59 protein-coding genes, 1 other RNA gene and 1 pseudogene (2 of these 61 only partly in view) are annotated in these 55,932 nt (G+C 52.0%); 40 read left to right on the plus strand and 21 right to left on the minus strand.

Translation table 11 applies throughout. The features are described from left to right. A pseudogene (locus CEK60_RS02575) lies at positions 1–35 on the minus strand (hypothetical protein); it reaches 584 nt to the left of the window's first position. 73 nt (positions 36–108) lie between these two features. Beyond that, the gene (gene yjgA / locus CEK60_RS02580; RefSeq protein WP_089037693.1) at positions 109–630 is read right to left on the minus strand and encodes a ribosome biogenesis factor YjgA; all 522 of its coding nucleotides are present in this window, start codon (positions 628–630) and stop codon (positions 109–111) included. Positions 631–726: 96 nt separating this feature from the next. On the opposite strand from yjgA, the gene pmbA reads away from it, so the two are divergent. Then, on the plus strand, positions 727–2,067 hold the full coding sequence (pmbA, locus tag CEK60_RS02585) for a metalloprotease PmbA (protein ID WP_089037694.1): 1,341 nt from the start codon (positions 727–729) through the stop codon (positions 2,065–2,067). Positions 2,068–2,119: 52 nt separating this feature from the next. Here pmbA and CEK60_RS02590 read toward each other — a convergent pair whose 3' ends face one another. The 10 genes from CEK60_RS02590 to CEK60_RS02635 all read right to left on the minus strand — a co-directional run bounded on the left by CEK60_RS02590 (position 2,120) and on the right by CEK60_RS02635 (position 9,268). Continuing rightward, the gene (locus CEK60_RS02590; protein ID WP_089037695.1) at positions 2,120–2,389 is read right to left on the minus strand and encodes an HPr family phosphocarrier protein; all 270 of its coding nucleotides are present in this window, start codon (positions 2,387–2,389) and stop codon (positions 2,120–2,122) included. 45 nt (positions 2,390–2,434) lie between these two features. Next, positions 2,435–3,349 (minus strand): RNase adapter RapZ, encoded by a 915-nt coding sequence (gene rapZ / locus CEK60_RS02595; RefSeq protein ID WP_089037696.1) that lies wholly within the window; start codon positions 3,347–3,349, stop codon positions 2,435–2,437. Positions 3,350–3,424: 75 nt separating this feature from the next. After that, positions 3,425–3,895 carry a PTS IIA-like nitrogen regulatory protein PtsN gene (ptsN, locus tag CEK60_RS02600; protein WP_089037697.1) on the minus strand — a complete coding sequence of 157 codons (471 nt, stop codon included), beginning with the start codon at positions 3,893–3,895 and terminating at the stop codon, positions 3,425–3,427. A 4-nt stretch (positions 3,896–3,899) separates the two neighbouring features. Next, positions 3,900–4,208 carry a ribosome hibernation-promoting factor, HPF/YfiA family gene (gene hpf, locus CEK60_RS02605; RefSeq protein ID WP_009721972.1) on the minus strand — a complete coding sequence of 103 codons (309 nt, stop codon included), beginning with the start codon at positions 4,206–4,208 and terminating at the stop codon, positions 3,900–3,902. Positions 4,209–4,306: 98 nt separating this feature from the next. After that, complete coding sequence (locus tag CEK60_RS02610) at positions 4,307–5,722, minus strand: RNA polymerase factor sigma-54 (protein ID WP_089037698.1); 1,416 nt, start codon at positions 5,720–5,722, stop codon at positions 4,307–4,309. Positions 5,723–5,827: 105 nt separating this feature from the next. Next, positions 5,828–6,553, minus strand: a complete 726-nt coding sequence (gene lptB / locus CEK60_RS02615) for an LPS export ABC transporter ATP-binding protein (protein ID WP_089040829.1) — start codon at positions 6,551–6,553, stop codon at positions 5,828–5,830. A 66-nt stretch (positions 6,554–6,619) separates the two neighbouring features. Continuing rightward, a complete protein-coding gene (lptA, locus tag CEK60_RS02620; protein ID WP_089037699.1) occupies positions 6,620–7,123 on the minus strand; it encodes a lipopolysaccharide transport periplasmic protein LptA in 504 nt (167 codons plus the stop codon). Between the two features lie 8 nt (positions 7,124–7,131). Then, positions 7,132–7,704, minus strand: a complete 573-nt coding sequence (gene lptC, locus CEK60_RS02625) for an LPS export ABC transporter periplasmic protein LptC (protein ID WP_198361449.1) — start codon at positions 7,702–7,704, stop codon at positions 7,132–7,134. Next, positions 7,704–8,246 (minus strand): KdsC family phosphatase, encoded by a 543-nt coding sequence (locus CEK60_RS02630; protein ID WP_089037700.1) that lies wholly within the window; start codon positions 8,244–8,246, stop codon positions 7,704–7,706. Before CEK60_RS02630 ends, lptC begins: the two co-directional genes overlap by 1 nt. Positions 8,247–8,281: 35 nt before the next feature. Beyond that, complete coding sequence (locus CEK60_RS02635; protein ID WP_083005806.1) at positions 8,282–9,268, minus strand: KpsF/GutQ family sugar-phosphate isomerase; 987 nt, start codon at positions 9,266–9,268, stop codon at positions 8,282–8,284. A 293-nt stretch (positions 9,269–9,561) separates the two neighbouring features. On the opposite strand from CEK60_RS02635, the gene CEK60_RS02640 reads away from it, so the two are divergent. The 9 genes from CEK60_RS02640 to hisD all read left to right on the plus strand — a co-directional run bounded on the left by CEK60_RS02640 (position 9,562) and on the right by hisD (position 16,351). Beyond that, on the plus strand, positions 9,562–10,383 hold the full coding sequence (locus CEK60_RS02640) for an ABC transporter ATP-binding protein (RefSeq protein ID WP_089037701.1): 822 nt from the start codon (positions 9,562–9,564) through the stop codon (positions 10,381–10,383). After that, the gene (gene mlaE / locus CEK60_RS02645; protein ID WP_089037702.1) at positions 10,384–11,184 is read left to right on the plus strand and encodes a lipid asymmetry maintenance ABC transporter permease subunit MlaE; all 801 of its coding nucleotides are present in this window, start codon (positions 10,384–10,386) and stop codon (positions 11,182–11,184) included. 16 nt (positions 11,185–11,200) lie between these two features. Further along, entirely contained in the window at positions 11,201–11,665 is a 465-nt protein-coding gene (gene mlaD, locus CEK60_RS02650) for an outer membrane lipid asymmetry maintenance protein MlaD (RefSeq protein WP_038485491.1), read from the plus strand. A 38-nt stretch (positions 11,666–11,703) separates the two neighbouring features. Further along, positions 11,704–12,363 (plus strand): MlaC/ttg2D family ABC transporter substrate-binding protein, encoded by a 660-nt coding sequence (locus CEK60_RS02655; protein WP_089037703.1) that lies wholly within the window; start codon positions 11,704–11,706, stop codon positions 12,361–12,363. Beyond that, positions 12,360–12,692: an STAS domain-containing protein gene (locus CEK60_RS02660; protein WP_089037704.1), complete on the plus strand. Its 333-nt coding sequence runs from the start codon at positions 12,360–12,362 to the stop codon at positions 12,690–12,692. Before CEK60_RS02655 ends, CEK60_RS02660 begins: the two co-directional genes overlap by 4 nt. Before the next feature lie 122 nt (positions 12,693–12,814). Further along, positions 12,815–13,063, plus strand: a complete 249-nt coding sequence (locus tag CEK60_RS02665) for a BolA family protein (RefSeq protein ID WP_038485481.1) — start codon at positions 12,815–12,817, stop codon at positions 13,061–13,063. Between the two features lie 13 nt (positions 13,064–13,076). Further along, positions 13,077–14,339 carry a UDP-N-acetylglucosamine 1-carboxyvinyltransferase gene (murA, locus tag CEK60_RS02670; RefSeq protein ID WP_038485478.1) on the plus strand — a complete coding sequence of 421 codons (1,263 nt, stop codon included), beginning with the start codon at positions 13,077–13,079 and terminating at the stop codon, positions 14,337–14,339. 28 nt (positions 14,340–14,367) lie between these two features. Then, positions 14,368–15,021 (plus strand): ATP phosphoribosyltransferase, encoded by a 654-nt coding sequence (gene hisG, locus CEK60_RS02675; RefSeq protein WP_038485475.1) that lies wholly within the window; start codon positions 14,368–14,370, stop codon positions 15,019–15,021. A 13-nt stretch (positions 15,022–15,034) separates the two neighbouring features. Further along, positions 15,035–16,351 carry a histidinol dehydrogenase gene (gene hisD / locus CEK60_RS02680; RefSeq protein WP_089037705.1) on the plus strand — a complete coding sequence of 439 codons (1,317 nt, stop codon included), beginning with the start codon at positions 15,035–15,037 and terminating at the stop codon, positions 16,349–16,351. Between the two features lie 53 nt (positions 16,352–16,404). Here hisD and CEK60_RS02685 read toward each other — a convergent pair whose 3' ends face one another. Beyond that, complete coding sequence (locus tag CEK60_RS02685) at positions 16,405–17,649, minus strand: Do family serine endopeptidase (RefSeq protein ID WP_089037706.1); 1,245 nt, start codon at positions 17,647–17,649, stop codon at positions 16,405–16,407. A 138-nt stretch (positions 17,650–17,787) separates the two neighbouring features. Between CEK60_RS02685 and CEK60_RS02690 the strand changes: the two genes are divergently transcribed. Further along, positions 17,788–18,549, plus strand: a complete 762-nt coding sequence (locus tag CEK60_RS02690; protein ID WP_089037707.1) for a Nif3-like dinuclear metal center hexameric protein — start codon at positions 17,788–17,790, stop codon at positions 18,547–18,549. Between the two features lie 62 nt (positions 18,550–18,611). On the opposite strand, the gene CEK60_RS02695 is transcribed toward CEK60_RS02690, so the two are convergent. Continuing rightward, the gene (locus tag CEK60_RS02695) at positions 18,612–19,058 is read right to left on the minus strand and encodes a ZapG family protein (protein WP_089037708.1); all 447 of its coding nucleotides are present in this window, start codon (positions 19,056–19,058) and stop codon (positions 18,612–18,614) included. 232 nt (positions 19,059–19,290) lie between these two features. Here CEK60_RS02695 and zapE point away from each other — a divergent pair, with 232 nt between their 5' ends. The 8 genes from zapE (at position 19,291) to CEK60_RS02735 (ending at position 25,690) form a co-directional block, all read left to right on the plus strand. After that, positions 19,291–20,472, plus strand: a complete 1,182-nt coding sequence (gene zapE, locus CEK60_RS02700) for a cell division protein ZapE (protein WP_089037709.1) — start codon at positions 19,291–19,293, stop codon at positions 20,470–20,472. A gap of 224 nt (positions 20,473–20,696) precedes the next feature. Next, positions 20,697–21,125 carry a 50S ribosomal protein L13 gene (gene rplM / locus CEK60_RS02705; RefSeq protein ID WP_009721993.1) on the plus strand — a complete coding sequence of 143 codons (429 nt, stop codon included), beginning with the start codon at positions 20,697–20,699 and terminating at the stop codon, positions 21,123–21,125. A gap of 13 nt (positions 21,126–21,138) precedes the next feature. Continuing rightward, a complete protein-coding gene (gene rpsI / locus CEK60_RS02710; RefSeq protein ID WP_038485457.1) occupies positions 21,139–21,528 on the plus strand; it encodes a 30S ribosomal protein S9 in 390 nt (129 codons plus the stop codon). 208 nt (positions 21,529–21,736) lie between these two features. Beyond that, positions 21,737–22,336 carry a ubiquinol-cytochrome c reductase iron-sulfur subunit gene (petA, locus tag CEK60_RS02715; RefSeq protein WP_089037710.1) on the plus strand — a complete coding sequence of 200 codons (600 nt, stop codon included), beginning with the start codon at positions 21,737–21,739 and terminating at the stop codon, positions 22,334–22,336. After that, the gene (locus CEK60_RS02720; RefSeq protein ID WP_089037711.1) at positions 22,336–23,595 is read left to right on the plus strand and encodes a cytochrome b; all 1,260 of its coding nucleotides are present in this window, start codon (positions 22,336–22,338) and stop codon (positions 23,593–23,595) included. The genes petA and CEK60_RS02720 overlap by 1 nt, the downstream gene beginning before the upstream one ends. After that, positions 23,595–24,362: a cytochrome c1 gene (locus tag CEK60_RS02725; protein ID WP_089037712.1), complete on the plus strand. Its 768-nt coding sequence runs from the start codon at positions 23,595–23,597 to the stop codon at positions 24,360–24,362. The genes CEK60_RS02720 and CEK60_RS02725 overlap by 1 nt, the downstream gene beginning before the upstream one ends. 150 nt (positions 24,363–24,512) lie before the next feature. Beyond that, positions 24,513–25,139: a stringent starvation protein SspA gene (gene sspA / locus CEK60_RS02730; RefSeq protein WP_089037713.1), complete on the plus strand. Its 627-nt coding sequence runs from the start codon at positions 24,513–24,515 to the stop codon at positions 25,137–25,139. Positions 25,140–25,201: 62 nt separating this feature from the next. Further along, the gene (locus CEK60_RS02735; RefSeq protein WP_089037714.1) at positions 25,202–25,690 is read left to right on the plus strand and encodes a ClpXP protease specificity-enhancing factor; all 489 of its coding nucleotides are present in this window, start codon (positions 25,202–25,204) and stop codon (positions 25,688–25,690) included. A 128-nt stretch (positions 25,691–25,818) separates the two neighbouring features. Here CEK60_RS02735 and CEK60_RS02740 read toward each other — a convergent pair whose 3' ends face one another. From CEK60_RS02740 to CEK60_RS02755, 4 genes are all read right to left on the minus strand, one after another. Beyond that, positions 25,819–26,391: a BON domain-containing protein gene (locus tag CEK60_RS02740; RefSeq protein ID WP_089037715.1), complete on the minus strand. Its 573-nt coding sequence runs from the start codon at positions 26,389–26,391 to the stop codon at positions 25,819–25,821. A 106-nt stretch (positions 26,392–26,497) separates the two neighbouring features. Next, positions 26,498–27,091 (minus strand): phosphoheptose isomerase, encoded by a 594-nt coding sequence (locus CEK60_RS02745; RefSeq protein ID WP_038485436.1) that lies wholly within the window; start codon positions 27,089–27,091, stop codon positions 26,498–26,500. 22 nt (positions 27,092–27,113) lie between these two features. Beyond that, positions 27,114–27,503, minus strand: a complete 390-nt coding sequence (locus CEK60_RS02750; RefSeq protein ID WP_089037716.1) for a YraN family protein — start codon at positions 27,501–27,503, stop codon at positions 27,114–27,116. Next, positions 27,493–28,998, minus strand: a complete 1,506-nt coding sequence (locus CEK60_RS02755) for a penicillin-binding protein activator (protein WP_089037717.1) — start codon at positions 28,996–28,998, stop codon at positions 27,493–27,495. Before CEK60_RS02755 ends, CEK60_RS02750 begins: the two co-directional genes overlap by 11 nt. Before the next feature lie 113 nt (positions 28,999–29,111). Here CEK60_RS02755 and rsmI point away from each other — a divergent pair, with 113 nt between their 5' ends. The 17 genes from rsmI (at position 29,112) to lpxC (ending at position 48,124) form a co-directional block, all read left to right on the plus strand. Further along, positions 29,112–29,969, plus strand: a complete 858-nt coding sequence (gene rsmI, locus CEK60_RS02760; protein ID WP_089037718.1) for a 16S rRNA (cytidine(1402)-2'-O)-methyltransferase — start codon at positions 29,112–29,114, stop codon at positions 29,967–29,969. A gap of 32 nt (positions 29,970–30,001) precedes the next feature. Further along, positions 30,002–30,362, plus strand: an RNA gene (gene rnpB, locus CEK60_RS02765) — RNase P RNA component class A. A gap of 52 nt (positions 30,363–30,414) precedes the next feature. Continuing rightward, positions 30,415–31,371 (plus strand): 16S rRNA (cytosine(1402)-N(4))-methyltransferase RsmH, encoded by a 957-nt coding sequence (gene rsmH / locus CEK60_RS02770; RefSeq protein ID WP_089037719.1) that lies wholly within the window; start codon positions 30,415–30,417, stop codon positions 31,369–31,371. A 2-nt stretch (positions 31,372–31,373) separates the two neighbouring features. After that, entirely contained in the window at positions 31,374–31,709 is a 336-nt protein-coding gene (ftsL, locus tag CEK60_RS02775; protein WP_089037720.1) for a cell division protein FtsL, read from the plus strand. Continuing rightward, positions 31,706–33,412 carry a peptidoglycan D,D-transpeptidase FtsI family protein gene (locus CEK60_RS02780; protein ID WP_089037721.1) on the plus strand — a complete coding sequence of 569 codons (1,707 nt, stop codon included), beginning with the start codon at positions 31,706–31,708 and terminating at the stop codon, positions 33,410–33,412. Before ftsL ends, CEK60_RS02780 begins: the two co-directional genes overlap by 4 nt. Positions 33,413–33,425: 13 nt before the next feature. Next, positions 33,426–34,919, plus strand: coding sequence for a UDP-N-acetylmuramoyl-L-alanyl-D-glutamate--2,6-diaminopimelate ligase (locus tag CEK60_RS02785; RefSeq protein WP_089037722.1), 1,494 nt, complete (start codon positions 33,426–33,428; stop codon positions 34,917–34,919). Beyond that, the gene (locus CEK60_RS02790; protein ID WP_089037723.1) at positions 34,919–36,277 is read left to right on the plus strand and encodes a UDP-N-acetylmuramoyl-tripeptide--D-alanyl-D-alanine ligase; all 1,359 of its coding nucleotides are present in this window, start codon (positions 34,919–34,921) and stop codon (positions 36,275–36,277) included. Before CEK60_RS02785 ends, CEK60_RS02790 begins: the two co-directional genes overlap by 1 nt. Positions 36,278–36,286: 9 nt before the next feature. Continuing rightward, positions 36,287–37,369: a phospho-N-acetylmuramoyl-pentapeptide-transferase gene (gene mraY, locus CEK60_RS02795; RefSeq protein ID WP_089037724.1), complete on the plus strand. Its 1,083-nt coding sequence runs from the start codon at positions 36,287–36,289 to the stop codon at positions 37,367–37,369. Between the two features lie 59 nt (positions 37,370–37,428). Then, positions 37,429–38,823: a UDP-N-acetylmuramoyl-L-alanine--D-glutamate ligase gene (gene murD / locus CEK60_RS02800; protein WP_089037725.1), complete on the plus strand. Its 1,395-nt coding sequence runs from the start codon at positions 37,429–37,431 to the stop codon at positions 38,821–38,823. Beyond that, positions 38,820–40,001 (plus strand): putative lipid II flippase FtsW, encoded by a 1,182-nt coding sequence (ftsW, locus tag CEK60_RS02805; RefSeq protein WP_089037726.1) that lies wholly within the window; start codon positions 38,820–38,822, stop codon positions 39,999–40,001. Before murD ends, ftsW begins: the two co-directional genes overlap by 4 nt. Positions 40,002–40,019: 18 nt before the next feature. Continuing rightward, positions 40,020–41,117: an undecaprenyldiphospho-muramoylpentapeptide beta-N-acetylglucosaminyltransferase gene (gene murG, locus CEK60_RS02810; RefSeq protein WP_089037727.1), complete on the plus strand. Its 1,098-nt coding sequence runs from the start codon at positions 40,020–40,022 to the stop codon at positions 41,115–41,117. Between the two features lie 53 nt (positions 41,118–41,170). Continuing rightward, on the plus strand, positions 41,171–42,583 hold the full coding sequence (murC, locus tag CEK60_RS02815; protein WP_089040831.1) for a UDP-N-acetylmuramate--L-alanine ligase: 1,413 nt from the start codon (positions 41,171–41,173) through the stop codon (positions 42,581–42,583). Beyond that, positions 42,580–43,521: a D-alanine--D-alanine ligase gene (locus tag CEK60_RS02820; RefSeq protein ID WP_089037728.1), complete on the plus strand. Its 942-nt coding sequence runs from the start codon at positions 42,580–42,582 to the stop codon at positions 43,519–43,521. The genes murC and CEK60_RS02820 overlap by 4 nt, the downstream gene beginning before the upstream one ends. Then, positions 43,518–44,231: a cell division protein FtsQ/DivIB gene (locus CEK60_RS02825; RefSeq protein ID WP_089037729.1), complete on the plus strand. Its 714-nt coding sequence runs from the start codon at positions 43,518–43,520 to the stop codon at positions 44,229–44,231. Before CEK60_RS02820 ends, CEK60_RS02825 begins: the two co-directional genes overlap by 4 nt. Positions 44,232–44,549: 318 nt before the next feature. Next, on the plus strand, positions 44,550–45,839 hold the full coding sequence (gene ftsA / locus CEK60_RS02830) for a cell division protein FtsA (protein WP_089037730.1): 1,290 nt from the start codon (positions 44,550–44,552) through the stop codon (positions 45,837–45,839). Between the two features lie 34 nt (positions 45,840–45,873). Continuing rightward, positions 45,874–47,052, plus strand: coding sequence for a cell division protein FtsZ (gene ftsZ, locus CEK60_RS02835; RefSeq protein ID WP_089037731.1), 1,179 nt, complete (start codon positions 45,874–45,876; stop codon positions 47,050–47,052). Between the two features lie 160 nt (positions 47,053–47,212). Continuing rightward, positions 47,213–48,124 (plus strand): UDP-3-O-acyl-N-acetylglucosamine deacetylase, encoded by a 912-nt coding sequence (lpxC, locus tag CEK60_RS02840; RefSeq protein WP_089037732.1) that lies wholly within the window; start codon positions 47,213–47,215, stop codon positions 48,122–48,124. A 96-nt stretch (positions 48,125–48,220) separates the two neighbouring features. Here lpxC and CEK60_RS02845 read toward each other — a convergent pair whose 3' ends face one another. Next, the gene (locus CEK60_RS02845; RefSeq protein WP_089037733.1) at positions 48,221–48,697 is read right to left on the minus strand and encodes a DUF721 domain-containing protein; all 477 of its coding nucleotides are present in this window, start codon (positions 48,695–48,697) and stop codon (positions 48,221–48,223) included. Between the two features lie 111 nt (positions 48,698–48,808). On the opposite strand from CEK60_RS02845, the gene CEK60_RS02850 reads away from it, so the two are divergent. The 4 genes from CEK60_RS02850 (at position 48,809) to CEK60_RS02865 (ending at position 54,305) form a co-directional block, all read left to right on the plus strand. Continuing rightward, positions 48,809–49,177 carry a hypothetical protein gene (locus tag CEK60_RS02850; RefSeq protein ID WP_089037734.1) on the plus strand — a complete coding sequence of 123 codons (369 nt, stop codon included), beginning with the start codon at positions 48,809–48,811 and terminating at the stop codon, positions 49,175–49,177. Between the two features lie 69 nt (positions 49,178–49,246). Next, positions 49,247–51,979, plus strand: coding sequence for a preprotein translocase subunit SecA (secA, locus tag CEK60_RS02855; protein ID WP_089037735.1), 2,733 nt, complete (start codon positions 49,247–49,249; stop codon positions 51,977–51,979). A gap of 36 nt (positions 51,980–52,015) precedes the next feature. Then, positions 52,016–53,245, plus strand: a complete 1,230-nt coding sequence (gene argJ, locus CEK60_RS02860; protein WP_089037736.1) for a bifunctional glutamate N-acetyltransferase/amino-acid acetyltransferase ArgJ — start codon at positions 52,016–52,018, stop codon at positions 53,243–53,245. 112 nt (positions 53,246–53,357) lie between these two features. Then, positions 53,358–54,305: a Nudix family hydrolase gene (locus CEK60_RS02865; RefSeq protein WP_089037737.1), complete on the plus strand. Its 948-nt coding sequence runs from the start codon at positions 53,358–53,360 to the stop codon at positions 54,303–54,305. A 71-nt stretch (positions 54,306–54,376) separates the two neighbouring features. Here the strand turns inward: CEK60_RS02865 and CEK60_RS02870 are convergent, their stop codons facing one another. Next, positions 54,377–55,279 carry a carbon-nitrogen hydrolase gene (locus tag CEK60_RS02870; RefSeq protein ID WP_038485366.1) on the minus strand — a complete coding sequence of 301 codons (903 nt, stop codon included), beginning with the start codon at positions 55,277–55,279 and terminating at the stop codon, positions 54,377–54,379. Between the two features lie 9 nt (positions 55,280–55,288). Then, positions 55,289–55,932 carry the 3' portion of an agmatine deiminase family protein gene (locus tag CEK60_RS02875; protein WP_089037738.1) on the minus strand. Its footprint extends 427 nt past the window's final position, so 644 of the gene's 1,071 nt are visible here — the last part of the coding sequence; its start codon lies beyond the right edge, outside the window — the gene reads right to left on this strand; its stop codon occupies positions 55,289–55,291.

Here is a 55,932-nt window from a genome sequence, read left to right on the forward strand (position 1 = left end):
TGCTTAGGATAACGGGGTGTGCTTTGGCAGGGCATGGTAAGTCCTAAAACAGTGTTAATGAATAACTTAAAACGTTTATTATGAACCAGTCATTGAGACATGCAGGGGTTAGAGTGCCAGCGTATCGCGTAAGTGCTTGAACAGCTTGCGCGAGCTGGTCGGTGGTTTACTTTGCTCACGCTCTTTACGCGCATTGCGTACCAGTTGTCGTATTGCCTGGCGATCAGCGTTAGGGTATTCCGCCATAAATAGATCGACAGCGCTGTCACCTTCTTCGACCAACCGATCGCGCCATTTTTCTAGCCGGTGAAAGGCATGATCGCGCTGCTCTTTTTCCTGCTCGATAGCGTCGAAGACACCCTGTATGGCAGTAAGGTCCTCTTTGCGGATAAGCTTGCCCACATATTGCATATGGCGACGGCGGCCTTCATGGGAGCGGATGCGCGAGGTTTCTTCTATGGCGCGTAACATGTCGTCAGAGAGCGGAAATTTTGCGCGCTCGGCAGGTTTCATCGCGATAAGCGTTTCGCCAAGCGCCTGAAGGGCATGCATTTCCCGCTTGAGCTGAGATTTACTGGGGCGCTCTTCTTGTTCATCAATATCGAAGGGCTCGGGGCGTTGCTTAGGCATACTAGAACTCACTAATTAGTTTCGTTTGCAGCATTATATCAGGCTGCGACCACAACATTGATCCGCCAATGCGATTCAGGCGAAAAGGAGGCCAAAATGGCACAAGCATTTGATGCAGCGGCCCAGCAGGTACTGTTAACCCAGCGTGCTGAAGAGGCGCTTGCGCTGGCAAAAAAATTAGGCGCAGATGCTGCTGAGGTAGGCGCTAGTGTAGATCAAGGTCTTGGGATAAGCGTGCGTCTTGGTGAAGTTGAAACTGTTGAGCTTTCACGTGATCAAGGGATTGCCATTACGCTATATGTTGGGCAGCGCAAGGGCAGCGCCTCGTCTACCGATGCCAGCAGCGCGTCAATTAAAGCCACGGTAGAGAAAGCCCTGGCAATTGCCCGTTATACGGGTGAGGATCCTGCCGCAGGGTTAGCAGATGCGTCGCTAATGGCAACTGACCTACCTGACCTTAAAGTGCATTATCCCTGGGCGTTGACGACCGATGAAGCAATCGATTTGGCGCTGGCATGTGAGCAAGCGGGGCGTGATGTAGCGGGAATTCATCAGTCGGAAGGCGCTTCGCTATCCAGTGGTGAGGGAGTGCGAGTTTACGCGAACAGCCACGGTTTCCTCGGCACCCAGAAAGGCAGCAGCCATTCACTTTCCTGTATGCTGATTGCACAGGATGAGAAGGGCATGCAGCGCGATTACGATTATACCTCGGCTCGTAATCCTGCCATGCTTCGAGATCCTGCGGAGGTTGGCCGCGAAGCGGCATTACGCACGCTACGTCGGTTAGGCGCTCAACGGCCGCCAACAGGCACCTTCCCAGTGCTGTTCGACCCATCACTTTCCAGCGGCTTGGTAGGTCACTTGATGGGGGCGTTGGCAGGTGGGGCGCTTTATCGCGAATCCTCTTTCTTATGTGATCGTTTAGGTAGCCCGCTATTCCCGAGCTGGTTTGGTTTGGAAGAACGGCCTATGGAGGTGGGGGCGACGGCTAGCTCGCCGTTTGATGCTGAAGGCGTTCAGACTCGCAACAATCGCTTTATTGATCAGGGTAGTGTGGCCAGCTATATGCTGTCTGCTTACAGTGCGCGGCGTTTAGGCATGCAATCGACAGGTAATGCAGGTGGGGCACGCAATTTACGTTTGTTAGCGCCGCTGACGCCCCGAGATGATTTGCTGAAGCAGATGGGGCGTGGCATTTGGGTGACTGAGCTAATGGGGCAGGGGGTTAACGGCGTGACTGGCGACTATTCGCGAGGCGCGGCAGGCTTCTGGGTAGAAAATGGCGAAATACAGCACCCTATCGAAGAATTCACTATTGCCAGTAATTTGAATAGCATGTTTGCTGGCTTGGTCGCCGTCGGTGATGACATCGATACCCGTGGCAGTATTCACACGGGTAGCTGGCTAATTGATGCAATGACCGTCGCTGGTAACTAACAACTGAGCTAACAGCTCAGTTAGCACGTTGGCTGACGCTGTTTTGCTGATGTTAGTGCTCTTCGTCAAAACGTGCGTCGAACAGCGCTTCAATCGCCTCTAGCGCTTGTTCGGCGTCGTCGCCTTCCGCATGAACTCTAAGTTCAGTGCCACAAGGGGCGGCCAGCATCAATAACGACATAATGTTGGCCGCGTCTGCCATTTGTTGTTGTTTGTAAACGTGAATGTTGGCAGAAAATTGTTGGCCACACTTGACGAGTTTTGTCGCTGCGCGAGCATGAAGGCCGCGCTGATTAGTGAGTGTTAAGGTTCTTTCTGGCACTCTGGTTCCTTTTAGCCGAGTGGGGTCGTGAAGAAAAGGCGTTGCTTATTGCGCGTCTGTTGAAGGCGCGGATGTGGAGGGCTGCTGCTCACTGAGGGTGTACTGCAGGCCTAGCTCACGATGACGGAGTTGAACCTCTCCCGCTTGTTTTACCAGCATTTGCGCCAGTTGTTCCACCATGAAGACAGAGCGGTGCTGCCCGCCGGTACAGCCAATCGCAATCGTCATATAACTGCGTTGGCTATTTTGGTAAGCGGGTAGCCACTTTTCCAGCCATGTCTGGATATCATTGCGCATTTCTTCTACGACAGGATATCCCTTCAGAAAGTGGATGATATTGGCATCACGGCCAGTGTATTGGCGCAGTGTAGGATCCCAGTACGGATTTGGTAGGCAGCGCACGTCAAAGACGAGATCTGCGTCAAGTGGGACGCCCCGTTTATAGCCAAATGACTCTAGTGTCAGCGTTAATCTATCTTCACGCTGTTGGGCAACCTGATCCGTTATCCGGCGGCGCAGGTCATGAACCGACAGACGCGATGTGTCGATCATCAGGTCAGCCAGATCACGGATGTCGAGCAGGGTTTCTTCTTCTTTATTGATGGCCTCTTCAAGCGTCATGTCACTATCACGCGTAAGAGGGTGGCGACGACGCGTGGCTGAGTATCGCTCAAGAAGAATTCGCGCATCGGTGGTTAGATAGATAACCTGGAAGTGAATGCTTTTCTGGCGCAAAGATTCAAGCATTTTTGGCAGTTGCTTTAATGCAGCAGGTAAATTGCGCGCATCGATACTTACCGCTAGTTGGGGGCGTGCCCCTTGCTCACGAAGCTCATCCACCAGGGAGCTGAGTAGCATGGCGGGCAGGTTATCGATGGCACAATAGCCAAGATCTTCTAACGCTTGTAAGGCGATAGATTTACCGGACCCTGAACGGCCGCTAATGATCACCAATTGCATAGAGTTTCTCTTGGCATGCCAATAAAAATGGAGGTAAACGTTGGACTTAGTAGGCAGTGTCTAGCGGTGGACCCTTTAGCTAACAGGCTGTTCACGAATTTTTGCTGTTATAAGGTCCAATAGCTCACGTTGGCTAGCCGCTCTACGAAGCTGCTGACGTGTGTCAACGCTGTTCATGATAGACGCCACTTGCCCTAATAAGGCTAAGTGCGTGTCGTCCGCCTCTTCGGGTACTAAAAGTACGAAAACAAGGTCGACGGGATCGCCATCAATAGCATCGAAATCTACAGGCTCGGCTAACTTTAAAAAACCAGCGATAGGCGAGCTGCAGTGAGGGCTACGGGCGTGAGGAATGGCAACGCCGTTGCCTATTCCAGTGCTACCCAAACGCTCACGACCAATCAGGCGGCTGAAGACTTCTTGGCTATCTAGGCTTGGCGTGTTTTGCGCAATAAAGGTGCTGAAAAATTCCAGCACCCTTTTTTTGCTGCCCCCGGGGACGTCATACAGCACGCGCTCCGGGGGAAGTATGGTTTCCAACGTCATTGAGTTAACGCACGCCAGCGCCTTGGGCGCGAGCTTGTGCTTTTTCCTTGTGTTTAACGAGTTGACGGTCAATTTTGTCCGCTAGTGCATCAATCGCAGCATACATATCATTGTCTAATGCTTCTGCGTGTAGATCGGCTCCTGCAGCATGCAGGGTGCAGGCAGCTTGCTGACGCTCCTTTTCAACAGATAAGGTTACTTGTACGGTGGTGATGTTGTCATAATGGCGCTCAACGCGTTCCAGCTTCTCATTTACATAGTCACGCAAGGCGTCAGTCAGATCTACGTGATGACCAGTGATATTTACTTGCATTGACGTGCTCCTTATCCATCGGACTGTTCTTCGATTGTAACCCTTTTTGCGCTATTGCAAAGCCCCTAGACAGACTTTGTCTCGTTAGCACTGTTTTATTAGCGTAAACGGCGGCGCTCGCTTGAAGAGGGAATGCCCATCGACTCGCGATATTTGGCCACCGTTCGCCTTGCTACATTAATGCCACCCTCTTCCAATAGCGCCACGAGGCGGCTGTCTGAGAGCGGTTTGCCGGGCGGTTCATCTTGCACCAGTTTTTTGATTCGAGCCCGGATGGCGGTGCTGGAATGACTGTCGCCGCCGTCCTGGCCACTTACTTGGCTGGAAAAGAAGTATTTGAGTTCGAACACACCGCGCGGGGTATGGATATATTTCTGGGTGGTGACCCTGGAAATAGTAGATTCATGCATTTCAACGGCGTCTGCGATGTCGGCTAAAATCAGCGGTTTCATGGCTTCTTCACCGTGTTCCAGAAAGCCTATTTGGCGCGCTATGATTTCTCGGCCCACCCGCAGTAGCGTATCATTTCGACTTGAAAGGCTCTTGATGAGCCAGCGCGCTTCCTGGAGATGCTCTTTTAAAAACTGGTTATCTTGGCTCTTGTCAGCCCGTTTGATGAGGCTTGCGTAGTCAGGTTGAATGCGCAAGCGCGGCAGTGCCTCTGGGTTTAGCTCCAGGTGCCATCCTTCGTGGTCATGGCGGACGACTAAATCTGGCGTTACATAGCTGTCATCTGTGTCGCCAAAGGCACTTCCTGGGCGAGGATCAAGGCTGCGGATCAAGCGAATGACGTCATCAAGCTGCTCATCATCCAGGCTTAACCGCCGCTTTAGCAAACGCACATCATCCTTACCGAGCGCTTCAAGAAATTGACGCACTAGCCGCTTGGCAGGCATCAGCAGCGGTGTATCTTCGGGTAGTGAGGCGAGCTGCAGCATTAAGCACTCCCGCAGGTCGCGCGCAAATACACCGGTGGGCTCAAACTGTTGAAGGCGCAGCAAGGTTGTTTCAACTTCACGCTGGCTAAGGCCTTCATGCCCTTGGGCTTTAAGTCCTTCGCGAATGTCATTGAGAGGCTGGGTTAGGTAGCCGTTGGCATCCAGTGCATCGATGAGGCTTTCAGCAATGGCATGGTCGCGTGGTGAAAAATCTGTCATGGCGAGTTGCCAAAGTAAGTGGCCATGCAAACTTTGACCCGCGGCTTGACGCTCAAAGTCAGGCCCCTCGCTGCTGGTGCCATGGCTGCCTAGGTCTTGATAAGTGTCTGACCAGTCACTGTCAGTAGAGAGTTCATTAGGAATGCTTTCGGACCATTCAGCTTCCTGGGGTTCACTAACGGCCTGTTCGCCGAACTCATCTTCCTGCTCAAGCATTGGATTGGCATCAAGTGCTTGCTGAATTTCTTGACGGAGGTCCAGCGTTGATAGCTGTAACAGGGCGATGGCCTGCTGCAGCTGAGGTGTCATGGTCAGCTGTGTACCGATACGCAATTGAAGAGAAGCTTTCATGACCATCTGAGAACCACTCGTTAATCAGAAAGCTCCACCCTAGTGCGAGTTATGGCTTGGTGCAAGTGCAATAACTATGCCACCACTACTATTTTTTCTGCAGGTGGCTGTTTACAGGCGGAAATCAGCCCCCAAATAAACGTCTCTTACCCGCTGGTTGTTGAGAATTTCCTGAGGGGGGCCACTGGCGATGATATGACCGTCACCTACAATGTAGGCAATATCGCAAATATCTAGTGTTTCCCTGACGTTATGATCAGTGATCAGCACGCCGATATGGCGTTTTTTGAGGGCTCGAATGATCGTTTTAATATCACCCACTGAGATCGGGTCAACGCCGGCAAATGGCTCATCAAGCAGAATAAAGGCCGGCTCTGTCGCGAGGGAGCGTGCGATCTCAACACGTCTACGCTCTCCGCCCGAAAGACTCATGCCGAAGTTGTCACGAATGTGCGTGATGTGGAAATCTTCCAGTAGCGACTCAAGGCGCTGCTCCCGGGCGTTACGATCGAGTTCTTTACGAGTTTCCAAGATTGCCATGATGTTGTCGGCGACAGAAAGTTTGCGAAAAATAGAGGCTTCCTGAGGCAAGTAGCCAATACCTGCCATTGCACGTTCGTGCATGGGGGCATGGGTTAAATCAAGCTCGTCAATGCCAACCTTTCCCGCATCAGACTTTACCAAGCCGACAATCATATAAAACGATGTCGTTTTGCCAGCGCCATTGGGGCCTAGCAGCCCTACCACGCTGCCTTGAGATATCTCTAGGTTAATATCTTTAACGACACGGCGGCGTTTATAGCTTTTGGCTAGGTGGCGAGCATAAAGGGTTTTTATCGGCGCTGATTCTGAGGCTGTGGTTTGAGGTGCAGGCTCTGCGTTATTTGTCGCCACTGGACACTCCTATTGTTCCGGCTGAAGAGTCATGCGGATACGTTGTGGTTCACTACCACTAACATCAGAACGCGCCTGAACCACACCTTGGTCGATAAAATACTCTAAGCGTCCACCTTCAAAGCGATCTGCTTGCTGGGTCAGTTCCGCTTGGTCAATGAGCTCTACCCGACGCTCGGCAACATGATAAATAATGCGCTTTGCCCAGCCTTCCATTGGGCTAGCTTGGTCTTCGAGCTGGTTGCGTATATAGGCTCGTCCACCGGTTGCAACGGCGCGCGATAGCTCGCCAGCATCGTTGCGCTGAATCTCAACGCGATCTCCGCGCAGTTGCATATTGCCCTGCCGAATATCGACGTTGCCTGAATACACAGCAGTGCCTGCGCGTTGATCGAGATCTAAACGGTCAGCCTCTACTTCTACGGGGGCTTGGCTTTGTGCCATGACCGGTAGCGCTGCCGCTGAAATGGGTAGTGCAATGACGAAGAGTGCCGTGCGAATAAGAGCGTTCATCGCGACTCCTACTGAGAACGAGTGGCAGGCGGGTGAACGCCGCGCACGTTATTGGTTAAGCGGATCTGGCTATCATCCAGCCATACATCCATGCGTGAAGCGCCAATGCGCTGGGGCGGTTGCTGAAGTATGGTTTCGGCATCGCTCCAAGCATGACGGGTGGTGCCATCATAATGTAATAACTCTGTATTCAGCTGCCAGCCCTCGTCGGGTGCAAGTAATTGGGCTGAGCCAGCTAGCGTGAGCACCTGCGTGTCAGTATTTAGGGTGCCGGTCTTCGCCGTCGCTAGCCATTGACGCTCTTCGCTATCGAATAGTGTTGCCCTGGGGGAGAAGACATCTGTCATCGCCGTTTGAGGGGTATGGACTAAGCGCGGCGTCGTCAGCGACTGCTGGATGGCACCGGTGTCACCAAACAGAGTGATTTCTGCATTCTCTAATACATGGCCGGGCTCTTGAGCGCGAGCCTCAGCGTCGATTGATTGGTCTTGAGGGCCGCGTGGATCCAACCATACCAGTATGCCACCTAAGGCAAGCACCATGATGGTTATCCAAATGCGTTTTTTAACCCAAAAGCGCATTACGATTGGCCGTGCAGGTACGTATCTAAAACAGCATCCCAATGGCCTTGAGACATCAATAAAGTGTCGCAGATTTCACGCACAGCGCCGTGGCCACCAAGCCGGTCGGTGATCCAGTCAGCGTGGGTATGCATATAATCAGGAGCATTAGGGACGGTGATGCCTACGCCAGAACGTTTCATTGGAGCAAGGTCGGGTAGGTCGTCACCACAATAAGCAACCTGCTCAAGCGTAATATCTAGGCGTTGGCAAAGCGCGCGTAGCGTAGTGAGTTTATCCTCGCACCCTTGATACACATGGGTAATGCCTAACGACGCAGCACGTTGGCTGACCATGGGAGAATCACGCCCAGTAATTAAGGCAACATGGATTCCGACGCGCTTCAAAAGTTTGAGGCCGTGGCCATCTTGGGTATGAAACGCTTTGATTTCGATACCGTCAGCTTGGAAATAGAGGCGGCCATCGGTAAGTACGCCGTCAACGTCAATGGCAAGCAATTTTACGCGACGAATCCGGTCTTGTAGAGCGTCAGGTAGGGCCATGAAGCCTCCGTATTATTAATGTCTGAAAGGAATGATTAAATGACACCGCTAGCAAGTAAGTCATGCATATGCAGCGCGCCAATGGGGCGCTGCTGATCATCCACGACCGCCAGTGCGGTGATTCGACTGTCTTCCATGATGCGTACCGCTTCAGCTGCTAACACATCGGGACCGATACGTTTTCCAGGGCGTGTCATCACATCATCAACTAGGACGTCACGTAGGTCATGAAACTGATCCAGCGTTCGGCGTAAGTCACCGTCGGTATAAACGCCGGCAAGGCGTCCTTCGCTATCGACGACGCAGGTAAAGCCCAGCCCTTGGCGAGTAATTTCCAACAGTGCGTCCCGTAGCGGGCTGCCTAATGCTACTTGGGGGAGGCGTGATCCGTTGTGCATTAAATCCTTTACACGCAAAAGTAGGCGTTTGCCGAGGCTTCCACCTGGGTGTGAGAGCGCAAAATCTTCCGCGGTGAAGCCACGTGCTTCTAATAATGCCACGGCTAAGGCATCACCTAAGGCAAGTGCCGCAGTGGTTGAACTAGTCGGCGCTAAGTCGAGAGGGCAGGCTTCGCGTTCAACGCCGCTATTAAGGTGAGCATCGGCGTGTTTGGCTAATGTGGACCCCGGGCGTCCCGTCATGCTGACAAGGGGGGTTCCTAGGCGTTTCAACAGCGGAAGCAGCGCGGTGACCTCTGCGGTTTCGCCAGAGTTCGAGAGGGCTAGCACAACATCTGCGCGGGTGATCATACCGAGATCGCCGTGACTGGCTTCACCTGGGTGTACAAAAAAAGCAGGCGTACCGGTGCTTGCCAGCGTTGCAGCTAGCTTGCCCGCAATGTGGCCGGACTTACCCATGCCGGTTACCACTACGCGGCCCTGGCAGGCAAGGATAAGTTCACAAGCGTGGTCAAAACTCTCATCAAGCTTTGCCTGAAGCCCACCGATAGCGGCTTGCTCAATTTGCAGTGTGCGCAGCGCACTTTCACGCAGTGGGCTAGGTGTCGATAGTGGCTGGCGCATGAGGGCATCTCTTTTCATAAGCGGTCAAAAGTAGGTCGCTAAGAATAACATCTTGGCGCGGTTTGTAGGTAAGGCGCGTATCCTACTCCTCAGTGCGGTTGCAATGAGCGCATCTGTTACTGTGAGTAGCGTTCAGTTACGATGTTCGATAATATTTCGAAAACACTGTTTTTTAAACTGTCTGTGCTTTTAAACTAGCTGTTTTTTTGAATTATTTGTTTTTAACTAACTCATGCGTAGCCAGCATATACTATTGCTGCTGCGGCAAGACGACCATCAAGGCCAGCCAGCCCATGACCGATGCTCCCTTCATCGAAATTGAAGATTTGTACTTCTCGCGGGGTGATCATGATATTTTTCGCGGCATCAATATGACGATTTCGCGTGGCCAGGTAACGGCCATCATGGGGCCAAGCGGCACCGGCAAGACGACCCTTTTAAAGCTAATTGGTGGGCAATTAACGCCTGACCGGGGGCGAGTGCTAATCGATGGTCAAGATGTCCATCGCCTATCGCGTAAGGCCTTGTTTACGCTGCGTAAGCGTATGGGTATGTTATTTCAGAGCGGCGCACTGTTTTCGGATCTTGATGTATTTGAAAACGTAGCGTTTCCGCTTCGGGTGCATACTGACTTGCCTGACCCTATGATACGCGATCTAGTACTTCTTAAGTTACAGGCAGTGGGTTTGCGCGGGGCTAGGCACTTGTCGCCTGCTGAGCTTTCGGGGGGGATGGCAAGGCGTGTGGCATTGGCACGGGCGGTAGCGCTTGACCCAGAGTTAATCCTTTATGATGAGCCTTTTGTCGGGCAAGACCCCATTTCTATGGGGGTGCTTGTACAGCTAATTAAGCGGCTGAATCAGGCACTGTCGCTTACGTCAGTGATCGTTTCGCACGATATCAAAGAGACCCTCAGCATTGCGGATTATCTGTACCTCATTGCCGATGGGCAGGTGGTAGCCTCTGGCACGCCAAGTACCTTAGATACGAACCAAGATCCCCGAGTAAGCCAGTTTATTCATGGTGAGCCAGATGGGCCGGTGCCGTTTCACTATCCCGCTGAGACGCTTTACCGCGATATTCTAGGCCAAGCCTCCGCAGGGAAGGTGCGTTAAATGCAATCAAATATTAAACATGCTATTTCGCATGTTGCTCGGCTGGGGCAAAAAGGGTGTGATGCCTTAGAGTCGTTAGGGCGCGCAGGTGTCTTTCTTGCTCAGTCGGCTGTAGGGGTGCCTTCTCGGGAAGGGTGGTCGCTGTGGCTGCGCCAAGTGCACTTTGTCGGTGTACTGTCTCTGGCTATTGTGCTGGTGTCAGGGCTGTTTATAGGCATGGTGCTTGCGCTACAGGGGTATACCATTTTGGTTGACTTTGGGGCAGAGCAGGCGCTTGGCCAGATGGTTGCTCTTTCGCTTCTTCGAGAGTTGGCGCCGGTGGTTGCTGCGCTACTGTTTGCTGGGCGCGCGGGCTCTGCGTTGACGGCGGAAATTGGCCTGATGAAGGCGACTGAGCAGTTAACCAGCATGGAAATGATTGGCGTTGACCCACTGCGCCGGGTTGTGGCGCCAAGGCTGTGGGCAGGTTTTATTGCGCTACCCATTCTGACCGTTGGTTTTAGCGTGGTGGGGATTTGGGGTGGCTATCTGGTTGGTGTGGAATGGCTGGGGGTTTTTGAAGGCTCTTACTGGAGCAATATGCAGGCTAGTGTTTCGTTTGTTGATGATATCGGTAATGGAATCATCAAAAGCCTTGTATTTGCAGTGGTCGTCACCTGGATTGCGGTGTTCCAAGGGTATGACTTAGTGCCTACCTCTGAAGGTATTTCACGTGCGACAACACGCACGGTGGTGTATTCATCGCTTGCTGTTTTGGGGCTGGATTTTGTATTGACCGCCGTGATGTTTGGCGGCCTTTAATGGGTGGAGCAATAACATGAAGCGCAGTAAAACCATGGAGTTTGGCGTTGGTCTGTTTATGCTTGCGGGCATTCTGGGGCTTGTTTTTTTGGGCTTGCGCGTAAGCGGTATGACGCTTTCAACATCGTCCGACACGTTTCGTCTTGAGGCCAGTTTTTCCAATATTGGCAGCCTGAAACCACGTGCGCGAGTCACCATGGCCGGTGTTACTGTGGGGCGGGTAGAGGCCATTGAGCTTGATACCGAGTGGTATGATGCGCGGGTGGTGTTGAGCCTCGATAGCGACCTTGAAGGTCAGCTTTCGCAAGATACTACTGCGGCTATTTTGACGGCTGGGCTGCTCGGTGAGCAGTATATTGGCCTGAGCGTTGGCGGCGCTCCTGAAGTGCTTGAAGAGGGGGATGTTATTCGAGACACCCAGTCTGCCTTGGTGCTCGAAGAACTTATCCAGCAATTTGTATCCAATATGGTTACTAACTAAGCAGCGTGGGTGCTGTCAGTTGTCATGAGGTGACTTTAATGAAAGATAATAGCGTAATGTTGGCCCGTCGTTGGCTCTGTTTGATAATGCTGGCGGTTGTTCTGCTGCCTTTTGCTGCCCAGGCTCAGTCGAAATCGCCAGAAGCGTTGGTTCGTGACAATGTCAATGAGTTCATGGAGCAGATTAACGGTAGAGAAGATTATTACGCCAATAATCTTGATGAACTTAAAGCGTTAGTCAACGATAGTCTGAATGGTGTGGCGGATTTTCGTTATATTGGCGCTAGCGTGATGGGCAGCTACTTTCGCAATGCAACGCCAGAACAGCGTAGTCGGTTTGCCGATGTCTTTCGTCAAACTCTGATCGACACGTACACGCGTGGCCTCGTGACCTTTGATTACGATGAGTTGAGAGTGTTGACCGACCAGCGCGGCCAGCGCTATGAAGATCAAGCTAGTGTTGATATGGAAGTTGTTGCCACTAATGGTCAGGTTTACCCCGTTAGTTACAGTCTGCGACTTTCAGATGGTGAGTGGAAAGTAGTCAATGTGATTGTTAATGGCATCAATTTAGGGCTGACCTTCCGTAATCAGTTTGACCAGTCGATGCGCGAACATAACCGAGACTACGATGCCGTCATTCGTAGCTGGTCACCCGAAATTGGTGTCGACGAGCTTGAGCAAGGGGGCAACGCGTGACGACGCTGTTATCTACGCCCTATGTTTCGCTGATTGCGCAGTCTTGCGCGCTGGCGGTTCAGGGTGATCTCAATGTCAATGCAGCGGCCGAAGTGGCCGCTGCAGGCGTTAAATGGCTTGAAAGTACTCGATTAACGGATGTTGTCCTCGATTTTTCAGGCGTTTCAAAGGCGAGTAGCGCGGCGATTAGCGTTCTGTTTGAATGGCTGCGTGCGTGTCACTCGCTAGGCATTGTCGTTACCTCGATTGCATTGTCTGCTCCGCTTGAGCGTTTAACGTCGCTCGCTGAGCTCGATGCGCTAATAGGTTCGCCCAACGCTGAAGCGTGAGTGTTCGTCTGGCATCGCCAAGCGTGCCGCTTTTCTTTATCATGTTCCCCCTGTTCCTCTCTAATTCAACGACCCCCTATTTCAACCACCTAGTTTAATGACCCAAAGGAGTTTCCTGTCTTATGCAACCCAACGAGGTAAAAGCACTGCTTGAGTCCCGCATCGATGGATGTGATTTTCATATCCAGGGTGAAGGCTGCAATTTTCAGGTGATCGCGGTTGGCGAAGCTTTTGAAGGTCTTTCTCCTGTAAAGCGTCAGCAGCTGGTCTATGCGGCGCTAAATGACGAAATTGCATCCGGCGCTCTGCACGCCATTAGTATCAAAACGTTTACTCCGGCGCAGTGGCAAACTGCACCGGAAAACGCATAGTAGCGGCTTCTCTATGGATAAATTAATCATTACCGGCAATGGGTCGGTAGATGGCGAAGTGTGGGTGAGTGGCGCTAAGAATGCGGCGTTGCCAATTTTGTGTGCCAGCCTTTTGGCAGATGGTCCGGTCATTATTGGTAATTTGCCTCATTTGCAGGACATCACTACGACGCTGGAGCTGCTAGGGCGGATGGGCGTTGAGCCGGTGATGGGGGAGAAGCTCAGTATCCAGCTTGACGGCTCTCAGGTAACGCAGTGTCATGCTCCCTATGAACTCGTTAAGAAGATGCGCGCCTCCATTCTGGTGTTAGGCCCGTTGTTAGCACATTTCGGTAAGGCAGATGTTTCTCTTCCAGGCGGGTGCGCCATTGGTTCACGTCCGGTGGACTTGCATATTCGTGGTCTTGAGGCGATGGGCGCAGAGATCCGCGTTGAAGCGGGTTATATTCGTGCCCGAGTTGATGGACGCTTGAAAGGGGCGACTATCTTCTTTGATACAGTGACGGTAACGGGTACTGAGAATCTGCTGATGGCGGCAACGCTCGCTGAGGGCACCACTATTCTTGAAAATGCTGCACGCGAGCCAGAAATTGTCGATCTCGCCGAGTGTTTGATCAAGATGGGGGCCAATATTCGTGGGCATGGTACTGACACAATCGTGGTTGAGGGCGTTGCGACGCTGCACGGCTGCGAGCACGATGTCATGCCTGATCGTATTGAAACGGGTACTTTCCTGGTGGCTGCTGCCATGACGGGTGGCCGCGTGAAAGTGAAGCGCACCCGTGCTGATATTTTAGAAGCGGTGCTTGCGAAGCTTGAAGAAGCCGGTGCTGAGATTACCAGTGGCGATGATTGGATCGCGTTGGATATGCACGGTAAGCGCCCAAAAGCGGTTAATATTCGCACTGCGCCCTATCCAGCATTTCCTACCGATATGCAGGCCCAGTTTGTGGCGATGAATGCTGTCGCTGAGGGGCATTCCCGGGTAGTGGAAACCATCTTTGAAAACCGCTTTATGCACGTGCAAGAGCTAAACCGGATGGGGGCGAATATTGCCCTTGAAGGTAATACGGCACTGATTGAAGGCGTAGAAAAGCTTTCAGGTGCGCCGGTAATGGCTACCGACCTTCGTGCGTCAGCATCATTGGTGATCGCGGCAATGATGGCTGAAGGCGAAACGCTTGTAGATCGTATTTATCATATCGATCGTGGTTATGAGTGCATTGAGGAAAAATTACAGCTGCTGGGTGCGCGCATTCGCCGTATTCCTGGCTAAGCCATGTTATTAACCATTGGCCTAAACAATGAGTAAGCAACTGATTTTGGCCCTTTCAAAAGGGCGTATTCTGGACGAAACGCTGCCGCTGTTGGCGGATGCGGGGATTACCCCGGCAGAAGATTTGGGTAAAAGCCGTAAACTGTTGTTCGATACTAATTTGCCAGATGTAAAGTTGGTGATTATACGGGCAACCGATGTGCCGACCTATGTGCAGCTGGGTGCCGCAGATGTGGGCATTGCGGGTAAAGACGTTCTGCTTGAGCATGGGGCTGAAGGTCTATACGAGCCCCTAGACCTGGATATCGCTCGTTGCAAGCTGATGACTGCTGGTGTGACGGGTCAGTTGCCAGCTGAAGCGCGTCGTCGTGTAGCTACTAAGTTTGTAAACGTAGCGAGGCGTTACTATGCAGAGCAGGGTATTCAAGCCGAAGTGATTAAGCTCTATGGGGCGATGGAGCTTGCTCCGCTGATGAATTTGGCCGACGAAATTGTTGATATCGTGGATACCGGCAATACGCTTCGCGCCAATGGCATGGAGCCTCGAGAGCTCATTGCCCATATCAGCACCCGCCTGGTGGTTAATAAAGCCGCCATGACCATGAAGCATGATCGTATTAAGCCATTGTTAGCCCGCCTGGAAAGTGCGGTTAAAAAGCGTCAGACTCAGCCTATTGAATGACACGAGGTTTACCATGAGCGATAAGTCCACAGCCACCATTGCCCGTCTCTCGACTGTTGATGGGGCATTCCATCAGCATTTAGACGCGCTGCTGGATTGGGAAGGGGTGTCTGATAAGGCAGTACAGGCTCGTGTTGAAGAGATATTGGCAGATGTTAAACGGCGAGGTGACAGTGCGGTGGTTGAGGCGACAAATCGCTTTGACCGCCTGTCAGCCGAGAGTATGGAGCAGCTACGCCTATCTCCTGAGCAGCTGAAAAAGGCCTTTGACGGTCTGCCTGCTGAGCAGCGCAATGCGCTGTCAGCCGCTGCTGAGCGTATTAAGCGTTATCATGAGCGCCAGAAGCCAAGCTCGTGGCAGTACGAAGAGGCTGATGGAACGGTGCTGGGCCAAAAGGTCACCCCGCTGGACCGCGCAGGTATTTATGTGCCAGGCGGGAAAGCCGCTTATCCTTCATCGGTATTGATGAATGCTATCCCTGCCCATGTGGCTGGTGTGCGCGAGATTGTGATGGTTGTGCCGACTCCGAACGGTGTGCTGAATGATCTTGTGCTGGCAGCTGCGCATCTGGCGGGCGTCGATTATGTGTTCACGATTGGTGGCGCACAGGCGGTCGCGGCGCTTGCTTATGGCACTGAAAGCGTTCCGCGGGTAGATAAAATCGTAGGGCCTGGAAATATCTACGTAGCGACTGCTAAGCGCGCGGTATTTGGTCAAGTTGGTATTGATATGATTGCTGGCCCCTCTGAAATCATGGTGGTGTCTGACGGTCAGACAGATCCGGATTGGTTAGCAATGGACTTGTTCTCTCAGGCTGAGCACGACGAGGATGCCCAAGCGATTTTTGTTAGTTGGAAGGCTGATCATCTGGATGCCGTTGAGGCTTCAATTGAGCGATTATTGCCGACGCTGGAGCGGGAAGATATTGCCCGTGCTTCACTGCAACGTCGTGGTGCATTGATTCTCTGCCAAGATCAAGCCGAAGCCATTGAGTTGATCAATCGTATCGCACCGGAGCACCTTGAGCTTTCTGTCGAGGCGCCCGGCGACTGGCTTGATGACGTGCGTCACGCTGGGGCTATCTTCATGGGGCGGCATACGTCGGAAGCTCTGGGTGACTATTGTGCAGGGCCGAATCATGTGCTGCCCACGTCTGGAACCGCCCGTTTTTCATCGCCACTGGGGGTTTATGATTTCCAGAAACGCTCCTCCATTATTCACTGCTCGCCTGGTGGTGCGTCTGAGCTTGGTAAAATAGCCTCTGTACTTGCCCGGGGAGAATCGCTGACGGCCCATGCTCGTTCGGCGGAGTATCGTATTAACGATTGAGCATTGCCTGAGAAGGCGCCGTCTGAACAAGCGCCGATAACCATCAGAGCGACTTACGAGTCGCTCTGATGCTCTCCTGACGTAGCATTAATGGGTACCGGCCGTTCACCTACTTCCAGTGTCATATCCATACGCTCACCGCTTCGTACGATCGTCAGCGGTAGTTTTGTGCCGGGTGGAATGGAAGCAATCGCGCTCATTGTTACCCGAGCATCCAAAATCACTTGGCCGTCAATAGACAGCAGAACATCGCCGGGCTGTAAGCCTGCTTTAGCGGCCGGCCCGTCCTTCACAACGCCAGCCACAATCACGCCTTGAGGGGTTCTTAGTCCAAATGATGCGGCTAGCTCGCGGGAGAGGGCTTGTGCTTCTATGCCTAGCCAGCCGCGTATGACGCGGCCGCGGGTAACCAGTTCATTCAAGATGCTGTGAGCAAGGTTAGCTGGAATCGCGAAACCAATCCCTTGTGATCCACCTGACCGTGAGAAAATAGCCGTATTAATGCCCACTAAAGCGCCGTCAGGATTGACTAATGCGCCCCCGGAATTGCCTGGATTTATCGCTGCGTCTGTTTGAATAAAATCCTCGTAGGCATTTAAACCTAAGTGGCTGCGCCCCGTCGCGCTGATAATGCCCATGGTAACGGTTTGCCCCACGCCGAAAGGATTGCCAATAGCAAGTGCTACATCGCCTACGGCTACCTGTTCTGAATCGGCAAGCTCAATTACTGGCAAGTCATCAAGGGTGATGCGTAAAACGGCAAGGTCGCTTTCTGGGTCAGTGCCAATTACCTCGGCAAGTGTTTCCCGGCCATCGCGAAGTGCTACCTGTATTTGATCGGCGCCATTAATGACATGATGATTGGTTAGCACGTAGCCGTCATGGCTGACGATAACGCCAGAGCCCAGGCTCGACAGCATTCGCTGCTGAGTGGTTGCATCGTCGCCGCTGAAGAACTGCTGAAAAAAAGGATCGGACATCAATGGGTGCTGATCGCGTTCAACAATGCGTGATGAATAGATATTAACGACGGCTGGCGCCGCTTGGTTAACAGCATTGGAGTAGCTTGCAGGCCCTTGGTTGCGGTTGAGCGGTTCTGCTTGGCGAATCTCAGGGGCAGGTCGACTGGCTGCCGACTCTCCGCTAGTAGGCACCAGCGAAGAAGGGGGTTCGACCGTTGCGGGTGGCGTTTGCCGAAACGGATTGGGCAAATACTCTGGGAAAGCAAGTAGCACCAAGGCGGCGAGCAATAGCCCGGTGATAATTGGCCATATATAGGGCAGCACAGAGCGGTGCATGCGAAATTTCCTCAGCGGGTGATAGTCTAAATGGTCGCGAGGTTCGCGATAACGCGAAGCGAGATTTACAATAGTTCCATCGTAACACTTTATTGAGATGTTCCTCACGATAGCTTGTTAATCGGTTAAGGAGTCAGTGTGATCCATCGCGACCAACTAGTTGCTGCTTGCGACCATCAATTGCGCTCATCGCAATTTAAAGATTTTACCGTTAATGGCCTTCAGGTGGAGGGGCGTGACACTGTAACGCGGGTGATGTCAGGGGTGACGGCATGTCAGGCGTTATTGGAGGAGGCGGTCGCTTGGCGAGCGGACATGGTGTTAGTGCACCATGGTTATTTCTGGAAGAATGAACCGGTGGCCATTACCGGCATGAAGCAGAAGCGAATTAAAACGCTACTGGATAACGAAATGAGCTTGCTGGCTTACCACTTGCCGTTAGATGCGCATGCCGCGTTTGGCAATAATGCCGAGCTGGCCAAGCGTCTGGGGTGGAAGGTCGAGGGGTGCATTGATGGTGAGCTTGGCGAAGGGTTGTTGTGGTCCGGCCGATTAGCTGAGCCGCTAAGCGTTGCGGAACTGGGCAGTCAATTGGCTGCCGTGCTCCATCGAGCGCCTTTAGTGGTCGAGTCGCCTTTAGTTGGCTCTGTGGAGCGGATCGCATGGTGCACTGGAGGTGCTCAAGACATGATTACGGCGGCTTACGATGCAGGGGCGCAAGTTTTCGTGTCTGGGGAAATATCAGAGCGCACGACGCACTTGGCTAGAGAGATGGGTATTCATTACATTGCTGCTGGTCACCATGCTACTGAGCGTTTTGGTGTTCAGGCGCTGGGTGAGTGGTTGGCGAGTGAGTATGATGTAGAGCATCGATTTGTCGATATCGATAATCCCGCCTAGCGCTAATTTGTACAAGGCATCCGCAGCGGTTTGCTATGCGGATGCTTTGATCTTGTTAGTTATTAATAACGAGGGGGTTGCGGGGCAGGCTCATCATGTTCTTTCAAGCTGCCTTTTAGGCCAAAGTCTTCGGATAGCGTACCGCTTTTGCCATCTGCATAATCACGCGGAGTGTTAACATCACCTTCGTCCTCTGTGCTAGGCGCGAGCTTGTTTGTGGAAGGTGTTATGGCCGTTTCCAGTTTCCATTCAGCAGCTTCACTGTCTATTTGCTGTTCTAGCCGATCAGCTTCCTGGCGAATATTAATGATGTGCTGCTGGATGCCAGTGAGGTGGCTTCCCATGCCTTTCTTAAGCTCGGCTATTTGATGTTCACGCTCAAGCAAAGCCTGCTTTAGTGTGGCGTGGTCACGTTGGCTTTTGCTGAACAGGCGATAACACGCCAAGCCGATAACAAATCCAATAACGAGACCGATAATCGCAAAAGTGAATGGCGAGCTTGCTTCCACAGTATTCTCCCTAGAGATGATGCACGCCACCAAGCGCATGGCGGGGTTTGGCAAATAGTTTAACAAACAGCTTAACAAAGCGTGACCATTATAGGCGCGTATCCGTCGGTTGGGTCAATCCGCTCATGCGCTCAGTTATTATGCAGCGTATAATATTGTTTTTTTATTTGGGCAGGCTGTGTTCTTACAACGTCACAGTTCCGTTCACGATGTGTGCTGTGGGAGCGAGTTGATGTCATCATTATCTGCACGTCAAGACAGCGAGCAGGCGAGCCGATTAACGCCTTTTGCGCGGTATCAGGAAGACTTAAAGCGTGACGATTTTCAGTACGACCCTGCTCAAGAGCAGGCGGTTAAGCACCTTCAGCGCCTTTATGATGAGCTGCTAGCCAGGCCCGCTAGTGCTCCTAAAGCCGTCGTTGCTAACAAAGGATTAAAGGCAAAAGTTGCCGGGTTGCTGGGTAAAAAGGCCAGTGTCGGCGAGCCAGTGCTGCCTGATGTTAAGGGGCTCTACTTTTGGGGAGGCGTGGGGCGTGGGAAAACGTATCTAGTCGATACTTTCTACGAGGCGCTGCCGTTCCCTGAAAAAATGCGCACCCATTTTCATCGTTTTATGCAGCGTGTCCACAATGAGTTGACTCACTATAAGGGCGAGAAGAACCCATTGACGCTGATTGCTGGCAAGTTCGCTGCTGAGGCACGCGTCATCTGCTTTGATGAGTTTTTTGTCAAAGACATTACCGATGCAATGATCTTGGCAAATTTGCTTGAGGCACTGTTTGAGCGTGGTGTGGTGTTGGTGGCGACATCAAATATAGTGCCGAACGACCTTTACAAAGATGGGTTGCAGCGCGCACGGTTTGTTCCCGCCATTGAGCTAGTGAATCGTCACTGCGAGGTCGTTAACGTCGATTCTGGTGTTGACTACCGTTTGCGTGCCTTAGAGCGGGCTGAGATTTTTCATGCACCGCTTGATAAAGCGGCCGAGCAGGAGCTAAGCAGAAGCTTCAGAGAAATAGCCGGTCATGAAGGTGAGGAGGGGGCGCCTCTTGAGATTAATCATCGCGTTTTAAAGACGCGTCGACTCCACGACGATGTAGCATGGTTTGAGTTTGTCGAACTCTGTGATGGGCCGCGCAGCCAGAATGATTACATTGAGCTTGCCAGAGAATTTCATACGGTTTTGGTATCTAACGTCACCCAGATGAATGTCAAAACAGACGATCAAGCTCGCCGCTTTATTAATATGGTTGACGAGTTTTATGATCGCGGGGTTAAGCTGTTGATGTCGGCAGAGGTGCCAATTGAAGCGCTGTATCGCGATGGCAAGCTGACCTTTGAATTTCAGCGGACGCTGTCGCGTCTGCAGGAAATGCAGTCTAAAGAGTATTTAGCGTTACCCCATAAGCCCTAGTATCGGGTGCGCCGATAAATACGCTGCAAGCAAGAATAATATCAATAAGAGCGATATCAATAAAAAAGAGTGGCGGTACTTAACTTGCGGTGATACTTGCTGTAGAATGCCGCCTCGCTGCATGTTGCTGGTTTTTTCTGGCAACCAAAAAAAATAGGGATGGTGCTTCATCGCTTACGTAGCGGTGTAAGCTACCCAACACACTTAATCTGGTGATTTTATCCATGAAGACGTTCAGTGCTAAGCCGCAGTCCGTCCAGCGCGACTGGTACGTAGTCGACGCTACGGACAAAACGCTCGGTCGTCTGGCAACCGAGATTGCTCGCCGCCTGCGTGGCAAGCATAAGCCCGAATTTACTCCTCACGTTGATACTGGCGATTACATTGTTGTTATCAACGCTGAAAAAGTCCATGTGACCGGCAACAAGGCGAAGGCTAAAACCTACTACCGCCACACTGGTTACCCGGGCGGTCTGCGCTCTATGACATTCGACAAAATGCTTGATCATGCCCCTGAGCGCATTATTGAGTCTGCCGTTAAAGGTATGTTGCCGAAAGGTCCTTTGGGTCGCGCCATGTACTCAAAATTAAAAGTGTACGCCGGTGCCGAGCATCCGCATGCTGCCCAACAGCCGCTTGAACTGAACATCTGAGGAAATCTTCGCCATGACACAGCAGTATTACGGTACCGGGCGCCGCAAGACTTCCACCGCTCGCGTGTTTATGAAGCCGGGCTCTGGCAAAATTACTGTCAACGATAAAGATCTTGACCTGTATTTTGGTCGCGTAACTGGTCGTATGGTTGTTCGTCAGCCGCTTGAGTTGACTGAAACGCTGAATCAGTTTGACATATTCGTCACTGTTGCTGGCGGCGGCGGCTCCTCTCAAGCAGGTGCCATTCGTCACGGTATCACTCGCGCCCTGATGAACTACAATGAAGATCTGCGTCCGACACTGCGCGCCGCTGGTTATGTAACCCGCGATGCTCGTCAGGTCGAGCGTAAGAAAGTCGGTCTGCGTAAAGCACGTCGTCGTCCGCAGTTCTCTAAGCGTTAATTTTACGCTATGCGGCAAAAGCGCCCAGGTCAAAGACCTGGGCGCTTTTTATTGGAATATCAAAAAATTATAACGCTTATACCACCATGGTCACGGGCGGTTGTTCTTGTGCAGAGCGCTTTGTTTTTTTAACATAGAGCGTATTTGATATTCGTCGTCGCAAGACGCCTTTGCGGCGGAACGGGTAAGCTGATGGGAGAAACCAGAAATGGCAGATAACGGCGTAAACAAAGGTCGGCGCCGTTTCCTTGTAGGCGCCACCTCCGTTGTGGGGGCGGTGGGCGCTGTCGGGGTTGCGGTCCCCTTTGTGGCTTCTTGGCAGCCTAGTGCCAGGGCAAGAGCGGCAGGTGCGCCTGTTCAAGCTGATATATCGAAGCTTGAGCCTGGGCAGCGTATGACCGTTGAGTGGCGCGGTCGGCCGATTTGGATTATTAATCGTACGCCTGAAATGATCGAGCGAACTGAGGCGTTAGGGAGCGACAGTTTAGCGGATCCTGATTCGGAAGTGCCGCAGCAGCCAGCGTATATCCAGGGTGGTTTGCGCTCTATCAAGCCGGAAATAGGCGTGTTGATTGGTATTTGCACGCACTTGGGTTGTTCGCCCCTGTTCCGACCTGAACCGAATGCCGAGGGGGTGGGTGTGGAGAATTGGCCGGGTGGTTTCTTCTGTCCATGTCATGGCTCTCGCTTTGACTTGGCCGGTCGCGTATTCAATAACGTACCTGCGCCGATCAACCTTGAGGTTCCACCCTACCGCTTTGAGAGTGATGACATTATTGTCGTTGGCGAAGATGAGGAGGCTGCCTGATGGGTAATCCGAATAAAGCCAAGGCGGAAAAGGGCCTCATGCGTTGGGTAGATGATCGCTTCCCTGCTACTCAGATGTGGCAAGAGCATCTTTCCAAATATTACGCGCCTAAAAACTTTAACTTTTGGTATTTCTTTGGCTCATTAGCGCTGCTGGCGTTGGTTAACCAAATCTTGACCGGGGTTTGGTTAACCATGAGCTTTAACCCCTCTGCTGAAGGTGCATTCGATTCTGTCGAATATATTATGCGTGATGTGGAGTGGGGGTGGCTGATTCGCTATATGCACACCACCGGCGCTTCGGCCTTCTTTCTTGTCGTCTATCTGCATATGTTCCGTGGCCTCTTGTATGGTTCCTACAAAGCGCCTCGCGAATTAGTGTGGGTGTTTGGTATGACGATTTATCTGGTGCTAATGGCAGAAGCCTTTATGGGCTATTTGTTGCCATGGGGTCAGATGTCTTACTGGGGTGCTCAGGTTATTATTTCGTTGTTCTCAGCGATTCCTGGCATTGGCCCTGATCTGGCGCAGTGGGTGCGTGGTGACTTCCTGATTTCAGGCATTACCCTCAACCGTTTCTTTGCACTGCATGTGGTTGCTCTGCCAATCGTTATTTTAGCGCTCGTCGTGCTGCATATTATTGCGCTACACGAAGTGGGTTCAAATAACCCTGACGGTATTGATATTAAGCAGAAGAAAGATGAGGCGGGCGTGCCGTTGGATGGGATTCCCTTCCATCCTTACTACACGGTAAAAGACTTGGTGGGTATTGCGGTCTTCCTGTTTGTTTTCTGTGTAGTGGTGTTCTACTTCCCAGAAGGCGGCGGCTACTTCATTGAAAAGCCAAACTTTGATCAAGCTAACCCGCTGCAAACGCCTGATCACATCGCGCCCGTTTGGTATATGACGCCTTTCTATGCCATTCTTCGCGCAATCACTTTCTCAGTGTTCGGCTTAGACGCTAAGTTCCTCGGTGTTATCTTTATGGGGGCTGCGATTGCAATATTGTTCGTTCTGCCCTGGCTGGATCGTAGTCCGGTGCGCTCTATGCGTTACAAAGGCTGGATGTCGAAAACCATGCTGACGCTGTTTGCTATCAGCTTTGTCATCCTTGGTGTTTTGGGTGTGTTGCCATCGACAGAGGGCAGGACGCTACTAGCCCAGGCGTGCACCGTGATTTATTTCGCCTTCTTTGTCTTGATGCCTTTCTACACCAAGCTGGAGAAGACTAAACCCGTTCCGGAAAGGGTGACTGGCTAATGAAAAAGTATCTTTTGGGACTCCTTTTCGCGTTAGTGCCAGTAACTGCGATGGCTGCCGGTGGTGCGAGTGTCCCGCACTCGATGGAGCCTGATCTGCATGATCAAGCCTCGCTGCAAAATGGCATGAAGCTCTATGTTAACTACTGCATGGGCTGCCACTCACTTCAGTATCAGCGCTTTGCGCGTGCGGCTGACGATTTGGGGATGCCGCAGGATTTGGTTGAAGAAAATCTGATTTTCTCGTCGGATTTGGGCTACAACGACCAAATGCATAATGCCATGAACAGTGGTGATGCGGAGGGTTGGTTTGGTGCGCCGCCTCCGGATCTATCGCTCAAGACGCGTGTGCGTGGAACGGATTGGATCTACTCTTATCTGCTTAGCTTCTACAAAGATCCGAGCCGCCCCACTGGTGTTAACAACACGGTATTTGACCTGGTTGCGATGCCTAACGTGTTGGAGCCTCTGCAAGGCGTACAAGAGCTGGTGTGTTCGGAAACGGATCATCCGGTGGCGGGGCAGTCACCCGATCCTTTGTCGGGTAAGTACCAGTCTTGTGATGTGCTGCAAGTGACCCAGCCAGGTTCCATGGAGCCTGCTGAGTTTGAGGAAGCAGTGTATGATCTTACTAACTTCCTAGCTTATGTGGGTGAGCCCTCCAAGCTTCAAGCTCAGGCGTTAGCACCTAAAGTGCTGATCTTCATTTTCATTTTTGGTGTGATTGCCTACTTGCTTAAGCGTGAGTACTGGCGAGATGTTCACTAATTATTAAGTGATGAGCGGCATGTCGGGCGCACGGCGGAAGCCGTGCGCCCTTTGTTTATCTAGTCAGTCGTAATGCAAAGCGGGTTACCATCCCATAAGCTAGCGCTGGCGTGTTATTATCAAAGATTGTTTTGATGCGAGGATGCTTTCATGGGTGTTGTGGCCAAGCGGTCGTCGATGATCTTTTACTCTGGTAATGATGATCATTTTAGTCATCGTGTGCGCATTGTTCTGGCTGAAAAGGGGGTGGCGGTTGATATCGTTGATGTCAGCGATGAGCGTCCACCTGAAGAGTTAGCAGACCTCAACCCGTACAACAGCGTGCCTACGCTGCTAGATCGTGACTTGGTGCTTTATGAGTCTAAGGTCATGATGGAGTATCTGGATGAGCGTTTCCCTCATCCTCCTCTGCTGCCTGTTTATCCGGTGGCGCGGGCGCAAAGCCGTTTGTGGATGCATCGTATTGAGCGCGAGTGGTGCCCAATGCTGGAGCAGATACGCACAGGCGGTAAAAAAGAAGCGGAAAAGGCGCGTAAAGAACTGCGCGAAAGCCTCATTGGGATTTCGCCTATCTTTGAAGATATGCCTTACTTTATGAGTGAGGAGTTTACGCTTGTAGACTGCTGTTTAGCGCCGATTTTATGGCGTTTGCCTGAGCTGAATATTGAGTTGCCTGAGAAGCAGGTAAAGCCTCTGTTGGGCTATATGTCGCGAGTATTCGAACGTGAAGCGTTTAAAGCATCTTTAAACGAGCGTGAAAAAGAGATGCGCGCTTGAATTCATGCTGCCTCTTCTCCTTAATCGGGTAAGGGGCATATTTGTCAGGAGGAGGGAGTCTTATGAAATCGAGCCGTCCCTATCTCGCCCGAGCTCTCTATGAGTGGTTGTTGGATAATGAGTTGACGCCTTATGTGGTGGTTGATGCTACTCAGCCAGGCGTGGAAGTGCCGCGTCAGTTTGTTCAAAATGGACAAATTGTGTTGAATGTAGCGCCGACCGCTGTGCGTGACCTGTTTATGGAGAATCAGGCCATGGGGTTTAACGCTCGCTTTGGTGGCCAGCCTATGCAGGTAATGATTCCTACGCCTGCGCTTATCGCGATCTACGCTCGTGAAAATGGTGCTGGAATGGTGTTTGGGCATGAGCCAGAGCTGGATGCGGCAGAGTTTGATGATGCCGAACTGGATGGCGATTTTTCAGACACTTTTGACGAATCGTCCAAGCCTGAGTTAACGGTAACAGAGCCTGTTCCTGAAAAAGAGGGTGGCGTTTCTGCACTGCCGTCTAAGAAGGCTAAGAAAAAGCCAACGCTACGCGTGGTTAAGTAGCGTGGTTTTTAGCTAAGTTGTTAACTTGTGCTTTTGAGCGTCGGTTTTTCTTAGCAAGCAGTTGATGAATAAAAAACCTCGTTTCGGTGAAAAGCCGAGGACGAGGTTTTTTTATGGCGGTGTGTTAATCAATCCATATAGTCAAAGACTTTAACGATTCGCTGAATGCCGCCAACCGCTGATACCGCGTTAGCAATTCGGTTGCCTTCATCTCGAGTTACCATGCCCATCAGATACACCGTCGCGTTTTCTGTGGTGATTTTTAGCTTTGATGAGTCGATGCGGTCATTAGTGGCGAGTTGGCTCATGACATTGGTGGTTAGCCAGGTATCGTTTAGGCGTTGGCTAGCGGGTAGGTTTGCAGCAATACTGAGTTCGTTGTGTACTTGGTCTACGCCGCGTAGAGAGCTGGCGACTTCACCTGCTTTATTGCGCAGTTCCTCGCTAGGCACTTGCCCTACCAGAAGTAATGAGCCGTTATAGCTATGTGCTCTAATGCGTGCATCTCTCAAGCGGGCGTCTGAGCGCTCCAGCGCACGTGGCGCTTCACGTTCAATGGTTGTGTCAATGGCTTCGACATCACTGCTGCGCTGACCATAGTTGGAAGGGTTAGATGCCGCGTTATTAGCACATCCAGTTAGTAAAATAACGCTTAGTGTCGCAACGGCAATCAGTTTGTATAAAGAATAGCGTAGGGCCATGGCGATGACTCCTTTCAAAATGTAAAGTCAGTAGGTATTAATCTACCCGTTTGATTGTGTCTGTGCAGTTTAATCTGCTCAGTTTAATTTGTTTGGTGCTGACTATTTAGTCGACTCCGCCAAAGAGCTGCTCGTCAATTAAATCACATAAGCAGTGGATGACGAGTAGGTGAACCTCTTGAATGCGTGCAGTAGATGTTGCTGGAACGCGAATCTCACAGTCATCCTGGCCTAGTAATGACGCCATATCGCCGCCATCTCTGCCCGTTAGCGCGACTACCGTCATGTCGCGGTCATGGGCCGCTTGGATAGCTTGAACGATATTGGCTGAGTTGCCGCTGGTGGAAATGGCTAATAAGACATCACCGGGCTGGCCTAGCGCCCTGATCTGCTTGGAAAACACTTCATTATAACTGTAGTCGTTGGCGATCGAGGTCAGCGTTGAAGTGTCGGTTGTCAGTGCTAGTGCGGGTAGGCTGGGGCGCTCACGTTCAAAGCGATTCAATAGCTCGGACGAAAAGTGCTGGCTATCGCCTGCGCTGCCGCCATTGCCGCAGGCGAGAACTTTACCTTCGTTAACTAAGCACTGAACCATCATTTGGCTGGCGACTTCGATAAAAGGCGGCAGCACTTCGCTGGCATATGTCTTCGTGTCTATGCTGGCGTTAAAGTGATTAAGTATGCGTGATTGAAAGTCCATTAGGGCTTCCTAGGTAAAAGTATCAGTAAGCATCAAAAGCCGCTTTTTCCCACTGGAATTCAAGCGCGGGAGGCGTGCCTGTGATCGCTAGGATATCAAAGCGACACGGACTTGAAACAGCATGCCGAGCGATATAGAGCTTGGCTGCTCGTATTAAGCGGTGGCGCTTCTGTGCAGTGACGGTCTCTAAGGGGTGGCCGTAACGAGTAGTGGTGCGATGTTTGACCTCGATAAAGACCAGGATGTCCTGGTCTTTCATCACAAGATCAAGCTCACCGCCTTTAACGTGATGATTGCTAGTGACAAGCGTTAAGCCATGTTGCTGCAGCCATTGAGCGGCTAGTTGCTCAATGGCTGCGCCCCGTGTCCGCGCTGTTTGCGGAGTATTGGGATTCTGATAACTATTGGTCATCGTTCAGTAGGCCAGGAATCAAAATGGGCGAAGGCACGCCATTTTGGAATTTCGCCCACGGTAATTCTCGAGAAACCCTGCCATCACCTGATAGGCGAAGCGTACCAGTGCTTCCATTCATGCCGTCAAGGGCTGATAAGTCTGATAGGCGGATGCCAAGTTCGTAAGCATCCACGCCCATTGCCATTAGGCGAAACATTGAAGGGTCTGACTCGTTGCGAAGCTCTGCGTACGTCGAATAAAAGGGCAGCGCCTCTTCCCCGCCAACCGCTGCGTCAGGGATTTGCCAGGGAATATCGATAAACATTACATCATTTAGGTCTTGATCTAAGCGTGTCTGTAGGCGCCCTTCATGCAGGTGCGAGGTGGCATAAATAGGCAGGTTGGGGGCGTAGTAGTAGTCCATGGTGGGCGGCACTTGGCGTGCGTATTCGGGAAGTGCCAGTAAGAATAGTGCATCAATGTTCCCTAGACGGGCGCGATCGCCGCTGACATTGAGGGCTGTTTTGACGGCGTTAGCTACGGCGCTGCTAGGGTTATAGCGGACGGCATTGGTGATTTCGCCGCCCTGGCTTTGCCACTCATTCCAGAAAGCTTCACCGACGCGCCGTCCCCAGGCATTGTCGGGCACCATGATAGACATTTGACGATGGCCGTCCTGAAAGGCTCGGCGAGCTGCTTGACGAGCTTCATCTTCAGCAGATAAACCATACTGAAGCAGTTGAGGTGCTTGATTGCTTGCGCTGTTGCCATAGTTCAGAGCCAGCGTCGGTAGTGGTACACTATCGCGCTGCTCAAGTTGGGTGACTTGGCCTTTGTCAATTGGACCAATCAAAAGTTGAGCGTTCATTTGCTGTGCACGTTGGTAAATTTCATCTAGTGAATATTGAGACGCATTGATGAAATTAAGTTGTACATTATCTCCGCGCAAATCGTGATGACGGCGCATGGCAGAAGCGATAGCGTTAGCCACACTACTTAGTGGGCCAGATTCTGGTAATGCCACTGCTATGCGGCGTATTTCGACACCCTCTAATTCAGGTATGGATACTTTCGTATATTCAGTTTGATCCAAGGCTTGACGTGCCCACTGCTGCCGTTCTGCAAGGGTTTCTTGCTGGTTTGCTTGCATAGGCAGTTCGTCGTCAAGCACCTGGGTCGCGCGGAGGACTGCGCGGGGATCGTCCATGCCGCGAGCAAGTTCAGAGAAAAGCATTGCCCAGCGCACCCGATCCGATTCTGAAAGCATGTTTTCATCAACCGCATCGGCTGCGTCAAAAGCATTTTCGCGTTGTCCTTGTCTGGCGAGGATATTAGCCGCTTCCAGTCGCGTCTTGGCAGCTTGTTCAGGCGCTTGCTGCTCTGCTTGACTAAGTAATCGGCTAGCATCCTGATCAGGGACGCGGTCAACCACGCTTGGGGATTGCATAGCGCACCCTGTAATCAGAAGCGCCATGAAGGCAGTGGCTAGTAATCCACGTATTGACTGTTTCATGTATCCTTCCTTAGTTTCCATTTGCGCTGCCGTCGCTCGATGAGCGGATAAATTTATCATTGCACAAGCATGGCGCACCGTCAGTGCAGGCTATTAACAAATCGGGAGTCACGATGACACACCAGCATCCGGGTATATTGTACGTGGTTGCAACACCAATTGGGAATTTGGAAGACTTATCGCCACGGGCTGCTCGGGTATTAGCGGAGGTATCACGTATTGCTGCGGAGGATACACGCCACAGCGGTCGCTTGTTAGCGCATTTGGGCATTAATAAGCCGATGCTCTCACTGCATGAGCATAATGAAGCACGGCGAGTCGATACGCTGGATAGTTACTTAATGGCGGGGGAAAATGTTGCCCTAATTAGTGATGCGGGGACGCCGCTTATATGTGATCCGGGGTTCGTATTGGTAAGAGAGTTGCGATTGCGGGGTAGGCAGGTGGTGCCGCTTCCTGGGCCTTGTGCACTAGTCAGTGCGCTGTCAGCGGCTGGATTGCCGACTGATAGGTTTACATTTGGTGGGTTTTTGCCGTCCAAGCCAAGTGCGCGACGGCAAGCGCTTGAAAAATGGCAGTCTCGAGAGGAAACGTTGGTTTTTTACGAGTCACCTCACCGTATTGAGCACACGCTCGAATCGTTATGTGAGCAAATGCCTGAGCGAGCGGTTGTTCTGGCGCGAGAATTAACCAAAACGTATGAGACTTTTTTGCAGGGTTCGCCTTCCTCATTGCTTGATCAGCTTAGGCAAGACCCTAACCAAGGTCGTGGAGAGTTTGTCGTAATGATTGCTGGGGCGCCGCCCGCTGTTCAAAGCGATGAGCAATCTATTACTGCTGATGAGCTGCTTAAAGCAATGCTAGCAGAGGGTGTTGGTGTCAAGCAGGGGGCAGCCGTTGCTGCAAAAATGCTAGGCGGCCGAAAGCAGGAATGGTACGCAAGATTGCAAGCATTGAAAGGTGGGCATTGAGGCGACGGCGGGGCGCTGGTATGCTTGCCGCCGGAGTTGGCCAGACAGTCGCCGCTAATACACTTGTAAAAGTGTGTTGGGGGAGGAAAGTCCGGGCTCCATAGGGCAGAGTGCCAGGTAACGCCTGGGCGGCGTAAGCCGACGGAAAGTGCAGCAGAGAGTAGACCGCCTAAGCCTTTCGAGGCTGGTAAGGGTGAAAGGGTGCGGTAAGAGCGCACCGCGCGCCTGGCAACAGTGCGTGGCAAGGTAAACCCCACTCGGAGCAAGACCAAATAGGGATCCAATGGCGTGGCCCGCGCTGGATCCGGGTAGGTTGCTTGAGCGCTGTGGTGACGCAGCGCCTAGAGGAATGACTGTCCACGACAGAACCCGGCTTATCGGCCGACTCCCCATTTCCATAAAAGGTGCGCCGTTCGCACCTTTCTTAACACTGTGTGAGATTAACATGCCTTCTCCTGACGCTGACCAGGTTACTTCCCATTTTCGCCACACCAGCGTCTTACTAGAAGGGGCGGTAGATACACTTGTTCATAATCCCGATGGTATTTATTTAGACGGCACGTTTGGGCGAGGCGGGCACTCCCGCGTTATTCTTTCGCGCTTGAGCGAACAAGGTCGTTTAATGGCCATGGATCGTGACCCTCAAGCAATAGCAGCCGCTAAAGATATCGATGATCCTCGTTTCGACATAACGCAGCGAGAGTTCGCTCGGTTAGTTGAATATGCACAAGAGCAAGGGGTTTACGGAAAGCTTTCAGGGGTATTGCTAGATATTGGTGTTTCTTCCCCGCAGTTAGATGATCCAGAGCGTGGCTTTAGCTTTATGCGCAACGGTCCTCTTGATATGCGTATGGACCCTACCCAAGGAGAGAGTGCAGCCGCGTTTTTAGCCCGGGCTAGCGAAAGTGATATTGCCAATGTGTTTAAAACCTATGGTGAAGAGCGTTACGCAAAGCGCTTGGCGCGTGCTGTTGTTACGCGACGTGTGGAAAAACCTTTTACGCACACTGTTGACTTGGCCGAGGTATTAAAAGAGGCTCACCCCGCTTGGGAAAAGGGCCGTCACCCAGCGACCAAAGCGTTTCAGGGGCTGCGTATTTATTTAAATGGTGAGCTCGATCAACTGGATGCAGCGCTTGAGGGGGCATTGGAAGTGTTGGCTCCTGGGGGGCATCTGGTTGTGATTAGCTTCCACTCGCTTGAAGATCGTCGTGTAAAACGCTTCATTCGTCATCATGTGCGGGGTGATACGCACTTGCCACGGGGCGTGCCGATTCGCGATGATCAGCTAAATCGCCGTCTTGAAGCCTTGGGTAAAGGAATACGCCCAAGTGACGAAGAGGTAGACGCTAACCCCCGGGCGCGCAGTGCCGTCATGCGAGCCGCCCGTAAACGAGTGTGATCATGAGCATGGATCGGATAGAGCGTTGGGCGTCAACGCTGCGCACCGAATGGCCTTTCAAGCTACGTTTTCGAGCTTGGCCGGTTATCCTTGTTGCGCTGTTCTTAGCGTGTGTCGTTACCGGTGGTTTAGTGGTTGCCACCACGCATATGACGCGAGTGCAGTATGCGCAGCTACAGCAGTTAGAGCAGGAAAAAAATCAGCTGCAAACCGAGTGGGGGCAGCTGCTATTGGAAGAGGGGGCGTGGTCTACTCCGGCCCGTGTAGAGCAAATTGCTACGGAACGGCTTGAAATGCGCATTCCCGATGTGAATGATGTCGAGGTGATTCGACCATGAAGCGCGAAAGTCGGGGAGGGATATCCCGTCAAATGCCTATTGCTCCGCCATTAGCTGGCGGACGCTTTTTATTTATTCTCATTGTTGTAATGGTGGCGTCGGCCATTTTAGTCGGCAGGATTACGCTGCTTCAGGTAATTGATCGCCCGTTTTTACAGAGCCAGGGTGATGCCCGTACGCTGCGCCATGAGGCAATACCCGCACACCGCGGTATGATCACTGATCGTAATGGTGAGCCTCTGGCTGTTTCTACGCCTGTTGTGACACTTTGGGCGAATCCTCAAGAGCTACCTACCGATGCCATTCAGCGAGTAATGCTGGCGCAAGCTTTAGGCATGTCGCTCGATGACTTTGAATCCCGTGTCTCTCGATATAGCAGTCGAGAGTTTATGTACCTTCGTCGTCAAATGACGCCAGATGCGGCCCAACGTATATTGGATTTACGTACGCCTGGTGTTTATCAGCAGCGTGAATACAAACGTTATTATCCAGCCGGTGAAGTGGCGGCGCAGTTGCTGGGTGTTACCAATGTGGATGATGTGGGTCAAGAGGGACTGGAGCTCTCTTATCAGCCCTATTTGGCGGGGCATCCTGGACAACGCCGAGTCTTAAAGGATCGACGCGGTCGGTTAGTTCGTGAGCTGGGTGTTATTCGTGAAGCGCAACCTGGTGGTGAGTTAACGCTGTCGATTGATCAGCGTATTCAATATATGGCCTACCGTGAGTTGCGTGCTGCTGTCGCTGAGCATGAGGCAGACGGTGGGGTGTTGGTAATGCTCGATGCGCGCACAGGGGAAGTGTTAGCGATGGCTAACTTGCCTTCTTACAACCCAAATAACCGCGCTGGGTTAGATCCGCGAGGTTTGCGCAACCAGGCACTGGTTGATGTGTTTGAACCTGGGTCTGTTATGAAGCCTTTGGCGATGGCTGCAATACTGGAAAGTGGTGTTGTAGATCGCGATGCTGTCGTTGACACCTCGCCTGGCTGGATGCGCCTGGATCAGTTCACTATCCGAGACTTCCGTAATTATGGCGATTTAGATTTAGCGGGGATTCTACAAAAATCTTCAAACGTTGGTATGTCTCGTTTAGCACTGCAGCTAAGTGATACGGCCATTTGGGAAAAATACAATCAGCTAGGTCTTGGGCAAGCACCAGGAACCGGCTTTCCTGGTGAGGCGACAGGCAGTTTGCCAGCGCCAGTTCGCTGGTCTCGAAGTGAACGAGCGACGCTCTCCTATGGCTACGGTCTTTCTGTTTCAGCCGTTCAATTGGCCAGTGCTTTCACAGCGCTCGCCAATGATGGCGTGCGTTTACCGCCCTCGCTGTTGAGGCTTTCTGAGCCTCCCCAGGGGAGTCCTGCTATATCGCCCACAGTGGCTAATGATTTGCTGAATATTTTAGAAACGTCGGTCGCCGCCTATACCGGCGGGCGCCGAGCGCAGGTTGAAGGCTATCGTGTGGGGGGGAAAACAGGCACGGTGCGCAAAATAGGGCAGCAAGGTTATACCACCGATGCTTACCGCAGTGTTTTTGCGGGGATTGCGCCTATTTCCGACCCGCGTATTGTTACCGTCGTTATGATTGACCACCCCCGCGCTGGCCAATTTTATGGTGGCGCAGTGGCTGCTCCGGTGTTCTCTAGCGTGACAGGTAATGCCCTACGTTTGCTGGACGTGCCACCCGATCATGAGGTCGAGTAGCAAAGGAGATTGCATGAGGTTGTCCCCAGAAAGTCTATGGATAGCGCTAAAGCAGGTTTGGCCCAACGCCGTGTTACCTAAGGAGCTGCCTAAATTGCCAGAGCAGCTTCGCTTAGTGACGGATACACGTAAGTTAGCGATGGGTGATGTATTTGTGGCTGTCCCTGGTAGTCAGCGTGATGGTTATGAGTTTGTTGATCAAGCAGTGGCGGCAGGTGCGTCACTCGTTTTGGCGCATACAAGAGAAGGTGGTGTTTCACTGGACGGGCAAATACTTTATTTGCCGCATCTGTCTATGCGACTTGGCGAGCTAGGTCGCACACTGTTTTCTGTTCCTAAAGACCTTCAGGTGATTGGGGTGACGGGCACCAATGGGAAAAGCTCTGTTACCCATTATATAGCAGCGTTAAGTGAACTGCTTGGCAAGCCTGCTGGGGTGATTGGGACATTAGGTGTTGGTCGCCTCGGCCAATTGGTCGACACAGGCCTTACTACGCCTGGCTCATTGGCAATGCAAGAAACCTTGGCTGATTTGGCTAACCAGGGAGTGAAGCGTGTGGCGCTTGAAGCTTCTTCACATGCCCTTGAGCAACGCCGTTTAGACGCAGTGAACGTCGCCGCAGGCGTATTCACCAACCTGACGCGAGATCACCTTGATTACCATGGCAGTATGGCGGCTTATGCCGCTGCAAAAGCAAAGTTGTTCCGGCGTTCTGAGCTTGTGCTTGCGGTCGTCAATGCAAATGATCCTCTTGCGCGGCTAATGTTGGCAGGTTGTGATAGCCGTGTGCGTGTTTTGGCAGTAGGCGACGATGAAGCAGTGACGCTGCGCGTGATTGGTTGGCATCCCCATGAACATGGTCAGCAGGCTCTTGTTGCTACGCCAGAAGGTGAAAAAACGCTTAATCTTGGTTTGATGGGGCGGTTTAATCTAGACAATGTGCTGTTAGCCATTAGTGCGCTTTATGGATTGGGCGAGCCTTTAGAGCAGTTGTTTGAGTCGGCAACTGAGTTGGGCCCAGTGCCTGGGCGTATGGCGTTATACCGCGAGGTTAATGCGCCCAGCGTTGTTATCGACTATGCCCACACGCCGGATGCATTAGCTAATGCTCTCGAAGCGCTGAAAGAGCATTTAGGGAGCACCGGAAAGCTGTGGTGCCTGTTCGGTTGTGGTGGTGAGCGTGATACGGGAAAGCGAGCAGAAATGGCTGCTGTAGCGGAGCAGCGAGCTGACCACGTGATCGTTACTGACGATAATCCGCGTACGGAGTCTGCCGAGCAAATTCGCCAACAAATTATGTCGGGTTTTTCTGCTGCGGCTGCCTTTACGGAAATAGGTGATCGTAGTCAGGCGATTTGTCATGCGGTTCAGCAGGCTGATCCCCAGGACGTTATCTTGGTGGCCGGAAAAGGGCATGAGGCCTATCAGCACATCGGTAACGTGCGTCATGACTACCAAGATAGCGAACAAGTGATAAAAGCCTTCAAACTTAGGGCTGCCATGTGATGAACTGGTCGTTAGCTAGTATTGCTTCAGCGCTAAAACTTTCTGTCCCGCAAGCTTTATGCCAGTTGTCGGTGACGGCGGTCATTACCGATACGCGTCATATTGTGCCGGGCTGTCTGTTTGTGGCTTTGAAGGGGCCGCGTTTTGATGGCCATGATTTTATTGAGCAGGCGCTTGAGAAAGGCGCTGCAGCTGCTCTGGTTGAGCGCCCGGTAAGCAGTTTGCTTCCTCAACTGGTATGCGCAGACACGCGTTTGGGCCTTGGCCTGCTGGCCCGGGCTTGGCGTGAGCATTGTGAGCTGCCGCTGGTGGCTGTCACCGGCAACAGCGGTAAAACAACCGTTAAAGAGATGACGGCTGCGCTACTTTCTCCATTAGGCGGTGTGCTTGCTACCGAGGGCAACTTAAACAATGATATTGGTGCGCCGCTGACGTTGCTGCGTTTAGCAACGCACCATCAGGCAGGTGTGATTGAGCTAGGGGCTAATCATTTGGGCGAAATTGCCTGGACCAGCCAGTTGACCTCCCCTAATGTCGCCATCATTACCAATGTAACAGGCGCGCATGTCGGAGAGTTTGGCGGTATGGGGCAAATTGCCCAAGCCAAAAGCGAAATATTAGCCGGGCTAGCGGAAGATGGTATTGCGGTGCTAAACCGCGATGACGACTACTTTGAATTTTGGTCAGCCTGTGCGGGAAGCAAGAAAGTTGTAAGCTACGGCTTACATGGCGATGCGGACGTTCACGCGTCCGCACTTTCGTGTGACTCTTTGGGGCGGTATGCTTTTACGCTTGTTGAACGTGGCCAAATACTGGGCGACGTACAGCTGCCCTTGATTGGTAAGCATAATGTGAGTAATGCGTTGGCGGCTGCTACGGCGGCTCTCGCATTAGGCGTTACGCCAGAGCAAGTAGTGACGGGGCTATGCGAATTGTCCTCATTGTCTGGTAGGTTAAGCATCGTGCCCGGCGTGCGCAATACGACGTTGTTAGACGACACGTACAACGCAAATCCTGGTGCTGTGAAAGCGGCGTTGGATGCGTTAGCGAACTTTCCTTCACCGCGCTGGTGCGCGCTTGGCGCAATGGGGGAGCTGGGCAATGAGTCTCATGCCCTACATGCTGAGATCGGTCATTACGCTGCGTCACTGGGTATCGATACATTACTGACTTTTGGTGATGCCGCCCGTTCAGCAAGTGAAGCCTTCGGTCGCGGGCTGCATTTTGACGACCACGAGACGCTAGTGCGTCATGTTATTAATACTCTGCCGCCTAACACCACACTGTTGGTGAAAGGATCGCGTAGTGCAGGCATGGAAAATGTCATTGCTGCGCTACGTGCGGATGAAACAAGGTAAGCGCCGTTCATGTTACTTCACCTGGCGAATTTTCTAGCCCAATATCAGTCTACTTTCCAAGTTTTTAACTATTTAACCTTACGTGTCATTCTCGCAGCGTTAACGGCCCTCATGCTATGCCTGTGGCTTGGGCCCTGGGTTATACGCCGGTTAGTGGAAGGCCAGATTGGCCAAGCAATTCGTGATGATGGCCCTCAATCTCATTTGTCTAAAGCAGGTACGCCCACGATGGGTGGGGCAATGATATTGTTGGCTATTGCTATCAGCACGCTGGTCTGGGGCGATTTAACCAATCATTATGTTTGGGTGGTGCTGCTGGTCACATTAGGCTTCGGGGCTATTGGCTGGGTCGACGATTATCGCAAGGTTGTTGAAAAGAACCCGCGTGGATTACCCGCTCGTTGGAAGTATTTCTGGCAGTCGGTGGTGGGTATTGGCGCTGCATTGGTGCTTTATCTCACGGCCGCGACACCGGCTGAAACTAGCTTATTGATCCCGATGTTTAAAGATGTCGCGTTGCCGCTTGGCGTGTTCTATATCGTGTTGACCTATTTTGTGATCGTTGGCAGCTCTAACGCAGTCAATCTCACGGATGGCCTTGATGGCCTGGCGATCATGCCCACTGTGCTGGTGGCGATGGGCTTGTCCGTATTTGCCTATGCAAGCGGGAATGCTGTGTTTGCCAACTATTTACATATTCCTTTTATTCATGGGACCGGCGAATTGGCTGTTTTCTGTGCCACTATTGCTGGTGCGGGCCTGGGCTTCTTATGGTTCAACACTTATCCCGCTCAAGTGTTTATGGGCGATGTAGGGGCGCTGGCGCTAGGTGCCGCACTAGGCGTTGTCGCCGTTATTGTGCGCCAAGAAATTGTGCTGTTTATTATGGGCGGTATCTTTGTACTTGAAACGGTCTCGGTGATTCTTCAAGTTGGCTCTTATAAGCTTACCGGTCGGCGTATTTTCCGTATGGCGCCGTTGCATCACCACTACGAGTTGAAAGGTTGGCCAGAGCCGCGGGTAATTGTGCGTTTCTGGATTATTACCGTCGTACTGGTGCTGTTAGGGTTGGCTACGCTTAAAGTTCGATGATTAGCAAAGTAATAGCGGCAGTGTTGCCACTATTAGCGTGATGCACAAAGGAGCCGGTCATCGTGCGAGTCGCAAATGGAATCACCGTTGTTATTGGCCTGGGAATTTCTGGGCAAGCTATTTGTCGGCATTTGGCGCGTCAAGGCGTGCCATTTATGGTGGCAGATACGCGAGCTGAACCTCCGGGGCTACACGCTTTTCAGAACGAAAACCCCAATGTTGAGGTTTATTGTGGTCCGTTAACGGCGCTTGATTTTACCGATGCCTACGAAGTGGTGGTCAGCCCTGGTGTCGATCCTCATTCGCCAGGGCTTGATGGCTTGCTAGAGCGTTATAATCCAGCAACGGGGGAGCCCGTACTGGTAGGTGAGATTGCTTTGTTTGTTCGCGCGGTGAATGCGCCGATCGCCGCTATTACTGGCTCTAATGCCAAGTCAACTGTTACGACATTACTCGGCGAGATGGCTAGAGTGGCTGGTGTTAAAGCTGCGGTGGGGGGAAATTTGGGTACGGCTGCATTGGATTTATTAGCTGAATACCCAGATGCCGAGCTTTACATCCTTGAACTCTCAAGCTTTCAGCTGGAAACAACGCCTCATTTGGGTGCTAAAGCGGCTGCTTTTTTAAACCTCTGTGAAGATCATTTAGATCGTCACGGAGATATGATGGGTTACCGCCGCGCTAAGCAGCGTATTTTTCGCGGTGCACAATCAGTCATTGTCAACGCGGATGACGCGCTCACTTGGCCAGAGTCGTCTGTGGATCATATAGAGCGTTTCACGGCCTTCGCACCCGCAGGTAATGACTGGGGGGTAGTTGAAAAAGGCGGCGAGTTAACGCTGTTCCAAGGTGATACTGCTTGGCTTAGCACAGCAGCTCTCAGCATGGCAGGGCGGCATAACTATGCCAATGCACTTGCAGCATTGGCAATGGGCAAGGCGTTGGGCTTTGCAAAAGCACCGATGTGCCAAGCATTAACTGCTTTTAAGGGGCTGCCCCATCGTAGTGAAGTCATCGCTCGTATCAATGACGTTATGTGGGTGAATGATTCAAAAGGTACTAACGTTGGCGCTACGCTGGCCGCCATTCAAGGCATCAGCGCATCGCTGACAGGGAAAGTAATATTATTGGCCGGTGGTGTCGGCAAAGGTGCTGACTTTACCCCTCTGGCGATGCCTCTGGCAGAGAGCGCTAAAACTGCGGTGCTATTTGGTGCTGACGCACGCCGTCTTGAGGCCGCTATCTCATCTGCTGTTCCAGTGCATCTAGTCAACGATTTAACTCAAGCGATGGAAGTGGCCTGGGAAATAGCTGAACCCGGCGACTGTGTATTGCTGTCACCCGCCTGCGCAAGCCTAGATCAGTTTGTCAATTACCAGGCGAGAGGCGATGCCTTTCGGGATTGGGTTGAGCAAAAGCATAAACAGCATAATCACTCAGGAGAGAGGTTATGAGTCGAGTGCAGCGTATCCGCGATACTTTGACAACGCGGCATTTACCCTCCGATGTGTGGTTGATCGTCGCCGCCGTAGCGTTAGCTGGGTTAGGCTGGGTGATGGTAAGTTCGGCATCGGTAGGTCTGCTTGAAAATACCTATCACTACTCTCGGCAGCATGGCATTTTTCTATTTCTGGCTATATTGGCTTGTTTTTTTATGCTGTGTGTTCCTTTGGAAGCATGGCGGCAAAACGCAGCGCTGATTTTGCTAGTGAGCATCATCATGCTAGTGCTGGTGCTCGTGGTTGGTCAGGAAGTTAACGGCAGTAAACGCTGGATTTCACTACCTGGTCCCTTGCCTAGCCTGCAAGTTTCCGAGCTTGGAAAAATCGGTTTGATTTTTTACATGGCGGCTTTCATGTCCCGCTTTACCTATGACCTACGCCAACGGGCATTCAGTATGTGGCGACCTTTAGCGGTGCTTGCCGTTCCGGCGGGGCTGCTTTTTCTTGCTCCCGATTTTGGCGGCATGGTGGTATATACCGTGTGCGTTATTGGTATGTTAATGATGAGCGGCGCTTCACTTACCTTACTATTTGGTAGTGGTGGCGTATTGGCTGTTGGCGCCGTCATGATGGTCGTTATGGAGCCTTACCGATTAGCGCGGTGGACGAGCTTTTTGGACCCATGGGCTGATCAGTTTGCCACTGGCTATCAGCTTACTCAGGCGCTGATTGCTTTCGGTCGTGGGCATGTGACCGGTACTGGTTTAGGTAATAGTGTTCAAAAACTTCACTACCTGCCTGAAGCTCACACCGACTTTATTTTTGCTGTCATCGCAGAAGAGCTCGGCATGATGGGGGCCATTCTCGTTGTGCTGCTATTTACCTTGCTCATTACCAGGGCAATGTTGATTGGTCGTCGTGCAGAATTGGCAGGCCATTTATTTGGTGCCTATGTCAGCTATGGCATAGGTTTCGTTATCGCAGCTCAGGCATTTATTAATATGGCGGTAAGCTCGGGGCTGTTGCCAACGAAAGGGCTAACATTGCCGTTGATTAGCTATGGCGGTTCAAGTTTATTGGTAACCGGTATGATGATTGGCTTGTTGTTGCGCGTAGATGCGGAGACGCGTCACCGTCCGCGTCGTGTATCGACACCCTATAAATCACGCCATGAACCTCGGTTACCGTAACTACTCAAGGAGTTGTTTGTGACGACGAACGCACGTCGACGCATTTTAATTATGGCCGGAGGTACCGGAGGTCATGTTATTCCGGCGCTTTCGCTAGCACGTTCGCTCAAAGCCCACAATGTCGACGTTGAGTGGCTGGGAAGCCCAAGAGGGATCGAAAATCGCCTAGTACCAGAAGCAGGTATTACGCTTCATACCATCGACATAAGCGGTCTGCGTGGCAACGGAGTAACTGGCTGGCTGAAGGCACCGCTGAACCTTTCCCAAGCCGTACTGCAAGCTCGAAAGGTAATTCGCCGCTTCAATCCTGATGTGGTGGTTGGGTTAGGCGGGTTTGCCAGTGGCCCAGGTGGGCTGGCAGCGTGGCTTTCCAGGGTGCCATTGGTGATACATGAACAAAATGCTATTGCTGGGCTGACCAATAAAGTGCTCTCAAAATTGGCGACTCGCACTTACGCGGCGTTTGCCGAGGCTTTTGGTGACAAGGCAGAAGTGATTGGCAATCCGGTGCGAGAAGATATTGCTGCACTGGGTGAGCATCCAAGGAGTGCGTCTGAACTGACCGTTCGCCCGCTGCGGTTATTAGTTGTTGGTGGTTCGCTAGGAGCGGTCGCACTGAATGAGCGTTTACCGCCCGGGCTGGCGGGCTTGCCGCCAGAGCGACGCCCTGATGTTCGCCATCAAGCGGGCAAAGACCGAGATGTGGCGACGGCAAGCGCCTATGTCGAGCATGGAATTGTGGCAGATGTTACTCCCTTTATTGACGATATGGCGGCTGCGTATAAGTGGGCAGATTTAGTCGTTTGTCGTGCCGGAGCGCTAACAGTGGCAGAGCTTGCCGCAGCTGCAAAGCCCGCCTTGCTAGTGCCGTTTCCATTTGCTGTTGATGATCATCAGCGGGTCAATGCTGACGTTTTAGTAAAGGCCGGGGCAGCACTTTGTGTCACACAGTCTGAGCTGACCCCCGAGCGATTAACACACTATTTAGATGAGCTATTAGTCCCTAGCGTTTTGTCAGACATGGCTTCTAAAGCCCGCCAGGCGGCCTACTTAGAGGCGACTGAGCGTCTTACAAAGGGATGTTTAGCGCTGGTTAAACAAGGAGAGACTGCGTGACCGACTCTATTAATAATGCGTTGCACTCGGGTGTCCGTCCAAGCGGCCCTGGTATGCGCCGTATTAAGCGTTTGCACTTTGTTGGCATCGGTGGCGCAGGTATGTGTGGAATCGCTGAAGTGCTCGCAAATCAGGGTTACAGCGTCAGCGGTAGCGATATGAAGGCATCGACTGTTGTTGAGCGCCTTCGACAGTGTGGCGTTAACGTTGCTATCGGTCATGCTGAAGAGAATGTGGTAGGCGCTGACGTCGTGGTTGTCTCCAGCGCCATTGATGCAACAAATCCTGAAATCCGTTGGGCTCATGAGCATCGTGTGCCCGTGGTTAGGCGTGCTGAAATGCTGGCCGAACTAATGCGCTTTCGCCATGGCATTGCTGTCGCAGGAACCCATGGAAAGACGACCACAACCAGTTTGACGGCAACGTTGCTGGCGGAAGGTGGATTGGATCCCACCTTTGTGATTGGTGGAAAACTTACCAGTGCTGGCGCTAACGCTCGGTTGGGTGAGGGTGATTATCTAGTCGCTGAGGCAGATGAATCGGATGCGTCGTTTCTTCATCTGCAGCCAATGGTCTCTATTGTGACGAACATAGATGCAGACCATATGGCGACCTATGGTGGGGATTTTGAGCGCTTAAAAAGCACATTTATCGAGTTTCTGCATAATTTGCCGTTTTACGGGCTGGCAGTGCTGTGTATTGATGACGCTAACATTCGGTCGATGCGTGACCAGGTAAAACGTCAGTTTGTCACCTACGGTTTCGATGAAGATGCTGACTACCGCATTGTGGACTTTACTCAGCAAGGCGGTGAAGTCTCGTTCACCGCAGTGCGTCCTGGGGAAGCTGCTCCATTGGCTATTCGGCTAGCAATGCCCGGTCGCCACAATGCGTTAAACGCGATGGCGGCGATTGTTGTAGCAACGGATGCTGGGGTAAGTGACGATGCCATTCTTCGTGGGCTGGCAAGTTTTGCCGGTGTAGGGCGCCGCTTTCAAGTGCATGGCCACTTCAGCGCCCCCAATGCTGATGGCGATATCATGTTAGTAGACGATTACGGACACCACCCCCGTGAAGTTGACATGGTTATCCAGGCAGTTCGTGCAGGTTGGCCCGAACGTCGATTGGTCATGTTGTACCAGCCGCATCGCTACAGTCGCACCCGCGATCTTTATGAAGATTTCGTTCGTGTGCTTTCTCAAGTGGATACGCTCGTTCTATTGGATGTTTATAGCGCTGGGGAAGCTGTGATTCCAGGCGCGGAGGGTCGCACCCTTGCTGGGTCTATTCGTCAGCGAGGAGAAGTCGATCCATTGTTCGTTGAGCATAAACAGGAGCTACCTGCACTGTTAAGCAAACTTCTGCGCCCTGGGGATATTTTTATTACTCAAGGCGCCGGTGATGTGGGTGGTATTTCGCTACGTTTCGCGCAAGCCAAGTTGGCGCTAGATAAGGTAGAGCTATGAGTACAGCAATGTCATTGAATGACCCCTTGGCACGCGTTGTTGTTGTTTATGGCGGTACTTCAGCAGAGCGCGAAGTGTCGCTTAAAAGCGGTGCGGCTGTGCTTGGCGCGTTAAAGCGTCAAGGTATCGATGCCATTGGCTACGATCCAAAAGAAGAGGGTTTGGTAGGGCTAGAACGTCTTGCCCCAACGGCTGTTTTTGTGGCTCTTCATGGTCGTGGTGGCGAGGATGGTACGCTGCAGGGAGCGCTAGAGCTTTTAGGGCTGCCTTACACCGGCAGTGGGGTGCTGGCGTCAGCGTTAGGGATGGATAAGCAGCGTACGAAGCAGGTTTGGCAGGCCGTAGGGTTACCCACACCTGAAAGTATTATGCTCAGCGAGACATCTGATTGGTCTATGGTGGTGTCGCAATTAGGTTTACCAATGATGGTAAAGCCTGTTCACGAAGGCTCCACGCTGGGGATTAGTATCGTTAAAAGCCAGGAGGCACTAGAAGCGGCCTATCACGAGGCGGCGAACTATGACGCCCGTGTCATGGCTGAGCGGTTCATTGTAGGTGAAGAGTATACCGTTGCTCTGCTTGATAATGACGTGTTGCCGGCAATTCGTGTCGAAGTCCCAGGCGGTTTTTATGATTACGAAGCGAAATACATTGCTAACACTACTCAGTATCACCTGCCCAGTGGCTTAGCATCTAGTGACGAGCAGGTCTTGGCAGAACTATGCAAGAAAGCGTTTGATGCTGTAGGTGGCGAAGGCTGGGGGCGTGTAGATGTGATGCGCGATGCGATAGGCAAGTTTTGGCTGATTGAAGTTAATACTGTGCCAGGAATGACGGATCATAGTTTAGTGCCTCAAGCGGCGGCGCATGCGGGCATAGAGTTTGATCAGTTGGTGTTGCGTATACTGAATACTGCGGTTCAACGCAGCTGCTCATGAAGAAGCGTAATGCGTGGTTAGGCCTCATATTGCTGGCACTGTTACTAGGTGCTGGTGGGCGTGCCTTATGGCTATGGTTAGATAAGCCTATTGAGCGTGTGTCTATTCGTGGCGAGTGGGAATATGTGAGTGCTGATTACCTCCGTACTCAGCTAGCGCCACTCGTTCAAGAGGCAACTTGGCTCTCGGCAGATTTAGGTGAGCTACGTAGGCGTGCATTGAAAATTGGCTGGCTGGATGAAGTTAGAATTTCCAGAGAGTGGCCAAATGCACTTGTATTTGAGCTGGTAGAACAAACGCCAGTGGCCCGCTGGAACGATGATTTTCTACTTAACCCCAAAGGTGAGTCGTTTGCGTTTGCGCCACTAGGTGTGCCTCAGGGGCTTCCAGATTTGGCTGGGCCGACGGGAAGTGGCGAAGAGGTGCTTACCTATTATCGCCGCTTAACACCTCATTTTCAGGGATTATCGTTGTCACTTTCTCAATTACGCCTAGAGCCTCGTGGTGCATGGCGGCTGCAGTTAAGTAATGGTGCCTGGGTAATGTTAGGAAGACGTCAGCATGAAATCCGATTAGCTCGTTTGTCGGCATCGTGGCAGCGTGAGCTTGCTCAGGTTGGGGAGCATATTCGCTATATTGACTTGCGCTACCCCAATGGGGTTGCAGTTGCCTGGCACGGAGAAAGTGACTTTGCAGAAGAGGATGAGTAATAAGCGACTTACAATGTGCAAAAAGTAGGTAAATGTAAGTGGTTGCCAACAGCGAAAAGCCATGAATAGGGTTTAAATCGCACACAAAGGCGATTATCGTAGGCGTGCGCTAGTCGTATTGTCAGTATTGTTTCTATACTATGTTATAGCTGATGCTTTTTTATGGGCTTTTTTATTTAATCATGATCAGCATTTGGCTTGATATTACGGTAGCCGTCAATGTTATTCAGCGTGATTTTGTATCGCCGATTTAACAATGTTGGCGCAGTTACGACTAACAAGTTTCTTTTAAAATTTTTCTAGGAGATTATCCGACTCATGGCAGGCTCACCCAACGCATCCAATATGGTTGTCGGGCTGGACATTGGAACGTCCAAAGTCGTCGCGATAGTCGGTCAACCCACCGATGACGGCGGGATTGAGATAGCGGGTATCGGCTCTCATCCATCACGCGGCATGAAGCGCGGTGTGGTCATTAATATCGAATCAACAGTGCAATCTATTCAGCGTGCTGTTGAAGAAGCGGAATTAATGGCTGGTTGTGATATTCATTCTGTCTATGTCGGCGTTGCTGGTAGCCATATCAGTTCAATGAACTCAGATGGTGTGGTTGCTATTAAAGAAAGGGAAGTCACACCATCCGATATCGAGCGCGTTATTGACTCAGCCCGCGCACGTGCGGTCTCGGAAGGGCAGCGTGTATTACATGTATTGCCCCAAGAGTTCTCAATCGATGCTCAAGGTGGTATCCGTGAACCTTTAGGAATGTCAGGCGTTCGTTTAGAGGCGCAGGTTCACCTTGTGACAGCGGCATTGAACGCCGTTCAAAATATTGAGAAATGTGTTAGGCGATGTGGTCTGGACGTTGACGCAATCATTCTTGAACAGCTAGCTTCTAGTATGGCGGTGCTTACCGAAGACGAGCGAGAATTAGGCGTTTGCATGGTGGATATTGGTGGGGGAACCACTGATATGGCCATTTTCAGTGAAGGTGCCATTCGCCATACTGCCGTTATACCGATAGCGGGCGACCAAGTCACTAATGACATAGCGATGGCATTGCGCACACCAACGCAGCATGCCGAAGAGATTAAAGTTAAATACGCTTGCGCACTGACACAGTTAGCGGCAAGCGATGAAATGATTAAAGTTCCCAGCGTAGGAGATCGTCCGGCTCGTGATTTATCGCGACAGGCACTTGCTGAAGTGGTTGAGCCGCGTTACGAGGAACTATTTACGTTGGTGAGAGACGAATTACGCCGTAGTGGCTATGAAGATATGGTGGCTGCTGGTGTTGTGCTCACTGGTGGCACCTCGCGTATGGAAGGGGTTAGCGAATTGGCAGAAGAGATTTTTCATATGCCTGTTCGTATTGCATGTCCGCAAAATGTCAAAGGGTTGGCTGATGTGGTACGCAATCCAATTTATGCAACAGGTGTGGGTTTACTGCATTATGCATTGCAAGAAGCGCGACATGGGCAAGGCCTAGAAAGCCACGGGGAAGTCGTTGCTGCGCATAAAGGACGCAACGAAGTCGTCAGGCGTGATATCAAGGAAGGTCAATCGGCGCTGGTAAGAATTAAAGGCTGGTTCAAAGGAAATTTCTGACAGGGCCGCAAGCGCGGTTCAGGAGACGGGGCTTATGTTCGAATTGGTAGATAACGCACCCTCGAGCAGTGCGGTCATCAAAGTGGTCGGTGTTGGCGGTGGCGGTGGCAACGCGGTCAACCACATGGTCGAAAGTAATATCGAAGGCGTTGAGTTTATCTGCGCTAACACCGACGCTCAAGCGCTTAAGCGAGTGTCTGCAAAAACAGTCTTGCAGCTTGGTGGTGAAATCACCAAGGGGCTTGGGGCCGGTGCCAATCCTGAAGTTGGCCGCCAAGCCGCCATGGAAGACCGTGACCGCATCGCTGAGTTATTAACCGGTGCAGATATGGTATTCATCACGGCTGGCATGGGTGGTGGTACAGGTACCGGCGGTGCGCCTGTTGTTGCTCAGGTTGCCAAAGAGTTAGGTATTTTGACGGTTGCCGTGGTAACTCGCCCCTTCCCGTTTGAAGGGCCGAAGCGCATGCGCGCCGCTGAAGAAGGTATGAAAGAGCTTTCTGAGCACGTTGATTCGTTGATCACTATTCCCAACGAAAAACTGCTTTCTGTGCTAGGTAAGAACGCCACGCTGCTAACCGCCTTCAGCGCTGCTAACGATGTGTTGTTGGGGGCCGTTCAAGGTATCGCAGAGCTGATTACCAGCCCAGGCATTATTAACGTCGATTTTGCTGATGTTCGCACCGTTATGTCCGAAATGGGCATGGCGATGATGGGTACCGGTGGGGCAACTGGCGAGAATCGTGCTCGCGAAGCGGCTGAAAAAGCCATTCGTAGCCCGCTACTTGAAGACATTGATCTGCACGGTGCTCGCGGTATTTTGGTTAATATTACTGCTGGCCCTGACTTGTCGATCGGTGAGTTCAATGACGTAGGTGCTACAGTTCAAGAGTTTGCTTCTCAGGAAGCAACTATTGTGGTGGGTACCTCTATCGACATGGAAATGTCCGATGAGCTACGTGTGACCGTGGTGGCTGCTGGGCTGGATGGTAACAAAGGCAAAGTTGCCTCACGTGAGCCAGTGCGTCGGTCTGCTGCTGAAGCGTCCTCAGATTACCGCAAGTTGCAACAGCCAACTGTCATGCGTCAGCAGGCAACGGCGCGTAAAGAAGCGCCTGAGCCCGCTGCAAAACCTCGGGCCGAGAAGCGTCGCGCCCCTGATGCAGATGACTATTTGGACATTCCCGCATTTTTACGCCGTCAGGCAGATTAACTGACGCTATCGGGGTCATTGAAACAGCAAACGAGAGTTTTATTGGTTAAAACGCTCGTTTGCTGTTAAAGTGAACACTGTTTCTTAACTTTCTTTCCCCTAGCGGTACTTGTCGGCACTTTTGCCGGTGACCGCCGTCATTAGAGTTCGACCACTGCCCATGATCAGACAACGCACATTACAAAACGTCATTCGCGCCACCGGAGTGGGTCTGCACTCTGGCAAAAAAGTCCACTTGGCTTTGCGCCCGGCGCCAGCTAATACCGGAATTGTATTTATCCGGACCGACCTGGAGCCTGTGGTTCACGTGCCGGCTCGTGCCGAATTGGTGGAAGACACCACATTATGCACCGCGCTTTCTTACCGCGGTGTGAAAGTCGCGACGGTCGAACATTTGATGTCGGCATTTGCTGGATTGGGCATTGATAATGCCTATGTCGATGTAAGTGCGCCTGAAGTGCCTATCATGGACGGCAGCGCCAGTCCATTTGTGTTCTTAATTCAGTCAGCGGGCATTTTAGAGCAAGATGCACCTAAGCAATTTATCCGCATTAAGCGCCGTGTTGCCGTCAGTGATGGCGACAAAGAAGCCGTCTTTTTGCCTCATCAAGGGTTTAAAGTCTCCTTTTCAATCGACTTTAATCACCCTGTATTTGAGCAACAAAAACAAACCGCGTTAATCGATTTTTCAACAACGTCGTTTGTGAAAGAGGTTTCTCGTGCACGTACCTTCGGGTTTATGCGCGATCTGGAATTTTTGCGATCCAATAATCTTGCGCTTGGCGGTAGCTTAGACAATGCCATTGTTGTCGATGATTACCGCATCGTTAACGAAGGTGGCTTGCGCTATGACGATGAGTTCGTCAAGCATAAAGTGCTGGATGCTATTGGTGATTTGTACCAACTTGGCCACAGTTTGATTGGTGAGTTCCAGGGGGTTAAATCAGGCCATGCGCTCAACAATCGGTTGTGCCGCGAGTTGTTAGCGCAGCCCGACGCCTATGAAATCGTCACCTTTGAAGAAGACAAAGCGGTTGCACCTATCTCTTACTCGGCACCTGCAATGGCATAGATTGCAGGCTTGTTGGGCGGGTGAGTGGCATGTGGCAATAGTAAAAAGCACCGCTAAAGCGGTGCTTTTTTGCGTATTGGCGCTGGCAATGCGTGGCTATGAATGTTTGTCATCTGAATGATTAGGTGCATGCGCCGCAAGACGCTCCAGGGCGTTTCTAAGCGAGGGGTTGTCAGTGTCTTTAGCGCATTCAGTTAGCGTTTTTCCTGCGTTTTCTGAGAGGATGCGCGTGTAGCGCTTGGGGCTTTCAATCGGCCGAACGGGCCGCACTTTCAGGGTAAAGCCGGTAACGCTTTCAAACCCTGGCAACTGATGCAGTAGGGTTAGCAATCGCGGCTGTTCATAGCGTAACCACGTTAACCAGCTTGCTTGGCCACTTATTAACGTCAATCGTCCGTCCCGAAAGCCCCCGACGAAAATATGCTCACGCATTGCTTCAGGAAGGTGGGCGCGTAAATGGCGCTGAGCCTGATCAATTAAGCGGGACTGTCGCATAAGCTGTCCAGCGCTGCCCGACTTAGTCAGCAGTTGGGTAATGGGCTGTGCGAGGGATCGCTTAACCTTTATACTCATTAACTTGATTCCTGGAACGTTGCTGGCTGCGCCACACTCTCGGTTGTCACCAGCGTTCTGTATTGTCTTTTAATTGATAGAGCCTAACACGCTCGGGAGCCAGTCCACAGCATGTCATCAACGCCAGATGTTTTGTCTGCTTCGCCGCGGCGGCAACGCCGAAATGGCCTAGCGCGTTGGTGGCTGGCAGGCCTCTTAGTGAGCTGTTTGTTACCTGCTAGTTTACATCCTTCAGATGCATTTCGTAGTGGTGAGCGCGGCGTCATCATCTGTTTTTGGGTGCCCGCGATGCTGCGTGCCCAATCTGAATGGATCGCCAAGAAGCGCTGTGCGCTGCGCCGCTGGGTACGAAAAAAAACGCGCATCCATCCTATCGTCTTGCACGGTTCCCGCTATTTTCTTCATATCCCACGTCGATTGGTTGCCGCGATTGATGTGCTGACCCCTCGTGGTCCGCCAGCTCAGCTGTCCGTTTACTAAATTTACCCTTATTTGCCTTATATAAAAGGGCGTGCCTGAATGGGGCGCTCGTGAAGATTTGGAACTTTCATGATTAATAATTTGTTACGTAAAGTCGTTGGCTCTAAAAATGATCGCGACGTTAAACGCATGCAAAAAAGTGTGCTCAGTATTAACGTTTTAGAGCAGGCACTTGAAGGGGTGAGTGACGCTGAGTTGCAGGAAAAAACAGGGCTGCTCCGTCAAAAATTAGCAGAAGGCGCGTCTGTTGATAGTTTGTTGCCTGAAGCATTTGCCGTCGTGCGAGAGGCCAGTAAGCGGGTAATGAAAATGCGCCACTTTGACGTCCAGATGGTCGGTGGCATGACGTTGCATCGTGGCCGTATTGCGGAAATGAAAACCGGCGAGGGTAAAACCCTGGTGGCGACGCTTGCCGTCTATTTAAATGCGCTGCCAAGCAAGGGTGTGCATGTTGTCACCGTTAACGACTACCTTGCTCGTCGTGATGCTGAGTGGATGCGGCCCTTGTATGAGTTCCTTGGGCTATCGGTAGGCGTTATCTATGCTGGTCAAACGGGTGAAGAGAAGCGCCATGCCTATCAGTGTGACATCACTTACGGTACTAACAATGAGTTTGGTTTCGACTATCTGCGCGACAACATGGCGTTCTCGCTTGAGGATAAAGTGCAGCGTGGCCTGCATTACGCCATTGTCGATGAAGTCGACTCTATTTTAATTGATGAGGCCCGTACGCCGTTAATTATCTCGGGCGCAGTGGATGAAAACACTGATTTGTATGGCATTGTGAATCGTCTGGCTCAACAGTTAGAGCAAGGTGAAGCCTCTGAAGACAGCGATGCGCCGGTTACGGGAGATTTCCTGCTTGATGAAAAACAAAAGCAGGTAGAGCTTACCGAGCAGGGGCATAACAAAGTTGAAGAGCTAATGCGTGCCGAAGGGCTGTTGGGCGAGGGCGAATCGCTTTATGCCGCACAAAACCTAAACTTGCTTCAGCACATGCATTCCGCGCTGCGCGCACGGCATCTTTATCATTTAGACGTTGACTACATCGTGTCTGAAGGCCAGGTCGTCATCGTTGATGAGCATACTGGGCGTAGTATGCCGGGGCGCCGTTGGTCAGAAGGGCTGCACCAAGCGGTTGAAGCGAAAGAAGGGGTGACGGTTCAGCGAGAGAGCCAGACACTGGCATCGACTACTTTCCAGAACTATTTCCGTTTGTATGAAAAGCTCGCAGGTATGACCGGCACCGCTGATACCGAAGCGTTCGAATTTCGGCAAATTTATGGCCTGGATGTGGTCGTTATTCCAACCAACCGACCGCTTGCTCGTAAAGATCTGAATGATTTGGTTTATCTGAGTGCGGAAGAGAAATACGAAGCGATTATTAAAGATGTGAGGACCGAAACCGAGGCAGGGCGCCCTGTTCTAGTCGGTACGGCATCGATTGAAACCTCTGAGTACCTAGCTCGCCTTATGCGCGAAGCTGGCCTGGCGTTTAATGTGCTGAATGCTAAACAGCACCAAAGCGAAGCAGAAATCATTGCTCAAGCAGGTCGTCCTGGTGCCATTACTATTGCAACGAATATGGCGGGTCGTGGTACCGATATCGTCCTGGGGGGGAACTGGGAAGCAGAAGCAGCTAAGCTGCAGAATCCCACTCAAGAACAGATTGAGGCTCTAAAGGCAGAGTGGCAGAAGCGTCATGATGGTGTTTTAGAAGCGGGTGGCTTGCATGTGATTGGTTCTGAGCGCCATGAGTCCCGTCGTATTGATAACCAGTTGCGTGGCCGTGCGGGACGTCAAGGTGACCCAGGCTCTACACGCTTCTTCCTCTCGTTAGAAGACAGTTTGATGCGCTTGTTTGGTTCTGACCGAGTGAAGCGCTTGATGCTGGCTCTTGGACTAGAGCGCGGTGAGGCGATTGAGCACAAGATGGTGTCTAACGCTGTCGAGCGCGCCCAGAAAAAAGTAGAGGGGCGCAACTTTGATATCCGCAAGCAGTTGCTCGAATACGATGATGTCGCTAACGACCAGCGCCGAGTTATCTACGAACAGCGTAATGAAATTCTTTCCGCTGATGAGGTTTCCGACGCCGTTATCGGTATTCGTGAAGAAGTCATGGAAGATGCCATCAGTGATTATGTGCCACCTCAGAGCTTGGCTGAGCAGTGGGATTTGCCTGGGTTAGAAGCGCATCTTAAAACTGAATTCAATCTTGATGCTCCTGTTACGCAGTGGGCGGCAGAGGATGAGCGTTTCAGTGAAGAGAAGCTGCGTGAGCGTTTACAAACGATGCACCGCGATGCGTATCAAGCCAAAATTGAGGCTGCTGGTGCCACGTTGATTCGCCGTTTTGAAAAACAAGTCATGCTCCAGGTATTGGATACCCGTTGGAAAGAGCATCTTCAGTCGATGGATCACTTGCGTCGCGGTATTCATTTGCGTGGTTACGCCCAGAAGAACCCTAAGCAAGAGTACAAGCGAGAGTCCTTCGAGTTGTTCCAGCATCTGCTAACGAACATCAAAGCTGACGTTACGCGTATTTTAAGCCACGTTCAGGTTCGTCAGCCTGAAGAGGTTGATGCGTTAGAGCAAAAACGCCGCGAAGAGTCAGTGCGTGAACGTGCGACAGCAGCAAGCCGCCACGATGACCCTAGCGCCCAGCAGGACGATGTTTCACAGGACGCGCCAGGGGCTGATGGTCGTCCGCTGCGTCGTGAAGGACCGAAAGTAGGGCGCAATGATCCGTGCTCATGTGGGTCCGGTAAAAAATATAAGCAGTGCTGCGGAAAACTAAGCTAATCACGCGTGGCGAAATTCAGCGCAAAGGAGAAAAACATGGCGGTGGGAAATCTTGCTTTTCCGGAATTGCCACCCCTTAATGGGGTGCGCCTGGGTAGTACAATGGCAGGTATTAAAAAGCCGGATCGCCGTGATGTTGTGGTGATTGAGCTACCTGAAACTGCCACGGTAGCTGGGGTTTTTACTCGTAATGCGTTTTGTGCTGCCCCAGTAGTCGTTGCGAAAGCGCATCTTGAAGCGTGTACAAGCGCAGGGCGTGTGCCTCGCTACTGGTTGGTAAATACTGGCAATGCCAATGCTGGTACTGGCGCATCAGGTTTGCAGGATGCTTATGCCAGCTGTGAAGCGCTTGCTGAGCAAATGGGCGTTGATAAAAGCCAGGTCTTGCCCTTTTCAACCGGCGTGATTGGCGAACCTCTGCCCATGACGCGCCTGCTTGCCGGTATGCCCCATGCGCTAAATTCCTTAACGGATACTAGCCTTGCATGGCAGCAGGCGGGTGAGGGAATTCTAACCACAGATACCCGTGCCAAGGGCGCAACGGCAACCGTTTCAATTGGCGATCAGCAGGTCACGATCAACGGTATTACCAAAGGTTCAGGCATGATTAAGCCTAATATGGCGACCATGTTGGGCTTTGTAGTAACGGATGCGACGATTGCGCAGCCGTTGTTAGCAAGTTTGTTACGTGAAACGGTAGATCACTCCTTTAACTGCATCACTGTCGATAGCGATACATCAACCAACGATGCGTGCATGTTGGCAGCGACAGGTACCGGCGCTCGCATCGAAAATGAAGAACAGGTGGCCATTTTCCGCAATGCGCTGCAATGCGTCATGACCGAGCTTGCTCAAGCGATTATTCGTGATGGCGAAGGGGCAACTAAGTTTGTGACGCTCCAGGTGGATGAAGCGACCACTCGGCAGGAAGCCTTGGATGTCGCTTTTACCGTTGCTCATTCGCCGCTGGTGAAGACTGCGCTCTACGCTTCTGATGCTAACTGGGGGCGTATTCTAGCCGCTGTTGGGCGCGCGCCGGTTGAGGCATTCGATGTTAACCAAGTCGTGATTGATTTGGGTGACGTTCGCTTGGTTGAACAGGGTGGCCGTGCCGACAGTTATACAGAGGCTGCGGGCAGTGCCGTCATGGCGCAGGAAGAGATCATCATTCGCATTAATTTGGGCCGTGGTGAAGAGAGTGCCACTGTGTGGACCTCGGACCTATCTCATGACTATGTGACTATCAACGCGGATTACCGTAGCTGAAGTGCACTGAAAAGTAGCCAAAAACAGTTGCAGTGACGTGCTAATGCAGCGAGATAGCGTCGTCTTTGGTTAGGGCGGCGCGCAAAAAGTGGGTAAAGACGTAATGAGTGTAATGGTAAAACGACGAGTTCATGTCGCGGCGGCTGCAATGATCAGCGCCGATCAGAAGCGGGTGCTGATTGCGCGTCGGCCCTCTAATGTCGATCAAGGGGGCCTATGGGAGTTTCCTGGGGGTAAGCTGGCGCCTTATGAAACAGGCTTGGAAGGTCTCAAGCGTGAGCTTCACGAAGAGCTTGGCGTCGAAATTGTACGGGCCCGGCCTCTTATCCGTGTTCATCATGAGTATCCTGATAAGCACATCCTGCTAGATGTTTGGCAAGTCCAAGAGTTTGCAGGTGAGCCGTTTGGCCGTGAGGGGCAGGCTGTGCGCTGGGTGCCTATGGATGAGTTGGTGAACTATCCTTTCCCTGCCGCTAACTTGCCTATTTTGCGTGCGGTGATGTTGCCCACCGATTATCTGATTACCGGCGAAGAAGCTGACGAAGAGCGTTTCGATAGCTTGTTAGAAAGAGCGCTTAGTGAAGACGGTGTCAGACTAGTACAGCTGCGGGCAAAAAATCTTGATGAAGCGGCATACATTGCTCGTGCTGAGCGCGCGCTGCGCCTTTGCCGTCAGTATGATGCAAAGCTGTTGCTGAATGGCGAGCCTGCATTGCTTGACGCTGTTGATGCTGACGGTATTCATTTAACCAGCGCACGGTTAATGGACCTTGAGCGTCGCCCGATCGCTGAAAATAAGTGGCTCTCAGCGTCGACTCACGATCAAAAGCAACTTTCTCAGGCTGCGGTTTTGGGTTGTGATTTTGTCACGCTGTCGCCGTTGCGCACTACGCCTTCTCATCCTGAAGTGGCGCCACTGGGGTGGCATGACTTCCAGCAGCTAGTGGAACGTGCTGGTATGCCGGTATTTGCACTGGGTGGTATGACACGTTTTGATGCTAACCATGCACGCGCTGTTGGCGCTCAGGGAATTGCGTCTATTCGTGATTTTTGGAAATAAAGCCAATCGCCACACGTTGGCTTTTTGAATGCTGCGCCTGCTCTCGATGAGAGCAGGCGTCTATGTTTTTATCAATCGCGATAGCGGCGTGTTAAGTCACCGTAAGCATCAATACGGCGGTCGCGCAAATAAGGCCAAATACGCCGAGTGTTCTCGCTACGCGCCATATCGATGTTGACGACTAATTGCTGCGTCTCTTCACCTGCATGCGCTAGCATTTCTCCCTGTGGGCCGCATACAAAGCTTCCTCCCCAAAACGCAATGCCGTTACCAACGCCAGAGTGGTCGGGTTCAAAGCCGACTCGGTTAGCGACCAGCACGGGCAGCCCGTTAGCGACGCCATGGGAGCGCTGTATAATTGTCCAAGCATCTTTCTGACGGGCTTTTTCAGCGTCATCATCACTTGGATCCCAGCCGATGGCCGTGGGATAGAGAAGCAGCTCCGCACCGCTTAGTGCCATTAAGCGTGCCGCTTCCGGGTACCATTGATCCCAACAAACCAGGATGCCTAGCCGCCCAACAGATGTGTCAATAGGCGTGAAGCCTTGGCCACGTCCGTCGTCAGAATCACCAGGGGTAAAGTAAAACTTTTCGTAAAAGGCCGGATCATCCGGGATATGCATTTTACGGTACTGTCCTACACGTCCTTTTGCGCGGTCATAAACGACGGCTGTATTGTGGTAAAGCCCTGCCGCCCGCTTTTCAAACAGCGACCCCACCAGCACAATATTCAGCTCCTTGGCTAGTTCGGCCAGGTGCTGACCAGTAGGGCCGTCTAATGGTTCAGCCAAATCAAACAGTGCAGGGTCTTCGTACTGGCAAAAGTAGTGCGTGGCATGCAGCTCCTGAAGCAACACTAATTGTGCGCCTTGGCTAGCAACTGAGCGTATGCCTGCTTCGCTGGCAGCAAGACTACGTGCTTTATCTGGCCACGCGGGCTGTTGAACAACACCGACGGTTAAGCTGTTAGACATGATGGCTCCTTAGGATTGACTAAGCGCAGGGGCAAGGGTGCCTTTCGGTAGCTGCATGGTTAAGCAGTGAAGGCTGCCATGCTGGCGAATGACGCTATTACACTCGATAGGAATCAGGGTGTGTTCTGGAAAGGCAATACTCAACGCTTGCAGCGCGACCAGGTCGGCGGGATCGCCGTAAGTGGGCACCAGTACGGCATTATTGATAATTAAAAAATTCGCATAGGTAGCCGGGAGGCGATGACCATCTTCAGGATCAAAGCAGGCCTGTGGCCACGGCAAGGCGATTAACTGGTAGGGCTCGCCGTTGCGCTGGCGAAACGCCATGAGCTCTTGTTCCATTGCGTTTAGCGCTGGATAGTGAGGATCAGTGGGGTCGTCGCAGCGGACATAGGCAATGGTAGAGGGATTGCAAAAGCGCGCGAGCGTATCAACATGACTGTCAGTATCGTCACCTTCAAGATGCCCATTGGCTAACCATAGGACTCGATCGACGCCAAAATCTTCCGCTAACTGGGCTTCAACATCCGTACGCGAAAGTGACGGATTGCGGTTGGGGTTCAGTAAGCAGGCTTCAGTGGTTAGCAGCGTGCCCTCTCCGTCGGTTTCAATCGCGCCGCCTTCTAGCACCATGCTGCGTGGAGCGATGGGGC

The organism is Halomonas sp. N3-2A (assembly GCF_002216165.1).
Classification (GTDB): Bacteria; Pseudomonadota; Gammaproteobacteria; order Pseudomonadales; family Halomonadaceae; genus Vreelandella.

Coding starts and splice junctions, on each gene's coding strand:
- CEK60_RS02850 (WP_089037734.1), top strand. CDS start 48,809: ATGTCATCAACGCCAGATGTTTTGTCTGCTTCGCCGCGGCGGCAACGC.
- murC (WP_089040831.1), top strand. CDS start 41,171: ATGCGCCGTATTAAGCGTTTGCACTTTGTTGGCATCGGTGGCGCAGGT.
- CEK60_RS02610 (WP_089037698.1), bottom strand. CDS start 5,722: ATGGTCATGAAAGCTTCTCTTCAATTGCGTATCGGTACACAGCTGACC.
- CEK60_RS02655 (WP_089037703.1), top strand. CDS start 11,704: ATGAAAGATAATAGCGTAATGTTGGCCCGTCGTTGGCTCTGTTTGATA.
- petA (WP_089037710.1), top strand. CDS start 21,737: ATGGCAGATAACGGCGTAAACAAAGGTCGGCGCCGTTTCCTTGTAGGC.
- rapZ (WP_089037696.1), bottom strand. CDS start 3,349: ATGCAATTGGTGATCATTAGCGGCCGTTCAGGGTCCGGTAAATCTATC.
- hisG (WP_038485475.1), top strand. CDS start 14,368: ATGAGTAAGCAACTGATTTTGGCCCTTTCAAAAGGGCGTATTCTGGAC.
- CEK60_RS02735 (WP_089037714.1), top strand. CDS start 25,202: ATGAAATCGAGCCGTCCCTATCTCGCCCGAGCTCTCTATGAGTGGTTG.
- rsmI (WP_089037718.1), top strand. CDS start 29,112: ATGACACACCAGCATCCGGGTATATTGTACGTGGTTGCAACACCAATT.
- hpf (WP_009721972.1), bottom strand. CDS start 4,208: ATGCAAGTAAATATCACTGGTCATCACGTAGATCTGACTGACGCCTTG.
- rpsI (WP_038485457.1), top strand. CDS start 21,139: ATGACACAGCAGTATTACGGTACCGGGCGCCGCAAGACTTCCACCGCT.
- rsmH (WP_089037719.1), top strand. CDS start 30,415: ATGCCTTCTCCTGACGCTGACCAGGTTACTTCCCATTTTCGCCACACC.
- sspA (WP_089037713.1), top strand. CDS start 24,513: ATGGGTGTTGTGGCCAAGCGGTCGTCGATGATCTTTTACTCTGGTAAT.
- hisD (WP_089037705.1), top strand. CDS start 15,035: ATGAGCGATAAGTCCACAGCCACCATTGCCCGTCTCTCGACTGTTGAT.
- lpxC (WP_089037732.1), top strand. CDS start 47,213: ATGATCAGACAACGCACATTACAAAACGTCATTCGCGCCACCGGAGTG.
- mlaD (WP_038485491.1), top strand. CDS start 11,201: ATGAAGCGCAGTAAAACCATGGAGTTTGGCGTTGGTCTGTTTATGCTT.
- CEK60_RS02755 (WP_089037717.1), bottom strand. CDS start 28,998: ATGAAACAGTCAATACGTGGATTACTAGCCACTGCCTTCATGGCGCTT.
- CEK60_RS02870 (WP_038485366.1), bottom strand. CDS start 55,279: ATGTCTAACAGCTTAACCGTCGGTGTTGTTCAACAGCCCGCGTGGCCA.
- ftsA (WP_089037730.1), top strand. CDS start 44,550: ATGGCAGGCTCACCCAACGCATCCAATATGGTTGTCGGGCTGGACATT.
- CEK60_RS02665 (WP_038485481.1), top strand. CDS start 12,815: ATGCAACCCAACGAGGTAAAAGCACTGCTTGAGTCCCGCATCGATGGA.
- CEK60_RS02685 (WP_089037706.1), bottom strand. CDS start 17,649: ATGCACCGCTCTGTGCTGCCCTATATATGGCCAATTATCACCGGGCTA.
- CEK60_RS02845 (WP_089037733.1), bottom strand. CDS start 48,697: ATGAGTATAAAGGTTAAGCGATCCCTCGCACAGCCCATTACCCAACTG.
- yjgA (WP_089037693.1), bottom strand. CDS start 630: ATGCCTAAGCAACGCCCCGAGCCCTTCGATATTGATGAACAAGAAGAG.
- CEK60_RS02725 (WP_089037712.1), top strand. CDS start 23,595: ATGAAAAAGTATCTTTTGGGACTCCTTTTCGCGTTAGTGCCAGTAACT.
- secA (WP_089037735.1), top strand. CDS start 49,247: ATGATTAATAATTTGTTACGTAAAGTCGTTGGCTCTAAAAATGATCGC.
- lptA (WP_089037699.1), bottom strand. CDS start 7,123: ATGAACGCTCTTATTCGCACGGCACTCTTCGTCATTGCACTACCCATT.
- pmbA (WP_089037694.1), top strand. CDS start 727: ATGGCACAAGCATTTGATGCAGCGGCCCAGCAGGTACTGTTAACCCAG.
- ftsW (WP_089037726.1), top strand. CDS start 38,820: ATGAGTCGAGTGCAGCGTATCCGCGATACTTTGACAACGCGGCATTTA.
- CEK60_RS02790 (WP_089037723.1), top strand. CDS start 34,919: ATGAACTGGTCGTTAGCTAGTATTGCTTCAGCGCTAAAACTTTCTGTC.
- CEK60_RS02820 (WP_089037728.1), top strand. CDS start 42,580: ATGAGTACAGCAATGTCATTGAATGACCCCTTGGCACGCGTTGTTGTT.
- CEK60_RS02865 (WP_089037737.1), top strand. CDS start 53,358: ATGGTAAAACGACGAGTTCATGTCGCGGCGGCTGCAATGATCAGCGCC.
- CEK60_RS02740 (WP_089037715.1), bottom strand. CDS start 26,391: ATGGCCCTACGCTATTCTTTATACAAACTGATTGCCGTTGCGACACTA.
- CEK60_RS02785 (WP_089037722.1), top strand. CDS start 33,426: ATGAGGTTGTCCCCAGAAAGTCTATGGATAGCGCTAAAGCAGGTTTGG.
- CEK60_RS02780 (WP_089037721.1), top strand. CDS start 31,706: ATGAAGCGCGAAAGTCGGGGAGGGATATCCCGTCAAATGCCTATTGCT.
- ptsN (WP_089037697.1), bottom strand. CDS start 3,895: ATGACGTTGGAAACCATACTTCCCCCGGAGCGCGTGCTGTATGACGTC.
- lptC (WP_198361449.1), bottom strand. CDS start 7,704: ATGCGCTTTTGGGTTAAAAAACGCATTTGGATAACCATCATGGTGCTT.
- ftsZ (WP_089037731.1), top strand. CDS start 45,874: ATGTTCGAATTGGTAGATAACGCACCCTCGAGCAGTGCGGTCATCAAA.
- CEK60_RS02640 (WP_089037701.1), top strand. CDS start 9,562: ATGACCGATGCTCCCTTCATCGAAATTGAAGATTTGTACTTCTCGCGG.
- CEK60_RS02825 (WP_089037729.1), top strand. CDS start 43,518: ATGAAGAAGCGTAATGCGTGGTTAGGCCTCATATTGCTGGCACTGTTA.
- CEK60_RS02630 (WP_089037700.1), bottom strand. CDS start 8,246: ATGGCCCTACCTGACGCTCTACAAGACCGGATTCGTCGCGTAAAATTG.
- rplM (WP_009721993.1), top strand. CDS start 20,697: ATGAAGACGTTCAGTGCTAAGCCGCAGTCCGTCCAGCGCGACTGGTAC.
- CEK60_RS02745 (WP_038485436.1), bottom strand. CDS start 27,091: ATGGACTTTCAATCACGCATACTTAATCACTTTAACGCCAGCATAGAC.
- murA (WP_038485478.1), top strand. CDS start 13,077: ATGGATAAATTAATCATTACCGGCAATGGGTCGGTAGATGGCGAAGTG.
- zapE (WP_089037709.1), top strand. CDS start 19,291: ATGTCATCATTATCTGCACGTCAAGACAGCGAGCAGGCGAGCCGATTA.
- mraY (WP_089037724.1), top strand. CDS start 36,287: ATGTTACTTCACCTGGCGAATTTTCTAGCCCAATATCAGTCTACTTTC.
- CEK60_RS02720 (WP_089037711.1), top strand. CDS start 22,336: ATGGGTAATCCGAATAAAGCCAAGGCGGAAAAGGGCCTCATGCGTTGG.
- ftsL (WP_089037720.1), top strand. CDS start 31,374: ATGAGCATGGATCGGATAGAGCGTTGGGCGTCAACGCTGCGCACCGAA.
- mlaE (WP_089037702.1), top strand. CDS start 10,384: ATGCAATCAAATATTAAACATGCTATTTCGCATGTTGCTCGGCTGGGG.
- CEK60_RS02750 (WP_089037716.1), bottom strand. CDS start 27,503: ATGACCAATAGTTATCAGAATCCCAATACTCCGCAAACAGCGCGGACA.
- CEK60_RS02635 (WP_083005806.1), bottom strand. CDS start 9,268: ATGCGCCAGCCACTATCGACACCTAGCCCACTGCGTGAAAGTGCGCTG.
- argJ (WP_089037736.1), top strand. CDS start 52,016: ATGGCGGTGGGAAATCTTGCTTTTCCGGAATTGCCACCCCTTAATGGG.